The sequence below is a fragment of the Priestia aryabhattai genome (assembly GCF_023715685.1).
In the GTDB taxonomy this organism is placed as follows: Bacteria; Bacillota; Bacilli; order Bacillales; family Bacillaceae_H; genus Priestia; species Priestia aryabhattai_B.
The window spans coordinates 741,854-799,524 of the sequence record NZ_JAMBOQ010000002.1; the positions used below are offsets into that span (position 1 = coordinate 741,854).

The window sequence follows — 57,671 nt, forward strand, 5'->3', positions numbered from 1 at the left end:
TAGTCTTTTTAGCAGGTTCGATTATCAACGTTTTTTCCGAAAACGTTGCGTTTTTATCCCTTGGTCGTCTGATTCAAGGCTTAAGTTCAGGAATGCTGTTTTTAACCATTATTCCAGCTGCGCTGATCTCGTTTCCGAATAAAATCCGAAACTTCTTTTTAGTGTTAGCGATCGGCGGACTGTTCGGTTCAACGGCGATTGGAGCCTTTTTAGGTGCTGTATCTCTTAGCATGGATAATTGGCGCTGGGTTTTTGTTTTAGGAATAATAGCTTCTCTTGTCTGTCTGTTTATCGGGTATAAGGTATTGCCTGCTCACGATCCGAGTCAGCAAGAAGAGCGTCCAGTTGATAAAAAAAGTATCTTTATTCTTAGTCTTATTATGATTTTATTGGTTTATCCACTTTATGAACTAAGATACGAAGGATTTGCTTCTATTCAAGTGTGGCCGTTCTTATTAGCTGCAGCAGGGTTAGTTGTGATTTTTGTCTTAGTTGATTTAGCAGCTGAAAATCCGTTAGTACCATTAAAATCGCTGCTAGCCGTAAAACCAGTTGCAGGTACAATTATGGCAATTGGGGGTCATATGGCATATATTCTAGCAATCGCAGGCATTAATGGCGTGATGCAAAATGTTCAAAATGCATCGTACACCACACTTTCTTATTTTTATTTGTACTTTTTTATTGGGGTACTGATTTCAGCAGTTGCTACGACATTCTTGTATGACAAATTTGGCCCCGGTTACCTTGGAGCAATTGGATCACTTCTAATTGTTATTGTAGGATTTAGCTGGGTGAACGTATCAGCCGATACATCAATAATGAGCTTGTATGTTCACATTATGCTCTTTGGTATGGGTGTTAGTATGGCACTAGTATCAGGTGCGCTAGGAACGGCACTAGCCGGAGATTTACATCAAGCTTCTATGCGTTCGATTTCCCTGCACTCCATTCGAAATTTATTAGGAGCAATTATAGCACCTGTGATAGGATGGTTTGTTGTTCGACAAAACGCGATTTGTTACGAAGACCTTCGAGGTCAAATTAGCTCAGTAGATCCTCAAGTGAAACTGCAGCTGTCTGAAATGATCAAACGCTATATGGGTATGGGAATGAGCCAAGCGGACGCAAAATCATCAGCTGTGAAGGCTGTTGTAGCAAGCGCTAAAAAAGCGTCGATTTTACATGCGTATCACAACTTATTTTTCATGCTTGGTATTTTAGGAGTGATTATGCTCATTGCTTCACTAAGTAAAGCGTGGAGCGGTAAAAATAGAATTCTTGTTCAAAAAGAAGAGGTTCAAGAAAAAGCTGAGCCGCAAGAAGAAAGAAAAATGCTGCCGGCACCTCAAACAGAAGAAACGTCTGTATAATATACTAACTATAGAAAGAAGGAATTCCGATGAGTAAAAGTCGTTTATTGGTTACTAACATTGTTGGAATCATTGTGATTTTATTACTAGTAGGTTTTGGTGGATATTATTTCTACGAAAAAGCAAATTACGTTAAAACGGATGAAGCGCAGGTAGAAGCACCGCTTTCACAAGTCATTGCTTCAGCTAACGGTCAGTTAACCGAATGGAATGTAAAAGAAGGAGATAGCGTTTCTCAAGGCGATTCTGTTGGAAGCTTAAAAGAAGGCGACAAATCAACAGACGTGATGTCTATGATCGACGGAACAATCATTAAAAACAATGCTTCTCAAAATCAATTAGTAAAAGCTGGCGATGTATTAGCACAAACAGCTGATTTATCTAAAATCTATATTACTGCAAATATTAAAGAGACAGACCTAGGTGACTTAGAAGAAGGAGACAGCGTAGATATTACAGTGGACGGAGATTCAGGCAAAGTCTTTAAAGGTCATGTTGAAGCAATCGGACGCGCAACAAATTCAGTGTCTTCTATGCTTCCAGCTCAAAATACAGGAAATTACACAAAAGTAACGCAAAAAGTACCTGTTAAAATTTCAATTGATGATGCATCAGATAAAGTTCTTCCAGGTATGAATGCAGAAGTGAAAATTTCAATTTAATAACGGAAAAAAGCTGCTTCCTTCGAGGAAGCGGCTTTTTTTATGCCTAAACAAATAAAATAAAAAATGTGCTAAAAAGGGGATGTATACAAAAGAAATGTGTGGTAAGATACTTCTTGTTTGAAATTGGATATCGGTAAAGAAGGTGATGGGATGACCGCGGTCGAAACAAAAAAAGGGCCAAAAGAAAAGCTGAATTTGTTTTTCTTAACGTGGCCGATCTTTTTAGAAGTGTTTCTTTTTATGTTAATGGGAATTGCTGATACCTTTATGCTAAGTGCGCTGTCAGATGATGCCGTATCAGGAGTCGGAGCAGCCAATCAATACCTTCACATTGCGATTTTGGTGTTAGAGGTCATTGGTAACGGGGCGGCAATTGTTGTATCTCAGTATTTAGGATCAAAGCGTTATATGGAAGCGTCAAAGATTTCTGCTTTGGCCGTTACGTTAAATTTAGGAGTCGGGCTAGTCATTAGCGCGGGTTTTCTTTTGTTTTCAAGACATATGATGGAAGCCATGAACCTGCAAGGCGACGTACTGATGTATGCACAGAGCTATTTATCTATCGTCGGAGGAGCTATTTTTCTTCAAGCGATTATTAATTCTCTTGCAGCGATTATTCGCGTGCACGGCTTTACCAAGCAGGCGATGTTTGTATCACTTGGAATGAACATTTTTCATATTGCAGGAAACTACGCTTTAATCTTCGGGAAGTTCGGCTTTCCAGAAATGGGCGTGCAAGGAGCAGCTATTTCATCTGCGTTCAGCCGATTTGTTGCGCTGATTGTATTTTTCTGGCTGCTGTATCAAGTAATGGAATACAGAGTGAAATTTCAGTACTACATTACGCTTTCAAAAGAATATATCGGTAAAATTTTAAAAATCGGTATTCCGTCAGCTTTTGAACAAGTGATGTATCAAGGCTGTCAAATTGTCTTTTTATACTATGCAACGTACCTAGGAGCAGAATCACTGGCTGCTAGACAGTACGCAATGAATATTTCTATGTTCATTTACTTATTTGCAATTGCGATTGGGATGGGAACAGCGATTATTGTCGGCCGCTTAGTAGGCGGAAATGAAAAAGATGAAGCGTACGAGCGCGTATGGAAAAGCGTCAAATGGGCTAGTGGCGTAACGATGATGATGGTTATTCTTGTGATGACATTTAGAACACAGCTTATCAGCGTGTTCACAGACAATCCACATATCATTGAGCTTGGCGCAACGGTTCTGCTGTTGAGCATCGTGCTTGAAACGGGAAGAACGATGAACATTGTGCTGATTAACTCGCTGCGGGCAGCGGGGGATGCCAAATATCCGGTGTTAATTGGTGCAATGTCGATGGTCATGATGAGCTTGCCGCTTGGTTATTTCTTTGTTTTTCATTTAGACATGGGGCTTGCCGGCATTTGGCTTGCAATTGCAGCCGATGAATGGACGCGCGCGGTTATTATGTTTTTCCGCTGGAGAAGCCGAGCGTGGGAAAACTACGGGCTTGTGCAGCATGAACCAGCAGCTGAAGAACCAACGCCGGTTCAAGTATAAAACAAAACCTCTGCAGGATGTGCAGAGGTTTTTTGCTGTGTAAAAAAGCGAAGTGTAGATTGGTCTTTTTACGCGAAAAGCTTTAATTTATGGCAGAAAACGGGTATGGGTACAAAGGAATGGTTTTATTCTACTCATTCTCTCTTTTGGATAACGGAATATGGGTGGATAACGTATTTAGACATGAGTCTTTTTTCTCTTATTTTTCATTTTTATCCTAATTCATGAAACTAGAATCATAAAAAAGAGAGTTTTTTCCTATTTAGCTATAATGAGACAAATTTTATACTTATAATTATTGGATTAAACTCGAAATGTGCGGAACAGGAGGGACGATATGGGTTTAGGAAGCGTATTAGACGGATTGCTGAGCGAAGTATCTGGAAAAGTTTCAGATGTAGAAGGGAAAATTTCTAAGCTAAAAACGGCCAAAAGTAAAATTGAAGCTGAACAGAATGCTTCATTAACTGAAATCGAACAAATCAAAAAGCCTGAGCTAGGAGAAAAGTGGACGGGTACGTTATCGGATGATTTTGAAGAAAAACGTACGGCAGCCTACGACAATATAAAAGGCATTTTAGATGGTGATTACGATGGATATATTCGTCAAATCGATATAAAGATTGGAATGCTAGAAGCTGAAAAAGGATTTTTAAGCGGCTTTAACGCCGCTATTGGAGAAGCTGATTCCCTATTAGCTAAAGGTGAAGAAGCCTACGACGCAGTAGAAAGCAAGATTAGTGAAATTAGAAGGGGGCTGTTCTCATGACGATTAAGCTTGATCACGCTGACGTTATCAAAAAGCTTGAAGCAGTCAGCACAGCGATTGGAAATTTATCCATCAGCAAAATGCCTGACCTCGGAAAAAACAGTCTTGATACCACAAGTAAATGGGAAGCGCGTGAAGAAGAAATTCAAACGCTTGTTTCTACTTATATAAAAGCGCTAAACAAAAACGTAAAAGATACAAAATCAAATGTGGATTTGTTAAAAGAACAAGACGAATCCATTATCCATTCGTAGCAGTAAAGGGGGATGACTGTGGGAAAGGTATACGATGCAAAAGCGCTGTTTGACGTAGCAAAAGACAGGGAAAATGCCTACGATGAGTTACTCAGCCAGCTGGGCGAACTGAAAAAAGCGCTGCAGGGCGTAGCGGACTTAGACGGCAGCCTAGAAGGAAAAGGCGCTGACAATATAAAATCTTTTTACAAGCAGCACGCCGATACGGCCGGACAGTGGGAAAACTTAATTAAAATGCAAAAAAGCTATTTTTCAGCACTTCACGTCAAAGCTGAAAAAGCAAAGCTAGCCGGAAGCACGGTTGTGAATGAATCGTTTTTAGAAACAGAGTTAAAAAATGCCAACAGCAACGCTAAAGAAATGGTTGCTCAGCAGCACGAAGATCTGCAGAGTATTTTAAACGGCATCGACGATATTGTCTCTATTTCAGCGTTTTCAACGAGTGAGTTTAACGATAAAATAGAAGAAGCAGAGAAAAAACGCACCGATACAATTGAAGCGGTGAATCAGCTTGATGCTGAATGGTCAAAAGAATACAGCGAAATGGACGATTTCTATACGGTAGTGAATACGCTAGTAAGCGGCTTAGAGCTTGCTACGAGTCAAGGAGGAAGCGCCTATCAGCTTGCCTTTAACGAAAAAGCGTATCACGACAGCGAGCTGTATAAAGTTCAAACAAAGCTAAACGACTATGCGACTTCGTATGTTGACTACAATAAGCAGCAAGAAGAAGTATACGAACTGGAAAAGAAGCAAGAAGAAGAAGCAAATAAGCCGTGGTATGAAAAAACGTGGGATGCGGTTTCTACCTTTACAGGAGAGGTCAGCGGATATTATGATTATAAACGAGCAGCAGAAGGCGTGGACCCTGTTACGGGTGAAAAGCTTTCCACCTCACAGCGCGTTGCAGCAGGAGCCATGGCAGCAGCCGGATTCATTCCGGTCGTCGGCTGGGTAGGAAGAGCCGCAAAAGGCGGAAAAGCAATCTACAAAACGGCTAAAGGCCTAAGCGCAGCGGATCATGCCCTAGACGCCTACAAATCCGCCAAATCCTTCAAAGTCCTGCAGCAAACCGAAAAAGGCCTCTACGGTCTTGTGGCTGCAAACGGCCTAGGAGAATACATGACCGGACGCGACATGTTCGGGAACAAGATTAGTGAAGAGCAGCGTAAAGCAAGTCTTCTGCAAGCGTTAGGGATTGCTGGGGCAGGGGCATTGTCTACGAAGGTAGCGGGGAAAACAGTGAAAGCAGGGGCTAATGCCGTGGCAAATGGAGCGAAGAAACTTAGTGATATGCGGAATGTACTTAGCAAACAAGCGGCTCAGCGCATTATGCCGCCGCTGCAAAGCGCTCAGAAAGCTTATCGTTCTTCTTCGAATTATGTCAAAAAGAAAATTAGTCAAGCCGGAGATATTAAGCTGGCTCCTAAGAAGGTCCGAGTAGTAGAAGAACCGCTGACTGGAACGCGTATGCCAGTGGTAGATGAGTGGATTACTGGAAAAGATGTTGGGCGGATGTTTTCGGTACGAAGTGGAAACAGTGGAGCGAGTAATGGAATATCTAAAAAAGATTATAAAGCATTAAGAAAGAAGACACCCAATAACCAAATAAGAAAAAAGGTAAATCCAGAAGGTCCTAAAATTGACCCTGTTTATGGGTATGAAGTTCAAAAACTGGAAGCTGATCATATTGTTTCCATGAAAGAAATAACGCAGTTTGAAGGGTTTAACCAACTAACTAAGGAAGCGCAGATAGAAGTTTTAAATTTAGAAGAAAACTTTGTTGGGCTTGGTAAATCTACTAATGCTTCTAAAGGAGCTCATAATTGGAGTGAATGGAGGGGACATTCTAAGTTAGGAGATGTGCCAGAAGAAGTAAGACAACAAATGTTAAAGTTAGAAGCTCAAGCGAGAGAGGCTTTAAAAAAAGCTATAGAAGAGAGGTTAGAATAATTGAAAAAATTCATTAAAAATATAAGTGGTAAAGTATTTGTAATTCAAGCTGAAAATGAATTGGAAATGCAGGTTGAGAACCTTTTTAGTATCTTTGAAACTATAGAAACCGAAAAATGGGTTGAAGGTTTTTCTATACAAATAGGGTGGTCAAGGTTTATTGTTTCTATAAAAGGTGAAGAGTATCATATTCTTTCACCAGATTATTCAAAGAATCCATTTGAGGACGATACAGAAGATCTAACGCTTGCTCTATGGATACAGTTGGAGCAAGTTCACTTTTTACGGAAGCTAAATATTAATAATGGTGAAACAGTCAGGTTTAGTGATAAGGTGGTTGTGGCCAAAAATGTATTAGAAGTAGATAGTATTTACTTACAAAGAAGCAGTGAGTGTGAACAAGGAGATTCAGGTTGGTATATAGGAGCTGTAAACGAAGAAGATGATACAGAAGAACTAGAAGCTTTTTATGCATACCAATTATTAAAGATTCGCCCCTCTCTTATTCAAGTTTTGGCTTTACCTTATGAATATATGGCAGTTTTTGAAAAGGACGAAGTACAGGCAGTATTAAATGAAAATGATGAAGATGTTTTTAATTGAATAAATTTTATAAAAATTCGCAGACGAATAAATTTACTGCGAATTTTTTGTTTGCTAATAATAAAATATTTATTTTTACAAGGATTAGAGCTAGAAAGAGCCGAGAGACCAAGCTGGAGATTGAACCCAAGAGAATTAGTCCGTTAGGTAGAACTCAATTAAAGTTGGTTAAGAGTACAGTTTCATGTAAGATAAGTCATAAATTTAAAGGTGTCGATGGAAAATATAAAAGAGAGGTAAAAGAATGATTAACTAATGAGATTAATTTGGTAATGAAAAATTTGCAAGGGTAAGTGTGAGTACCGATTGCATTTTCTCTGCAAATGGTGCTTTTATTAAACGCATTTGCGCATTTCATCATTTATTTTATAAGAGTTATGACTTATAAAATAGAACAGCGCCAAAACAGCTTATTCCAATCGCTAGTCATTGTAGGCTCACTATCATAACGCTACGCAACCAAGATGGGTCATTCCATGGTGACAAAAGGAACGGAAAGATTTTTTAGGTAAGGTTAACTGGAATTCTTGAGAGTTTATCCAAGGAGTGAAAAAAGCAATATGAAAGAATTTGAAGATAAGTTTAGTAAATTACAAGCCGATATGATATCTATATGTATGGAGTACGTTGAAGATAGAGCAGATAAAGTGTATGTTTATGCTTCACGTGAAGAAGGAATTATTTCAGGCAGTTTCTTTTATTGTATCAATAATAAGTATGTAGAATGTCATAAAGTGAATGATGCATTGGAGAATGAAGACGAAAGATATGATGTGTCTCAAAAAAGAATGCTTATGGTGTTGCGTATAATATGTGAAGATATCGAAAAAATTGAAGACTTATGTAAAGAATATGAAAGAGATATGCCAACGGAGATGAAGTTAATCTATGATGTTAAGAGTGGCAATTTTAAAGCGGAATACAAGTATGATTTCGTATATACGCATGATGATATTAAAACAGCCGATCATATTGCTGATGAGTGGTTTGAAGAAGTGAAAAATAATAAGCTTTAATTCAGTACTAATATTGGTATGTAAGTTTAATAGAATTCAGTTTGGTTTGAACTAATAAATCATCATATTTACCTTACACTTCCTAGTTTATTTATGCTTTGCGAGCAGACATGTAATGTTCTTATTGCTAAAATCAAATATACACTAACGGATAAAAAGATTAATTGGAGATAAAGTATTTGTGAAAATTAAGCCAATTTTCGTAAAGGCTTCATTAAACCCAGATTCATTTAAAGTAGTTTATGCAACTGAAGGTGAAAAGACATTCAAGAAAATCATTGAAAATAGAGCGGGTGGGTAACTATGAAAAAGGAAATAAACACATTATGTAGAGAAATAGCTGAAACAGTTAATGAAATGATATCAGAAGAATGGGAAAAGTTTTATTTTTATGCTCAGCTATCAGAAGCTGGGGGAGGAACTTATTTTTTTATAATACACCTCAGAATACACAAAGCTTTAAGTATAGTTTGAAAATCCCGTTTGAGTATAATGTTGATAAACAAGAATTTAAGAGATGTAAAAGAAAGCTGTTTGAATTGAGCAATCAATTAAGAAATATTTTTGAAAATAATCATCATGAGCTTTGGTATTCATTTACAATGTCTCTAGAAAGTAGCAGGAAATTTGAATTGCATTATGATTATACAAATTGGTTTGATACAGAGTATAGTTTTAGTGACCAAATGATGATTTGGAAACATAAATATCTAGATGAAGTACCAAGTGAAGAAAATGACAAAGCATTAATTGAGAAGTATTATAGTGAATTTTCAAATGATCCTATTTAAGTAGAAGAAGGTTACTGACGTCAAGAGAATTTGATATGGATAATATCGTTGACGTTCTTGAAGAGTTAGGTAGCTTAGCGATTAGAAGATAATGAAGGAGATTGTATGGTGGATCAAAAAAATATTAATAAATCGATAAGAAAAGCCATTAAAGATGGCGATATCAATATAGTGAAAAAACTAATAGGTGATAATTTAGAGGCTTTAAATACCATGACTGTATTTGGTACTTGGTTACATGTAGCGGTTAAAAAGGGGAACCTTCAAATCGTTCAGTATTTAGTTGAAAAAGGAATTGACGTTAATGCTAAAGGTGGGACATTTGATGCTTCTGCGTTAAATTTAGCAGCAGGATCCGGTAATTTAGAAATAGTAAAGTATTTAATCCAATCTGGAGCAAAGCTAGATGTAAGCTTGGCAAAAAGAAATCCATTATTTGCAGCGATTTACGGTGGCCATAAAGAAGTAGTTGAACATCTAGTTGATCAAGGTATAGATATTTCCGTTCAATATACCGGGGAGAATATTAAGGATATGGATGCGTACCAATATGCTAGGGAATTTGGACAAATAGAAATTGCTGAATATTTAAAGTGGAAGTTGAATGGAAAAGTATAAAAGAGAGTATTTAAAGAATTATATTTATGCAAGTGAAATTACATAAACATGTTATTGATAGATATCCAAGAAATTTCTTTAAGCTACAGAATGAGTAAGTTTATTATCCAATTAATCTCATACAAGAGGTCACAAAGCTAATAAAAGCAAGGAGGTCAATCCCATGCTAGAACCTATATACGCTGAAAACGTGATTGTCGGAGTTATACATAAAAAGCAGTTTCAATGGTATGTGACAGATCGAGAGCTATGGTATTTAGATTATGTAAAGTTTGCGCAAGCTTTTGAAAGTGAAGGTGATTTAGCGGTTGATGAATACATTGAACCTGAACGGGAAGGAATTGAGATTCTTAGTAGTGAAAATGCTGAACGTTTTTTAAAACGTATAGAGTCTCAAAAAGCAGATGCGTCAACTCTTTTAAATCTGTTTGAAGATAAAATAGAAAGCGGAGATGAAGAAGGTGCATTAGATTTTAGCCCTTCATTTTTGGTGGATTTTGATCAAAAGACGTTCTATTCCATGTTTCCTGAGCCGGCTTCATTTGAGGAATATGTTCCAAGTGGCTGGAAAGGAACGTACGAAGACTTTACACCTTTGATTCCAAAAACAGAAAAGTATTGGGTGAATAAGGACGGAGAAAGTTTATTTGAGCTGTGAAGGTAGAAAGAAGCGTTGGGGAGGGAAGTTCGAGTAGTCAAGACCGACATGAGAAAGAGGCTGGGACAAACGTATTTTAGATGAAGTGAAAAACGAACCATTAATCAACATGTTTGATTAGTGGTTCGTTTTTTTGTTGTGGTGAACGTAGGTTTTATCTGTTTAATTCCTTCTAGCAGTTGATTGGAGGGCAAGACGAAGACTCCCGCGGAAAGCGAAGTCTGGCACGGAAATCAACTGCGGTGTCACAAGTGGTTCAGCTCATGTATCCCATTTGTTCGTCTTTAGATTGGATTCATTTTGTTATGTTTCAACCTCTTATTTTAAAAAGTTACAATGTTTTTTCAGCAGCTTTTTGATGTACAAGAGAGGAAGATTTCGTTATTTCCTCTTCAGCGAAATCCATTTCTGGAGGAGAAAGCTTAAATCCTTTTGTAAGAAAAGTTAAGTACACAAGTCCAATGGCAGTCCAGATGCTTCCTAGCACTAAGGCGTGTTTATCTAGATTAATAAAGAGATAGAAATCAAGGGCTGCTCCTATAGCTGGTACAAGAAAGTAAAGAAGAAAGCTATTCTTTCTTTCATTTTTTAACGTGAAGTAATAGTGAAAAATGACCGATAGATTTACAAAAATAAATGTTAAAAATGCTCCAAAGTTAATAAAAGAAGTAGATGTACTTACATCAAGCTTAACGGCCAGTAATGAAATGCCTCCTATGAGTAAAATATTCAATAGGGGTGTTTTTGACTTTCGATGAAGATAACCAAATATCTTAGCAGGAAGTACGCCATCTCTTCCCATTGCAAATAACAAACGGGCTCCGCTTGTTTGAGCAGATAAGCCAGATGCGAATTGAGCAATAATTAATCCAGCTAGAAAAATAGAGCTAAATAAATTGCCGCCGATTTGTACGGCAATTTCAAATGCTGCTGAATCAATATTTTTAAAAGATGTATAGTCAGGATGAACAAGCTGTAGAAAATAAGAAGCTCCAATAAAAATGATGCCTCCAATTAGTGTAATAAGAAAGATAGCTTTTGGCATTGTTTTTTCGGGATTAATGGTTTCTTCAGATAGAGTTGTAACAGCATCAAATCCTAAAAAAGAATAACAAGCAATAGAAGCGCCAGCGGCTACAAACGAAAATGTAAGATGCTCGTTCAAGAATGGGTTAAAACTAAAGAGCGCAAAGGGTGATGAACCTTTTATAAGGTATATAATACTTAGTGAAATAAAAATACCGACTACGAGCAATTGGAAAATCATCATTAATGCATTAACGTTCGCTGCCGCTTTTAAGCCAATCATATTGATGACAGTTGTAATAAAAATAAAAGCTAGTACAAATGTCCAAAGAGGGATACTAGGAAAAGCTGTATGTAAATAAACGGCTCCTATAAGCCAAATAACCATAGGAAGAAACAGGTAGTCTAGTAAAACAGCCCATCCAATCATAAATCCGACATACGGATTTATGGATTTTCTTGTATAAGTATAAGCAGACCCTGCAATAGGAAAAGCTTTAGTCATTTTACCGTAGCTATAAGCCGTAAATAGCATAGCAGCTAAAGCCACTATATAAGCAGTGGAAACTAGTCCATGGGTGGTTTCAGCTAACAAGCCATAAATACCAAATACAATCATTGGAGTCATATAAGCAAGTCCAAACAAAACAATATGTGACAACTTCAAAGTTGGAACTGCCTGGTTTCTTTTTGTTTCCATCTTTGCGCCTCCCTTAAAAATTGTTTTTAATCTTCCTATATCTATTTGTACAAATCCGCTCTTCTGTGCATAAGGTAATTAAGCTTCTGATCTTTTAATTCCTCTAAAGAAATAGCTACTGTTGATATTTGTTCCTTGCTACCCATTTTTAAAAGAACTTTTCCTTTACTGTTCACGACTGCACTATGTCCAAAAAAGAATGTATCTTCTTCAGAGCCTATTCGATTGCATAGAGCAATTGGAAGTTCGTTTTCCATAGCACGGCTTTTTAAATAGGTTATTTGATAATGTTCGTAAGGGCTCATGTTAGCAAGCGGGATGATGAGTAAATCCGCTCCTTTTATTTTTAAAGTTCGGGCCACCTCAGGGAATTCAAGGTCATAGCAAATCATTAATCCAATGGTTCCGAATTTTGTTTTGAAAACAGGTAAAGTGTTGCCTGGACGGAAGATTTCAGCTTCCCTGTCAAAAAGATGTGTTTTTTGATACGTACCAATTACAGTTCCGGTATCATCTATAAGAGCAGATGTAATATGATAATGCCCGTTAGCTGTTACTTCAGGAAAAGATATAACGGCGTGGATGCTGTGATCCCTGCAGCTTTGTTGTAAAAGCTGTAAGCTTTCACCACTGACGGATTCAGCTAGTTCCTCAATATCATCCCAAATAAAATAACCTGTTAAACAAAGTTCTGGAAAGACAATAAGGTCAGCCTGTTCGCTTGCAGCTTGCTTGATACATTCATTTATTTTCCGAATGTTTTCTTTTTTATTGCCTAGTAAAGGACAAAACTGAGCAATTGTAATATTCACTGTAAAATACCTCCTCATAATAGTTTTCACTATAAATACAAGCAAGAAGTGTGCCAACGTATTTTTTCAATCAATTCTAATTTTTAATCTTTAAAAAGATGAATTTTTTCATTATACTAATAGGGAGAAAAAGAGAATAAGTCATATTCTGCTTATACAGTTATTTAAAAAGCTAAGATGATGATTTTTATCATCAATGATGCGATTTTTCATTAGGAACAATAGAAAGGAGGAAATGCATAATGAGGAATTCTTCAATAGGTACCTGCGAATCAATAGTAGTCATCACAAATCATGAAGGACGCATTGATACCGTATCTATAAATAATAAACAAACCAGTCGCTTATCGTTGTTTCAAAAAAATATGTTATTTGAAGAAGTTCAGTGGAAAAAGGTCTTTACTGCTGCTCCAGATGACTCTACTCAGTTATTAAACACCTATGAGGGAAGAACCTATCTGTTTACTCTCCACTTTGTCCAAGCGAACTCTTACATAAATCAAATCGTAACATTAGTGAATATATCTCAAAGCATGTTTAACCCTTATTCAAATGAAGGTCAGCATAAAACCGATGAGTTGATTATGGAATCACCTGCTATGAAACGAATTGGTAAAATTATTGAAACAATTGCTCATGTAGGCTCTACTGTTCTTCTACTAGGTGAATCGGGAGTAGGCAAAAGTCAAATTGCTAAATTTATTCATAGAACTAGTACACGTTCAAAGCATTCTTTTATTTCTGTTAATTGCGGTGCTATTCCAGAAAGTTTAATCGAATCAGAGTTATTTGGGTATGAAGAAGGAACTTTTACAGGCGGAAAAAAAGGAGGAAAGGTCGGCTTATTTGAAGCTGCTCATAAAGGAACAATTTTTCTAGATGAAATTGCGGAATTTCCTTTAAACCTACAAGCAAAACTGCTAGGTGTTTTGCAAGAAAGCGCGGTGCGGAAAGTAGGAAGTACAGAAGAAAAGAAAGTAGATGTGCGAGTAATTGCTGCAACAAATAAAAATCTACAGGAGCTTGTTGAGAAAAAATTATTTCGTGAAGATTTGTTCTATAGGCTTAATGTCGTACCGCTCACTATTCCGCCTCTTAGGGAGCGAGAAAAGGACATACATATCTTAATTGATTATTTTCTGTTTAAATACAATACAAAATATCACCTTCAAAAAGAAATTAATGATGAAGTAAAACAAGAACTTATCCAATATAAATGGCCGGGAAACATAAGGGAATTGGAAAACACGATAGAAAGAATTGTCGTAACAAATATGACTGAAAAAGAAGTGTTAGAAGAAAAAAATATACGTGAAAACGTTTGGTCCTTTTCTTCTGAAGCACCAATATCTTTAAAAGAAGCTAAAAGACAAGTAGAAAAAGAATTAATTTTAAAAGCTTACGGTGAATACAAAAGTACTTACAAAGTAGCAGAAGTATTGCAGGTTGATCAGTCTACTATTTCAAAAAAGTTAAAAGTATACAAAAAAGAAGGTTTTTAAAGAGGTGAAGGGATGCGTCAATTAAAAATTGCATTAGCCCAGCTTAGAAGCAATTTGCATGATAAAAATAAAAATTTAAAGAGAGTTTTTGGAACAATGGAAGCGGCTAAAAATCAAGGTGCGGATTTTGTGTTATTCCCTGAATTATTTTTGACTGGTTTTTTGTTAAATGAACAAGTGGAGGAATTAGCTGAATCAGTAGAAGGAGAATTAATCACAAAAGTAAAAAAGTATGCTAAAGAATTACAAATAGGAGTTATTCTTGGTTTTCCAGAAAGGCACCACTTTAAAATATATAATTCCGCTGTATTTATTAATAAGGAAGGTGAGATAGTAGGAACTTATCGTAAAATTCACCTTTTTGATCATGAAAATTTATATTTTACTTCTGGAGATAGTATACCGGTCTTTGATACACCTCAAGGAAAGTTTGGAGTGATGATTACATATGATATGGAATTTCCTGAAGTGGCGCGAATTCTAGCGTTAAAAGGAGCCGAAGTTGTCTTTGTTCTTTGTGCGAACATGATTCCTTACGAGCATCATCAGCACATTTATTTGAGGTCAAGAGCTTTAGAAAATCATATTTTTATTGCAGCTGCTAATAAAGTTGGATTAGAAGACGACTATGTCTATTTTGGTGAAAGTGAAGTTATTAATCCTAATGGGCACTGTGTGTTTAAATCTCTTAATAATGAGGACCTTGCGATTGTTGACATAGACCTATCGTCTTCGGCAAGTTCAAAGGAAATCTTGAACTATTTGGATAATCGAAAGTCAGAGTTATACAGAAGAGAAGGGTTATAAGAGTTCTTTATTAAAGAAAGCTGCTATTACTTTTTCATAGCAACTAAGCGAGCAGTGTGACTCGCGGAGCTTGCGTGAATGGTCTTCCCTATTTTTGTTGATGTTTGCACCCAATTCACTTCATCCGGATAATTCGTAATCACTCCGTCACTTTTTGTTTTCCACAAAAATGAAGCGGGAAGCCGCTTGTTTCCAGACCACGGTGATATTTTCATTCCGGCAGAATGGACTTGGTGGATGAGAGTAGGCGTTAGTATGTCATAAGACGGGTTAAAGTAAGTGGCAAAGGCGGCAAATTGCTGGATTGAGTTTGGGTTTGCATCTTGTTCTGAAGAAGTTAGTATGCCTATAGGAACGTTTGGGAGAAGCTCATGCATTTTTTTCATGGACGAAACGTTAAAAGACTGAATGATAACGTGATCGAGCTGTCGTTTGTTGATTTCAAAAGCTACTTTTCTTTCAATTCCAGAATAAAGTTCCGGGGCTTTTAACTCTATTAATATACCGATTTTTCCTTGAAATTCATCTAACACTTGTGAAAGAGTTGGAATTTTTTCATTTGCAAAAGAATCATTTTTCCAGCTTCCTGCATCCAAGCGCTGAAGCTCAGCGTACGTTAACTCTCGAACGTGTCCGCTTCCGTTTGTCGTTCGGTCTACGGTACGGTCATGCATAATAACGAGTACACCGTCTTTGCTTTGCTGCACGTCAAGTTCAATGTAGTCAGCATTCATTTCTAGCGCTTGGTGAAAAGCAGCCATTGTATTTTCAGGTGCGTAAGCAGAGGCTCCTCGATGCGCAATGTTTGTGAGTTTTTCTTCCGTGCGTGCAAAAGCAGAAGAGGCGATTGAACAGCATAACAAAGCGACTGCGCTTAGACCAGCTAAATATTTTTTCATTACGTTTCTCTCCTATGCGTTGGTATAGAAATAGCGTAACGAAAAAATGTGATACTGATATAGAGAAAGTATGTAGAAAGCGTTGACATTTCGTAAAGAAAAATAGGGACTTTTTCATAGTGATGTTTACAAAAAATGCGTAAAAGAATAGTAAATTTAATCAAATTTTAAGGAAACAGAGCTATAATAAAAGGCGTGAAAAAAAGAATAGGAATTTCTTAGAAAATAGTTGTATAATAGTTTAGTCAGTCAATGAAAGGAATGAAACATGGATATTCAGTACATACATACGTTTACGATGCAAACAAAAGAGGAGTGCCGGACGCTTCAGCAAAAGCTAAAAGCACAAATCGATTTAACATCACGCGTCAAAATGACGCATATACATAACTGTGCTGGTGTTGATGTTGCGTATTGGGAGGAAAACGGCGTATCCTACGGAGCGTGCAGCATTGTAGTGGTTGATTATCAGATGAAAAACGTTGTGGAAAAAGTGCACAGTGTAGGAGAAGTAACCGTTCCTTATCTTCCTGGGTTTCTAGCTTTTCGAGAGCTTCCTTTAATTCTTGAAGCGGCTAAAAAACTTCAAATAGAGCCCGATGTGTTTTTATTTGATGGCAACGGATATTTGCACTATGAGCACATGGGAGTAGCCACACATGCTTCGTTTTTTCTCAATAAACCTACCGTGGGAATTGGGAAAAGCTATTTGAAAATCAATGGACATGATTACGTTATGCCGGACGCTTCAGCAGGCGCTTATGAAGATATTGTGATTGATGACGAAGTTTATGGTAGAGTAGTAAGGACGGCAAAAGGGGTAAAACCTATTTTTCTGTCGTGCGGAAATTATATTGATTTGGACATGTCGTATCAGCTCATGATGCATTTTATCTCAAAAGAAAGTAAGCTTCCGATTCCGGTCCGCCTAGCAGATCTGCATACGCATGAGCTGCCGAAAAAATACCGGCAGTCAGCAGGGAAGTAAGCTGTTCATAATGAGTTCATAGTTTCCTTTTATACTGATGGTTGGAATATAGTAGTAGTGTAAAATTATTAAAGAATGAGTAAGGTGATTAAAGGTGAGTTCATTTATTACGAGTATTTTGGATTTTCTAACGAGCCTTGGCTATTTAGGTATTGCGCTCGGCTTAATGATTGAAATCATTCCAAGTGAAATTGTACTAGCCTACGGGGGGTATATGATTTCTCAAGGCATGATTAGTTTTCCTGGAGCAGTCATTGCTGGAATTATTGGCGGAACGATTGCACAGTGGTTTTTATATTGGATTGGAGCCTACGGAGGACGTCCGTTTCTTCAAAAATACGGGAAGTACTTATTCATTCATGATAAGCATATTGATCTTGCGGAAAACTGGTTTAATAAATACGGTGCGGGTGTTGTTTTCTCTGCTCGTTTTGTACCGGTTGTTCGACATGCGATTTCGATCCCTGCAGGTATTGCTAAAATGCCGTTTTGGAAATTTACGTCTTTAACCGTGTTAGCGATGATTCCTTGGTCGATTTTATTTATTTACTTAGGCGGAAAGCTGGGCGAGAACTGGGCGAACATTGAAGACGTAGCAAGCAAATATACGCTGCCGTTTGTGGTTGCGGCATTTGTTATTATTGTTCTTTATTTCGTGTTCAAACGCACGCGTACAAAGCGCGTATAATATCGTTTTCGGACTAAAAGCATGGCAAGAAGCCATGCTTTTTTTGTATGAGCAAAAAGAAGCTCTTTTATTTGCTCATGACTTCTTCAAGTGCTATTATTTTTCATACGCACTAAAAAAGGAGACGATTTAACGTGGTACAAGAAATTGTATTAAATGATACGCCTATTCAAATTTACAGCTATGAACAAGAGATTGTAAAAGGCAAAACGAAAATTTCAGTTGATTTTAAAGTAACCAGTGAGGAATATCATGATATTACCACACTGTTGTATAAAGGTACTTTTCATGTGAATGTGCCGGAAGAAGACTTAGATTTCCAAGGAACGATTCATCAGTACTCCACGTCTTTTACAAATTTATATGAAAAAGGACAGGTAGGGGATTTTTCATTAAGTTTAATTGAAGTGAACGAATAAGGAGCAGATGCGTGATGAAAGTAAGTATACTCGACCAATCTCCCATTTCATCTCATCAGACGCCAGCTGAAGCGTTAGAAGCATCAATGCAGCTGGCCAAAGCTGGTGACAAGCTTGGCTATGAGCGCTACTGGATTGCAGAGCATCATGATTTGTCTGGACTTGCCTGTTCGGCTCCTGAAGTGATGCTTGGCTATATCGGCGCACAGACAGAAACTATTCGAATTGGGTCGGGAGCGGTGCTGCTGCCTCACTACAAGCCGTATAAAGTAGCGGAAACCTATAACATGCTGGCAACGCTGTTTCCAGGGCGCATTGATCTAGGGATTGGACGCGCGCCGGGAGGGTCAGCTGAAGCAACAAATGCGCTGTCGGATAATTTTTTACAGCAAGTATTTAAAATGCCTGAACTTGTTAAAGAGCTTCTGCAGTTTTTAGACGATAAATTTCCGGCTGAACATGAATACGCAAAGCTTTCAGCTTCGCCGCTGCCGCCTGTCTCTCCGGAACCTTGGCTGCTTGGAACAAGTAAAAAAAGTGCCGAGCTCGCCGCTAGAAACGGAATGGCCTATACGTTTGGTCAGTTTATGAGTGAACAAGACGGTTCAGCTATTATTGATCAGTACAAGCAAGCATTTCAGCCAAGACGAAGCGGTGATCAGCCCTATGCGATTGTCACTGTATCGGTCATTTGCGCTGAAACAACCGAACAAGCACATCGCATCGCAACGAGCTCACTCGTATGGAAAATTCAGCAGGATAAAATGGAAGCAAAAGGTGTACCTTCTATTGAAGAAGCCGCTAGCTACCCGCTTACGGAAGAAGAAGAGAAAAAAATTAAGAAGATGAAAGAAGCCATGGTTATTGGAAATCCAGAAGAAGTGCACGTGCGTCTTCAAGAAGTTCAAGCACACTACGGAGCGGATGAACTAATGCTTGTCACCATTACGCACGATCCGGCTGACCGGTTAAAATCTTATGAGCTTGTAGCAGAGAAATGCAAAAAATAAGAGCCCAAATTAGGCTCTTATTTTTTGTATCCGTACTAGTGCTCATATAAGTGCTGAAATGCTTCTATGGCACTTAAAAAAGAAGTAGCTTCTTGGCGGTCCTCTATTAACCAGTACGTGGCTAGTACAGAATGAGCGTATCCCCACATTAAAACTCGTTTTTTACTTAGGTTCAGTTTCTCCACAAATATATTGATTCGATGGTCAATCGTCTCTGCCACGTTTGTCTTAGGCAAATGATTTAAGAGAAAAGGGATGATTTCGTACTCTTTTTCCCCAATTAAGCCTTTTGGATCGATTATTTTCCACGTATCCTCACCAGACTGTAAGATATTATCATGGTACAAGTCCCCGTGAAGAAGGAAAAGCTGCTGAGAAGAGCGATTTAATTCAGCAAAAATAGTTAGTGCGCTTTGAAGCGTTTCAGAAGAAAGAAAATCAATACCGCTTGGGTACGTTTCTACACACTTTCGAAGCAGTTTCTCTCTTTTAACGGCTGTTTCGATAGTGGAGTCTAAGTGAGGCACACGCCATAAGGATTTCATGAGCCGAGCAGCTATTAACGTAGTTTCGTCTTTAGTTGATAAAGAGGAAAGCGAGCATCCGGGAGATAGCTTTTCAAGCAGTAAAATGCCTTTTTCAGCATCACTGTCCGCTACCTTTACCATGTTCTCTCCAGCTAGTGCTGTCAGTGCTTCTTGCTCATGAAGCAACTCTGAAGGCTCTACAAAAAGTTTGACAACTAGTTCGCTTCCATCTGCTTTACGCGCAGGAGCAACAAAGTGGTAAGAAAGAGGAAAGTGGCTGTGAATGTTGATACACCAGCGCTGTTCACAGCAGTGAATAAGCTGAGGAAAGTCAGCTTATTCACTGCTGTGCTTTATGAGGGTGAAGATGAGTAATCGTATCACAAAATGTTTGAGGCAACGTATACATGCGTTCGTCTCCTTTGTCGTTTCCGATTTTTTCTGATATGCTCATCATATACAGCCTACATAGAATCTGTAAAGAAAGAGGAGGTCGTACATATGAAGAAAGCGAAGATAAAATCCCCCTGATTTCTCATTGGATTTCCGGTTTATATCATTGGATTTGCCATTTTACTTGCGGGAGGCGCACCGGCGTGGCTAGAAACAATGAGTAAAATCATGATTGTTCTTGGGGTAATTTTGCTTATTATTGCAGGAATTGATCTTAAAAAACGAAAAAAATCACTACAAGCCTAAAAAACTGCCGTTTGGCAGTTTTTTTATTTGAAGAAAGGGTAACAAGATAACTAGATAAAAATGTTGAATTATTATTCTTTTTGATGTATAAATATAGATATAGAAAGCAACGGTATTGAGAGGAGAATGAACGTGTCCTACGTAACAAAAAAAGAGATTCCGCCATTTGAGCAGTTTGCAGCTCTGCATGAAGCAAGCGGATTACATAAAAATAAAAAAGGCAATTATACAAAAGAACAGCTGTTTGAAGCGGCAGTCAACAGCTGGTTTAGAGTCGGTATTTATGATAATGAACAATTGATTGCATTCGGTCGTATGATTTCAGACGGAATTTATCAAGCGCTTATTTGCGACGTGATGGTAGACCCATTATATCAAAACAAAGGACTTGGAAAGCAAATTATTGAAGAACTGTTAACGAAATGCCGAGAAAGCGGAATTGAATCAATTCAGCTGTTTGCAGCAAAAGGAAAGCATCATTTTTATAAAAAATTAGGATTTCAAGAAAGAGAAGAAGACGCACCAGGCATGTCGCTTGTTATGTAAAAAGCTCAGTGATCAATCATACTCACTGAGCTTTTTGCATTATGCGGTTTTTAAAACCGTGCGTTTTTGGACCGAATTCCAAGCAACTTTTACTAAATAAACAACAAGCAAAACGTTCAGCATAGACGTAGCGAACATAGAAAATGGATATGACGTGCTGTTTTGCATGTTGCTGTCACCGTATAAAACAAAAAAAGTGTTCATGAAAATACTGATGCTAAATCCAAGGGATAAGTAAAGCAAGCTTTTGTCTTTTAAATAAATGTAAGCGAGCAAAGCAAGCGCTGTTGCTGGAAATAAGTAGCGTTCATGCATGCTTGAAGAAAACGTAAATACTCCTGAAATTTGAATAAGCGCTGCAAGAGCGGCGTATTTGAAGCTGCGTCCTTTTATATAAATAAGCCATGAAAAAACAGTTGTCGCGACGATGAAAATAAGTCCCCACGTATGATAGCTGAAAAACAGCAGCGTTGCAGAGCTGTCTTTATAGTTTGCGCCTATTAAACTAAAGAAGTTATAGGCGTTAACAGAAGCATACGGGTATTCTCCAATGGTTGATGAAAACAAATCAATAATCCACGTTGGACTTTTTCCAACTGAAAAAGGCAATAAAATCGCTGTAGCAGTGAAAGCCGCGGTTAAAGCAATGCCGAAAAAATGTTTCACTTGCTTTAGACGAATGAGTTCGAAAAACAAAATTGGCAGGATAATAATCGCTTGCGGCTTCATTAAGACCGCTGCTGTAAAAATAACGGCTGACGCGTAAATTCTTTTTTCCGTAATCATCACAATCGCTAGGACAATAAGTAAAGTGAAAAATGAATCGACTTGTCCCCAAAACGTTGAATTTATTAAAATGGCCGGATTAAATAAATACCCAATTGCTAACAAATACGCAAAAGAAGATGCCAAGTATTTACGAGCTAAACGATAGAGTAAATAAGATGTGACGATATCTGCTAAAATAGGCGGAATTTTAATCAGCAGCGAAAAATACTGCTGAAAATCCGGTAAACTGCTAACTTTTCCAACTATAAACAAGATATAAATATAAAACGGCGGATAATCGCTTCCGCTTTTAGCGTAGAAATTTGAAAAATGATTGGCCGCAACCGATGCCCAGTTTTTGAAAAGGGACGCATCCATATGAGAACCTACCCACGGAATAAGCGCAATCCGAATAAATAAACCAGTGCCAAGTAATGACCATAAAATAATGCGAGAATGCCGTATAGAATGATGCCATTTCTTTTTCTTTAATAAGCCGTAAACGAAAGCTGCTGCTATAAAAAAGCCCACGGTATAAAGAGCTAGCGGTGTTTTATAGTCTTCATTAGCTCCTTGACTTCCGGCGCCGTTATCCATAGATAAATTATGAAAAGGCGTCACGTGCTCTCCGGACTTGTTGGACGAAGCGGGACCGCTTCCTGAAGGGAGACGATGATCCCTCGAATTATTATCAGGAGCAGCTATACTATTATTAATCTTTTTTAACTGATGACTTTCCTGAATCGAAAATAAATGTTCTTCTCCTTTATAGTGTGATAGTGAAACGATACTGAAAACGAATGCTAAAAGAAAAGCTGCCATTACGATAAAAGCCGTTCTTTTTTGTAGTATGTTCATATAAGATCCTCCGATGACAATGTATCGAATAAGTAGTAGTGTGTATCCATACTATAAGGGGAGTTGGTGAAAATAAAGTGAAACTTCTTTGATAAAGAGCTGAAGAGAGAGCATAAAAAAACAAGGTCTTATAAGACCTTGTTTTTTGTGTTGGTTATAGTACAGCATCAAACTTATTTACTTTCCACTGTGAACCGGATTTATAAAACGTAACGGTGCGTTTTACACTTCCTCCGTCAACCGTTGGAACCGTAAATTGATAAGAGCGAACATCGGCGCGCTGATAAGTTAGTTTTGCTTTTGATTTGTTCCACTCTAGCATACTGAATCCGTCACCGACAGGACGAGCAAGCTTTCCATTATATGTGATATAGCGATAGTTTGTTAATCCTTTTTGAATAGCACTGTTTGTAAAAGTTTCAGATAAATAGCTTACAAGTTTGCTTTTCGTATTAAAATCTTGACAAAGATATGAGTACTGAGTGCCTTTATAATTAAATGTTTTTTGAGTACATAAATTACCTTTAGATCCATGAAGTGCATTCCAGAAATGGTTGCTTGCGTTTGCTGCAATCTTTACCGCATTAGTCGTTGATAGATTTTGTGAGGCTGCTTGAGCTGTAACTCCTGTGCTTAGTGAAAAGAAAAGAGCAAGTGATGCTAAGATTATTCCAAATTTTTTCATTTCCATTTCCCTCCTACTCATTCATTGAAATATATGTAACATTCATGCTGTTAGTATTACAATTGTTACATTTATATTACAATACTTCTTTAAAGAAATAAAGAGTATTTCTTATATATGTTTGAATTATTCCCGTATTTTCTTAAATAAAACGTAGAATTAAAAGAAAACATATAAACAGTATGTCAATTATGTGTCACATATTTCGTCGCTTTACAAGTTCGTATATAATAGGAATAAACTGACCAATACGCTGATGTAGATAAATAGGTCAGGCATAAAAGGAGAACGTAGACTAATGGGTGTTTCAGAAGTAACATCGGGAATTATTATTACCACTGCTGTAATTGCTATTGTGATTATTACAGTTGGTGTTTTGGCTACAATGATTGCGATTGCGAAGAAAGCAAATAGAAAGTAAGTGTGTAGAGGAGAGTTAGTATAATAACTAATTCTCTTTTTTTTGAAAAAAACCTATCGCTATTTTTATAATAAAAATGCATAAATAACGCGTGCATTATTCATAGAAAAAAGCAGGAAATTTACTTTTTGAAGCTAATAGATACATAAGGCAAGCTGCGCACTTTCATTATAAAAATAATGGAAGGAGTTCTAACAGACTTCAAGTGATATCGCCTATTTTATGTCATAATGAATGATATTCATTAACACAGCATCTTAGACGCACTTTATAACCAAATAATGAGGAGAGTGGTTGAGTTGCAACGACAAAAAGTAGCAGTGAATGGAGAAAGGTTAAAAAATACGCTTGAACGATTTGCCGATTATGGACGAACCCCGAATAACGGCGTAACCCGCTTAGCGCTGTCAGAAGAAGATCGGCTAGCACGAGACTATTTTTGTTCATGCTGCCGTGATCTTGGAATGGATATTAAAATCGACGACCTTGGATGTATTTACGCCACGCATGAAGGACTAGAAGATAAGCCGCCTGTTGTGATAGGCTCACACATGGACAGCGTAAAAAAAGGCGGAAGGTTTGACGGAATACTCGGTGTAGTTGCAGGACTAGAATTAGTAAGAACGCTGGTTGAACATAATATTAAGCCGAAGGTACCGATTACGATTGTTAACTTTACGAATGAAGAAGGAGCACGTTTTGAGCCTTCTATGATGGCTTCAGGTATTTTATCGGGCAAATTTCAAAAAGACGTTATGATGAAGAAGACGGATGTTGACGGCGTGACCTTTGAGCAAGCGCTTCAAGCGTGCGGATATGAAGGTGATACGAGTAACCGTCTGACGGAAGCCTCGGCATTTGTGGAATTACATATTGAACAAGGGCCTATTTTAGAAAGAGAAGCCAAATCGATTGGCGTAGTCGAGTGTGTGCTCGGAATGGTATGCTATGAAATTGAAGTTACCGGGGAGTCAGATCACGCTGGCACGACGCCGATGGATATGCGAAAAGACGCGCTTTTTGCCGCCAATAATTTAATTTCTAAAGCCCGTCATGAGCTCGGCAGATTAGATTCAAATTTAGTCTATACAATGGGGCGTATGAACGTACTGCCTAATATTCATACCGTTATTCCAAATAAAGTTATTTTTTCGCTTGAAGCGAGACATACGGATGAAGACATCATTGCATCCGTGGAAAAAGTCATTCAGTCACTACCTGACCAAGCGGAGCTGTTAGAAGGCTGCGAAGTGCGAGTCACCAAGCTTTGGGGGCGCGATACCGTTTGGTTCGATAAAACCATTTGCGATGAAGTGGAAGAATCCGTTCGTTCGCTTGGCTATTCCTATAAGCGAATGGTAAGCGGAGCTGGACATGACGCACAGTTTTTAGCTAGCTATATTCCGACAGCTATGATTTTTATTCCGAGCGTAAACGGAAAAAGTCACTGTGAAGAAGAGTTTACTCCTTGGGAAGAATGCGAAAAAGGTGTAAATGTACTTTTAGAAACGGTAATCAAGTTAGCGCAGAAGTAACGGGAAAAAAGAGTAAATCTGCGAAGGTTTACTCTTTTTTAATGCTTAGAAAAGACTGCAAACTATCGCATTGAACTTTTGGTTTATTATGGCTACAATAAATGAGAAGCATGCTGATGGATGTTAAAGAAGGATGTGAAAAAAGGTGAGGTGTTCTCACTTACAGAAATGAAAATTACTATTATTATTGCAGATGATAATTCGTTTATTCGAGAAGGAATGAAAATTATCCTAAATACATACGAGGAATTCGACGTTGTGGCTACTTTAAAAGATGGTCAGGAAGCCGTTCAATATTGCAAAAATCATTCCGTAGATATTGCATTGTTAGATGTAAGAATGCCTGTTATGGACGGTGTGGAGGCTACAAAGCTTATTTCAGAGTCTACGAAAGCAAAGCCGCTTATTTTAACTACGTTTGATGACGATGAATATATTATTGATGCTGTAAAAAACGGGGCTAAAGGCTACTTGTTAAAAAATACAGAACCAGAGCGTATTCGAGACGCAATCAAAAGTGTCTTCAACGGACATACGGTTCTTCAAGATGTTGTGCTTGATAAGATTAAATCAAGTTTAAACGCTACATCTGAGCGCGAGTCCAAAGCGGATATGACACAGTTTACAGAGCGTGAAACAAGCATTATGACGCTGATTGCCAAGGGGCTTTCAAATAAAGAAATTTCTAAAACACTTTTTATTTCAGAAGGTACCGTAGCAAACTATATTAGTTCGATTTTAAGTAAAACGGGACTCGAACATCGCACTCAAATTGCTATTTATTATTTAACCGGTAAAGGAAAGTAGGGCTATGGAAGTTGGACTAATGATGACTAAGCTCATCCTCATGCTGTTTTTGGCTATTACGTACATTCAGTTTAATTATGTACACTCGATCTCAGCTATTGTTTTAGCACTTCTTCTTTACAGCTGTTTTAATATTGCCGCATCTATTGTGAAAAAAAGCGCGTTCAAGCGCATGTATGCTGTTATCTCTATTGCCCTTATCCTATATTGTGCGTATAAGCTTCACCCTTTGTTTTTTCTTCTTTTGCCGCTAAACCTTTGTGAACTTATTGGAGAATCAGTCGCAAAAAAATGGATGGTGCTGCTGGTTGTTTTGCTTCCAGCGCTGATTGTTCCCTCTGATATTAGCGCGCTGTATGCTTTAGTCGCTGCGTTTACTTTCTTTATTTATACAGGAGTAACCATTTATCAAAAACGGACAATCAATTATGAACAAAAGCTCGATGAAATGAGAGTAAGTATGCAAAAACTGCAAAAGCACGTAAATGAAAATAAGGAGTATGTGAGACAGTCTCAATATGCTTCAAAATTAGAAGAGCGAAATCGACTATCGCAGGAAATTCATGATAAAATTGGTCATTCAATGACAGGGGCGCTTATTCAAATGGAGGCAGCAAAGCACGTAATGAAGCAAGATGAAGAAAAAGCGCTGTCTCTTCTTCAAAATGCGATTACGATTTCCAAAGAAGGCATTGAAGAAATTAGGTTAACGTTAAAAAGTATAAAGCCTCCAGCTGAGCAAATAGGAATCAGCAGGCTCAAATTATTTATTGGTGAATTTGAGGCCAAACATAGTATAGCAATGCCTCTTGTATACAAAGGTAATTTAGATCTTATTACGCCTCTTCAGTGGAAAATTATCCAGGAAAATATGACAGAAGCTATTACAAATGCCTTAAAATATGCAGAAGCAACGATGATTGCCATTGAGCTTCATGTACTCAATAAAATGGTCAAAGTAGAAGTGAAAGACAATGGAAAAGGCGCTCTTTTGTTTCAAAAAGGACTTGGCATAGCAGGGATGGAAGAACGAGCTGCCTCAATTAACGGAACGGTGATTGTTGACGGGGCAAATGGATTTTCTGTTACAACACTGTTGCCGATAGATGAGAAACTTCATACATAAATAATGAGATTTCTCATGGAAAAAAGGTGAACTTATGCACTGACGTAAGTTTGCCTTTTTTTCATAAAATAAGGATATACCAACACACTAGAGGTGAGATGATGAACGTATTATCGATTCAAAAATTAACAAAGAAATTCGGAGATTTTATTGCAGTAGATAATTTATCTTTACAAGTAGAAGAAGGAGATATATTTGGATTTTTAGGAACAAACGGAGCAGGAAAAAGCACAACAATTCATATGGTGGCTAGTCTGCTTCAAAGCAACAGCGGCGATATTGAAGTGCTTGGGAAAAATATAAAGAAACATCGAAATTTTGCAAAGATGAACATTGGGATTGTTCCGCAAGACTTAGCGATTTATGAAGATTTAACAGCATATGAAAATGTGAAGTTTTTTGCAGGGCTTTACGGATTAAGAGGCTCATTGCTTAACGAACGAGTCGAAGAAGCTTTAGCGTTTGTAGGGCTTTTAGATAAACAAAAGGCATATCCGAAAAGTTTTTCAGGAGGTATGAAAAGAAGGTTAAATATCGCATGCGCAATTGCTCATCGCCCCAAGCTTATCATTATGGATGAACCGACGGTTGGCATTGATCCTCAGTCAAGAAATTATATTTTAACATCTGTAAAAAAGCTAAATGAGATGGGAAGCACGATTATTTATACGAGTCACTATATGGAAGAAGTAGAAGAGGTATGTACAAAGATTGCGATTATTGATCACGGCAAAATCATTGCTGAAGGAACAAAAGAGCAGCTGAAAGCTATTATTACCGATACAAAAGATATTTGGATTGAAGTAAAAGCAGCGGATGATATAGATTGCAGCGGTCTAAAAGAAATTCCCGGAGTAACAGCCGTTACGTATGAAGATGGAATCATTAAAATTAATTCAAGTGCAGAAGTGAATAACTTGAACAAAGTCATTCATTATTTAATGACCCACCATATCGAAATTAAAGCAGTTAAGGAACAAGCGCCAAATTTAGAGACGGTCTTTCTCACGTTGACAGGACGCAGTCTAAGAGATTTATAAAAGAAAGGAGGAATAACGAATGAATGTTATTGCAATTGCTTTGAAAGAAATGAAAAGTGATCTGCGAGATAAGCGTGCCTTTATCTTTATGATTCTCTTTCCGTTAGCTCTTGTCCTTATTTTAGGAACAGCTTTGTCTCAAGCTTTTAATAACGACATGACGATAGACGACAGTTACGTTCTATACAAAATGGACACAAGTAATGAAGCATCTGCTGCTTTTGAGCAGTTTGCTGCAAACGCAGAAAAATCTGGCATTCACTTTAAAGCGCTGAAAAAAAATCAGGATGGAAAAAAAGAAGTAAAAGAGCAGCGCTATACAGCCTATGTAGAAGTGAAAGACCAAGGAATTCATCTCTACGGAAATGAAGAAAACAGCATTGAATTTAACATGGTGCAAGGTATGTTAAGTACGTTTGTTGATAAGTACAATGTGGCTATGGAAGTGGCAAAAGTAAACCCTCAGCAAGTGGAGAATCTGCTACGTGCGTCTAAGCATGACTATATTCAAGAAACATCCCTTCATTCTCAAAAACAGCCAAATTCAATAGACTACTACGCCATTTCAATGACAACCATGATTGTTTTGTACGGATCTATCTCAGCGAGTTATTTAATTAGAGGAGAGCGTATGCGAAATACAGCCAATCGATTAGTAGCCGCTCCGATAAAAACCGCTGAAATTTTTGTAGGGAAAATTTTAGGTACTGTTTTGGTTCACTCGATTTGTGTATTAGTCGTGATTGTGTCGACTAAATACTTTTTTGATGCCAACTGGGGAGATCATTTACTTTTAGTACTGTTGATGTTATTATCTCAAATTCTTTTTGCCATTAGTTTTGGGATAGGAGTTAGCTACCTTACTAAGACAGAAGCGGCGGCAAGAGCGATCATCATGGTTGTTATTCAAGTGTCTTGTATTGTGGGAGGAACCTATTTTCAAAATGGATCTGGAGATGGCTTCGTCAATGTATCACCTTTAACTTGGATGAATAATGGACTTATTAAATTGATTTATACAAATGATATTGGCGCTTCTCTTCCAGTTATTGGGTTGAATGTAGGCTTCTCTATTTTATTCTTGGGCATAGCAATTGTGCTTTTGAGAAAGAGAGAGGGGTTATAACATGAAAAATATCATGTGGCTTGTAACAAATATGCTGAGAAATATGCTGATTAGAAACAAAAGAACGCTTGTGCTTGTCATTGGTTTGCCTATTGCAGGTATTTTAATGTCCGTTCTTATTTATGGAAATGCAGGAGGAGCTTCGGTGAATATCGGAGTTGTCAATCACGACTCAACGGATATCACAAAAGATACTGTTCAGTTTTTAAAAGGGCTGCACAAAACAAATGTCAAAATGTTGACCGACAAAGAAGTGGATCATGAAATTACTTCAAAACAAATTGATGCTGTTATTACCTTTGAAAAAGGGTTTTCTGAAAGCGTCAAAGCGAACAAACCAGATCATATTACAATTACTTCAATAAAAGGAGCAGAAGTAACGAGCTTTATTAAGTCTTATTTGTATCAATATATTGATAATATTTCTGCGCTTAATCAAGCAGCTGACGGCAACGATGCTGCGTTTAAACAAATGTATGAGAGCTATCAAAAAGCGCCATTTCACGTGTCTACGCATGCACTTGAAGACAAAGGAACCGATCAAAACATTGTCAAGCAGACAATTGGGTATTTAATTATGTTTATGCTTTTTTCTGCGGTGAATCTATCGGCTCTTATCACAAAAGAAAAAGAGCAGCGAACGTATTTTAGACTGTTAGCTTCGCCAGTTAGCGCAAGGCAATACGTGATATCCAATGTTATTACAAACATGATTTTATTAACTTTACAAGTAATGATTACACTTGTTTGTATTACGTCTCTTTTCCATGTAGATATGAACATTCCCGTGTGGCAGCTATTTTTTATTTTAGTTCTGTTTGGGCTAGTAGCCATCGGCTTGTCGCTTGTGATTATTGCTTTTACAGAAAGTTCAAAAGCAGCGAACGGTCTTCAGACGCTTATTATTACGCCAACTTGTTTACTGTCCGGATGCTTTTTCCCGCCTGAATTTATGCCGGATGTGATGCGGAAAATAGCCGATTTTCTTCCTCAAACGTGGGTGCTAAGTACGTTAAAAAGTGTTCAACAAGGAGCTGCTTTAAGCAGCCTATGGTTAAACATCAGCATTTTACTAGCATTTGCACTCGTTTTTTTCCTGCTGTCTATTTATAAATTAAATCGAAATAATACTGTTCAAAAGTTTATTTAAATGATAAAGTCAGAGAATACCTCTGGCTTTTTTTGTAATTTTTAAAAAATTACAAAAAAAGATTGAAAAATATAAGATGAAATTTTAGAATGAAAGAGGAAAGGGGTATATAAAAAGAGAATAAATAGGGGAGAAAAACGAAGTTCATGTTGGTTTTCTTGCACAAATAAATGAAATCGCTTACATAAGTCAGCATGAAAATACGGAAGGAGAGATTGTCAGCGAGAAAACAAAGGAGGAAAAACAGTGGCAATTTATGAATTACTTGTACCACGCACGGTTTTATACGGAGAAGGATCATTTTCTAAAATTGGCAAGCAGTCTGCACTGCTTGGAACAAAGGCATTGCTTATAAGTGATGACATTATGGTGAAAGCAGGCAATGTAGAAACTTGCCGTCGTTACTTAGCAGAGGCTGGCATGGACTGTGCCGTGTATACAGGCGTAAATTCAGAGCCAACGGATATTCATCTAGATGAAGCGCTTGCCGTATGTAAAACGGAGCAGTGCGACGTGGTTATTGCTTTAGGTGGAGGCAGCTGTATCGATACTGGAAAAGCGGTTGCCGTTATGATGACTAATGAAGGGCATCTACGCACGTATTTTCAAAAGCAACAAGATTTTCAAGATACCCCTCTTCCTTTGGTTGCGGTGCCTACGACTGCCGGAACAGGCTCAGAAGTGACTAAAGCGACGGTTATTACAGACACGGCGTACGATGTGAAAATGATGCTCGCAAGGCCTCAATTATTGCCTGATACAGCTATTGTTGATCCGTTATTAACGCTATCATGTCCGAAACACGTGACAGCAGCTACAGGAATTGATGCACTCAGTCATGCAGTTGAAGCTTATTTATCTAGAAAAGCACATCCTTTTACAGATTCACTTGCGCTTCAAGCAATTGAGTTAATTATGAAAAATATTCGTCTTGTGTACAGAAATGGAGAAAATGTTCAAGCAAGAAACGAAATGGCATATGCTTCTATGTTGGCAGGAATGGCGTTTTCAAATTCATCCGTTGCTCTAGTACACGGTATGTCAAGACCTATTGGCGCGTTATTCCATGTGCCGCACGGTATTTCTAATGCGATGCTCCTACCTGCGGTTTTGGACTATACAAAAGAAGCCTCGATAGATCGTTTAGGTGAAATAGGACAAGCTCTTTTTCCAAATGTATCATATACGAAAAAAGAAGGAGCAGATGTGTTAATTGAAGCCATTAAGCAGCTTTGTATAGATTTAGACATTCCTAATCTTCAATCGTGGGGCATTGATCGACAGCTATTTTACACGGCGGTTGAGAAAATGGCAGCAGATGCGATTCAAAGCGGAAGTCCTGCTAACCATCCGGTTGTACCGACGGCAGAAGAAATTATCCAGCTTTATTACACGTGCTATGAATATGAGTTTGAGTCTGCAATTTATAAAAAATAAGATAAATTCAAGACAAATTGAATGAGGGATGAAAGGGGAAACGTTATGGATTTGCTGATTATTTTGCTGTCTCTGGGGCTTTTGATGCTGGTTGCTTACCGCGGATTTTCAGTTATTTTGTTTGCTCCGCTTTGTGCGCTGCTAGCCGTTATTTTAACGGAACCAAGCTATGCCCTCCCGTTTTTCTCAAACGTTTTTATGGAGAAAATGGTTGGGTTTATTAAGAACTACTTCCCTGTCTTTCTATTAGGAGCTGTCTTTGGGAAGATGGTTGAAATGTCTGGAGTCGCTGAGTCGATTGCAAAAACAATTGTTAAAGTAGTAGGTGCTAAACGTGCGATCTTGGCTATTGTTTTGATGGGGGCAATCTTAACCTACAGCGGAGTAAGTTTATTTGTTGTTGCGTTTGCAGTTTATCCGTTTGCGGCTAACTTATTCCGCGAAGCGAATATTCCAAAACGATTAGTACCGGGAACGATTGCATTAGGAGCCATTTCGTTTACCATGGATGCACTTCCAGGTACACCGCAAATTCAAAACGTTATTCCAACGACTTTTTTTAAAACAGACATCTATGCTGCTCCCACACTAGGGATTATCGGATCGGTTATTGTCTTTAGCTTAGGTCTTTGGTATTTAGAAAGCCGAAGTAAAAAAGCAAGAAAAGCTGGAGAAGGCTACTATGGATTTAATAATGAACTAGCGGCTGCTGCAGAACTAGAAAAAGAGTCTGTACCTTCTACGACACCCGACTATGAACCTAGCGTAGCAAGACAGATTCTTGCATTTGTTCCTCTTGTGCTTGTAGGGGTTGCGAACAAATTTTTTACTGTTTCTATTCCAAAATGGTATCCCGATGGTTTTGATTTTGCCAAAATTGGCCTTGAAGCTTTCGGAAAAGTAGATTTGACTGCAGTTGTCGGTATTTGGTCAGTGGAGTTGGCGCTTGTTATTGGAATTATTACAACGATTGCGTACGACTGGAAGAGAGTGACCACCGGTTTCCAAGCAGGTCTTAATGCAAGTATTGGCGGAGCGCTTCTCGCTGCGATGAACACGGGAGCTGAGTACGGCTTTGGAGGCGTTATTTCATCTCTTCCTGGCTTTGCAACCGTTCGTGATGGTATTTCACATACGTTTACAAATCCGCTTGTCAATGGAGCCGTCACCACAAACATTTTAGCGGGTATTACAGGCTCTGCTTCTGGAGGTATGGGAATTGCGCTTAGTGCAATGGGAGATAAGTATGTAGAAGCTATTAATCAGTACAACATTCCTCCCGAAGTTATGCACAGAGTTGTAGCGATGGCATCAGGCGGTATGGATACGCTTCCTCATAACGGAGCCGTTATTACCCTTCTTGCAATTACGGGGTTAACACACAAACAGTCCTACCGAGATATTTTTGCCATCACTGTTATAAAAACGCTTGCATGTTTCTTAATCATTGGAATCTACAGTTTAACTGGACTAGTATAAAAAATAAAAAGACAAGTTCGTAAGAGCTTGTCTTTTTGCTATAAAACAGATTCTTTGACTTTCTAAACTGTAAGTATTATGATTACACTACTTTCTACAATACTATATGCCGTTACATTAACTTTTAGCATGTTTATGAAGAAAGGAGAATGACTGTGAAGCTATTTGAAGAGAATTTAAAAGTAGGCGACTGGGTCAAAGGAAAGTCTCGTGATGGGGAACTTATATATGGATATATTAAAACGATTAATCCGTCTAAAAAAGCAGCACTAATCAATGTTGTGAAAAGTGATGATAAAAAAATGGTGGGGACAACCATTGGCATGATGGATGAAAAAATAGAGAAGCTGCCCCTTCAAAAAACGGCGCACGAAGAGCAGATTTCTTCATTGATTGATCTCGCGCTGCTAACGAAAGACGAAGCTTGGTTTATCGAATTAACAGCTGAATTAAAAAGATTACAAGATAAAAAGCAAGGCTGACATCCCTGATAAAGGAATGAAGGCCCTGTTTTTTTTTATTATTCATATAAGGAAAAGCAGGAATGGAAAGCAGCTGGAGAGAAGAAGTAAATGACGACATTAAGAAAGAAAAGGTGATGAAAGATGAGTAAACGAATCTTAATTTTAACAGGAGATGCCGTGGAAGCTTTAGAAGTTTTCTATCCGTATTATCGCTGTTTAGAAGAAGATATTCAGTGTACCATTGCTTCCCCCGTGAAAAAGAAGCTCCAAACGGTTGTTCATGATTTCCTTCCAGAAATGGAAACATTCACAGAGAAAACAGGATATAAAATTGATTCTCACGCTTCTGTAGATGAAGTTGATCCCGCTGATTATGATGGACTTATTATTCCTGGAGGACGGGCGCCTGAATACATTCGACTGAACACAAAAGTTCGGGAAATTACCGCTCATTTTTTAAAAGAAAACAAACCTTTAGGCGTTATTTGTCATGGTCAGCTCGTGTTAACGACGGTTAGAGAGTACCTGCAAGATAGAGAAGTAACAGCGTATCCTGCTTGTCGTCCGGAAGTAGAAGCGGCGGGTGCTGTGTTTATTGAACAGACGCTTCACGTAGACAGAAACTTAGTAACAGGACAAGCTTGGCCAGATTTACCTAAATTTATGAAAGAATTTTTTAAAGTACTGAAAAAAGCTGAAAAAGTGAACGCATAATAAAAAAAGGCGGGCTGAGAGAAAACGATTCTTTCAGCTCTTTTAAATGATCGTAGATGAGGTGTAAACAACGTGCAGCTAGTGTCTGAACTATCGAAAAAAATTATAAAAGAAGTGCAGCTTGTGATGAAAGAACATGTGATTGTAACGGATCCACGTGGAATTATTATTGCGTCAACAGAAGAAAAGCGGGTTGGTTTTTTTCATGAAGGCGCGTGGAACGTGATGCAAAGAAAGCAAAAACTATATATCTCCAAAAAAGAGGCAGCGGATTTAAAAGGAGTTAAGCCAGGCATTAACTTGCCTATCAGTTATCAAGGAGACATTATTGGCGTTATTGGCATTACAGGTACTCCAGAAGCTGTTGAGCCTTTTGCAGACATTATTCGAAGATTAACAGAGTTAATTATTCGCGAAGCATACTATATAGAAGCGAAGGAATGGGAAAATAAAGGAGTGGAAGCTTTTTTTCGCGAATGGATTTATAGCCAGCAAGTAGATGCAGAATTTATTGAACGAGGCCATATTTTAGGAGTACAAGTAGACAGTTCTTATTGCTGTACGCTGTTTCAATTTGACTCATCTCTTTCGAAAAATAAGCAGCAGCAAGTCCAAGAAATGATCCGCTACTGGTTTGAAAGTCATAAAGATGAAGGGGGTTATATCGCAAGTTGGGGATACGATCGCTTGCTTTTACTTAAAGAGGCTGTAGGTGAAAAGGAAAGAAAAGGATTTAAAGAAGAATTGAAAAAATGTCAGCAGTACATTCAAGCAAACAACCAAGTTATGATAACCATTGGCGTCGGAAAGCCAGCGGAGCAATTTGATTTGCATGCTTCATATGAAGAAGCGAAAAAAGCGCTTAAAGTGGCTTCGAAACGTCAAACCGTCGTTTTTTACGAGGAACTGCTGATGGACATGATTTTAGAAGACGTTTCTGAACCCGTAAAAAAGGAATTCTTGAGTCGAGTGCTTTCCTCCATTCAAAAAGAAAAAGAGCTTCTCGAAACGCTGAAGTGCTATTTGGCCAATGATCAATCATTAAAAAGAACGGCGCTTGATTTACATATTCATATCAACACGCTTCATTACCGCTTGAAGCAAATGAAAGAACTAACAGACATTGATCCAAAAAGCGTAAAGGGTCTCACGCTTTTTTACCTTGCGCTGTCTCTACTAGAGTAAAGTGCGCCCTTCATTAGATAAACATACAAAAAACGAGTTTTTAAAGCGGCTTTTTTTAGTCTTTTATCCATAGTCCCTCGTTGCTTCTGCAACTATAATAAGATTAAGAGATACATATAAGGAGGAACGTTATGCTTAATGAACGAACAAAAGCAAAGCTCGTTGAAGTTGTAGGGTCAGCCAATTTTCAAGATAGCAGTGAAGCAAGACTCGTGTATTCTTATGACGCAACACCTAACTTTCAATCGCTTCCTGACGCGGTTATTATGCCCGAAGACAAAGATCAAGTGAAAAGGATTTTAACGATATGCAATGAAGATCATGTTCCTATTGTTCCAAGAGGTTCAGGTACAAATTTAAGCGCAGGAACGTGTCCAACACAAGGTGGAATTGTTCTTACATTTAACCGAATGAATAAAATTTTGGAAATTGATGAAGACAATTTAACCGTTACCGTTCAGCCAGGCGTTATCACGTTAGATTTAATTAACGCTGTGGAGGCAAAAGGTTTATTTTATCCTCCTGATCCAAGCTCTATGAAAATATCAACCATTGGAGGAAACATCAATGAATGCTCGGGAGGATTACGAGGCTTAAAATACGGCGTGACAAAAGATTACGTTCTTGGTCTTGAAGTAGTTCTTGCAAACGGAGACTGCATTAAGACGGGAGGCAAGCTGGCTAAAGATGTAGCTGGATACGATTTAACGAACTTGTTTGTCGGTTCTGAAGGAACGCTTGGTGTTGTGACAGAAGCGGTTTTAAAGCTCATTCCAATACCCGAAACAAAACAAACCCTGCTCGCACTGTTTGAAGACATGGATGCAGCTGCTAAGACAGTTTCAGCTATTATTGCGCATAAAATTATTCCAGCTACGCTCGAATTTTTAGATCAGCCGACGTGCGAAGTAGTAGAAGATTTTGCACAAGTTGGGCTCCCAACAGATGTAAACGCTGTCTTATTGATTGAACAAGATGGCCCACCAGAAGTAGTGAATCGCGATATTGAAATGATTTCACGCATCTGCAGAGAAGGAAACGCTGTATCCGTAAAAGTAGCGGCTTCACAAGCAGAAGCAGAAGCTTTAAGTACAGCCAGAAGATCAGCCCTTTCTGCTTTAGCGCGAATGAAGCCAACGACAATTTTAGAAGATGCAACTGTCCCTAGGTCTAAAATTAGTAAAATGGTAAAAGCGATTAACGAAATTGCCGTAAAATATAACGTTAAGATCTGTACGTTTGGTCATGCGGGAGATGGCAACCTGCATCCAACTTGTTTAACGGATGCACGTGACGAAGAAGAGCTTCAGCGCGTCGAACAAGCTTTTGAAGAAATTTTTCACAAAGCCATTGAGCTTGGAGGAACGATTACGGGTGAACACGGAGTCGGAGAAATGAAAGCACCGTATTTGGCGTTAAAAATGGGCGGAGAAGGAGTAGCTGCGATGAAAGCAATCAAGTATGCTTTGGACCCGCAAGGAATTATGAATCCAGGGAAAATTTTCGCTAAAGATACGAGAAAAAGAGTGGTGGTTCGTTCATGACGGCAACAAAAGACATTCAGCAAGCGTTCAAAGAACGGTTAGATTATGACGAGTTAATGAATTGTATGAGATGCGGTTTTTGTTTGCCTAGCTGTCCTACGTATGGACAAACGAATCAATATGAAGCAGCGTCACCGCGCGGGAGAATTGCTTTAATGAAAGGAGTGGTAGACGGGCTCATTGAACCTGATGAATCCGTTGAAAAACAATTGAATCTTTGCCTTGGCTGCCGAGCATGTGAGCCTGTTTGTCCTTCGGGTGTGAAGTACGGACATTTATTAGAAGAAGCGCGTGATATTATCCAGCAGAAAAAAAGACATAAATGGCCGGTAAAAGCGCTCAGACATATGGTGTTTGAGCAGCTTTTTCCACATAAAGAACGATTAAAAAATGTACATTCTCTGCTTGCTTTCTATCAAAGAAGCGGCTTGCAAAAAGCGGTTCAAAAAACAAATATATTAAATGTCCTGCCCGGTAATCTAGCACAAATGGAAAAAACGCTTCCACCTGTGCCAACTAAAAAAGAAATGAAAGAACGGCCTTTTTTATTTGAAGCAGAAGGAACAGCAGAGCGGACGGTTGCTTTTTTTACAGGGTGTTTAATGGATACGATGTTTATGGAAACGAACAACGCAACGATTGCGCTTTTACAAAAAGCAGGGTGTAAGGTCGTAATACCAGAGGTGCAGACGTGCTGTGGGGCACTGCATGCGCACGGAGGAGAAAAGGATCAAGCAAAGAAGTTAGCGAAGCAAAATATTATGGCGTTTGAATCCATTCAAGCGGATGATATTGTTCTTAATGCAGGAGGCTGCGGTGCGCTGTTAGTGGAATACGATCATTTATTAAAAGATGAACCGGAATGGAAAGAAAGAGCAGAGGCTTTTGCTGCAAAAGTTAAAGATTTTTCAGAGATTTTATTGCAGCAGCAGTTTGTGGAAAAACAAAAGTTATCGCTTCCAAGTCAAATTATTACGTATCAAGACTCGTGTCATTTGAGAAACGTGATGAAAACGTCCAGCGCACCGAGAAAACTAATTCAAGTGATTAACGGATCGGTGTTTAACGAAATGGAAAATGCGGATCATTGCTGTGGCTCAGCTGGTATTTATAACTTAACGGAACAAGAGATGTCCATGCAAATTTTGGATTACAAAATGGAAAAAGTGAAAGAAACGCATGCACATACGATTGTAACGGCAAACCCGGGTTGTCTCATTCAAATGAAGCTAGGCGTAGTCAGAGAAGGAGTAGAAGGAAGTGTAAGAGCCGTTCATCTTGCAGATTTACTTCTTGAAGCAGTGGAAAGTAAATAAAAAAGGCCGGACACGTCCGGCCTTTTTTATTATTTGAACAGCTGAGAAACAATTTCGTACGAACGAAGGCGAGCTTTATGATCGTAAATTTGAGCGTTAATCATAAGTTCATCTGCTTCTGTTTCTTCAATAAACTGTTCAAGCTTGACTTTAATCGTCTCAGGGCTTCCGACAATGGAAGAGCCCAGTTGCTGTTGAAGAGAAGCTTTTTCAAAGTCAGTCCATAGTTCATCCATATTATCCACAGGAGCTTTTAGTTTACCCGGTGTGTTTCGAATTAAATTTAGAAACTGCTGCTGCATAGAAGTAGCCAAGCGTTCAGCCTCTCTATCTGTATCAGCAGCAATTACGTTTACACCTAACATCGCATATGGTTTCTCTAACACGTCAGAAGGCTTAAAATAACGACGATACATGTTAAGAGCTGTCATTGTATTATTAGGTGAAAAGTGACTTGCAAATGAAAATGGCAAACCTAGCTGTGCCGAAAGCTGTGCGCTAAAACCGCTTGAGCCAAGCAGCCAAATCGGAATATTTAACCCTTGACCGGGAACAGCTTTAACGCGCAACTGACTTTCTGAAGCAGGTTTAAAGTATTCCTGTAGTTCAGCTAGCTGTTCTGGGAAGTCACTGCCGTCGCTTCTGCGGTCACGTCGCAGCGCCTGTGCTGTCAGTTGATCTGTCCCAGGCGCTCTTCCTAAGCCTAAATCAATACGCCCTGGAAATAGTGATTCAAGCGTTCCGAAGTGCTCAGCAATAACAAGCGGAGAATGGTTAGGAAGCATAATACCACCAGAGCCTACGCGAATGCGTGACGTGCCTGCAGCTACATGACCAATTACAACAGATGTAGCGGAGCTTGCAATGCCTGTCATATTATGATGTTCAGCTAGCCAGTAGCGGTTATACCCCCATTTTTCAGCGTGCTGAGCTAAGTCTAATGTATTTCTAAGTGAGTCAGATACAGTTCCTCCTTCAACTACAGGAGAAAGATCCAATACGGAAATCGGAATATCTTTTAATTCTTTACTCATCAATTTCATCTTCTTTCTTTAAAGACTTCATAGGCCTTGTTATTTCAATGGAATACAAGTATTTTAACAATAATCTTTCGAGTTCCAAAATATTTTGCTTCGGTTGTTTTCCTTTAACTCATTACTTTTTTATTACACAAGCTCCCAAGAAGCAAAAAGCTTGTACGATATAAGGCAGAAGCCGCCTCTTTCTATAAAACGCTGTCATATTTTATAGTAGAAGGGAGGAAGAATATGGTTACTTTAAGTGAACTAAAAAGCAAACGGTACGATATGATATACAGTTTAGGCTATAACTGTTTTCCAGGGATATACATGAAAAAATATTCTTTGCGAAAACAAGCCGGCGTGATTGATTGGTGTATTAGTATTTCTCTTTCTCATGTAAATCTGCTGTTGAAAAACCGCTGTAAAGATTTATTTTTATATGAACACTTAACCTATATAAGTTCTTTCGGAGATGGTTCCACGCTTAGACTGCGTGATAAGGTGTATCAAATTGATTCTGCTCATGATTTTCCGTCGTCTATTAATACAGAAGATAACTGGCTTTCGTATAATGAAGTCAAAAAAAAGTATGAGCGGAGAACGGAGCGGTTTTTAACGTCGATGGAGACCAGTTCTTGTATATTGTTTATTCGTATGGGTGGAACGTATGAAGAAGCGAAAGAATTAGAGCATATCTTAAAGGGAATGGTCAAAAACGATTTCTATATACTTCTGCTTACGAACAGTGAAAAAGAACTTTTGTCCGAAGCTAATTGGGACTTGCCGTATACGTGTGTCTTATATGCACCTATTTTTTCAATGGACGTACTGGGCGATGATAAAGTATGGGAAGAGCTCTTAAGCGGGCTTGTTATAAAATAAAAGGAACTCTTTTTGCGTAATAAGAGAATGAAAGAGCTCGTTTTTTTCATAGACTTTGTTATATCTGTTTATCAAAGGAGATGAAAAGATGGAATCCAATGTGCGGAAGGCAATAAAGGAAATTGTATGGCTGCTACTAGAACAAGACCAGCGCTGGAACGAGTATTTAGTACAGCTGGAGGAAGTGGATTTGAATAGTTCCGCATATGAAGTTCTCAAACGGATGACGGGTAATTACGAAGTGCTGCTTGAACATATGGATCTGATTCAGCAGTTTGAAAGTCATTCTAAAAGTGAAACAGCGCTGAATGACTTAGTTACCATCGTTATGAAGCATTATTCGTTAAAAAATTCCTAAGCCTGCTTTGTGCAGGTTTATGGAGTTTAATCTCTCAATGGAATCCGGTAGAGATAATCGTTTATAATAAGTACATATGGTGATGAAAGGGTGATCGATATGGAAGAGAAACAAGAAATTGTACCCGTTCGTACAGAGGAAACAGCCAAATATTATTCGGAAGAAAAATTTTGGGACAAGCTTAAAAAGTTTGGTAAAAAAGCGGGAGCAAACGTTGTTTATGCCGTATTGCTTTTATACTACACGCTGCAAAAGCCAGATATTCCGCCAAAAGCAAAAGCAATTATTATAGGAGCATTAGGGTACTTTATTCTTCCTTTAGATTTAATTCCGGACTTTGCAGCAGGAATTGGGTTTACAGATGATTTAGGAGCTCTGGGGCTTGCTTTGATTCAAGTTGCCATGTACATTGATGAAAGTGTTAAACTAAAAGCAAAAGAAAAAATTAAAACGTGGTTTTCAGAGGAACACAATTTTTCTATTATTGATGCTAAAATAAAGTAACGTTATGATTTAAACGTAACGAATACTAAATAAAGTGAGCGAAAGAAGATGATAGGTGAATCATCTTCTTTTTAACCGGCAATATATAGGTCTTTATGATTATTTTTATCTATTTTATGTAAAAAAAGCAGGCTTAAAATATTTTTTTCATTAAAATTTTAAACAATGTAATTGAATAATCACCTTACAAATGTTAAGTTAAAACATGTTCATAAATTCGTCACAGAAAGCAATATACAAATACGTAAAATTGTTTGTAAAGACCTTGTGAAATTATGGAACTTTTTAACTGAGAGTTTCAAACTCTTAGAAATCATTCCTCGTCAATCAAAAGTAGCTTTCTTTCATCACAAGATTAAGCATCTTTCATTTGAAGGTGTTTCTTTCAGCTTAAGTAAGCTTGCAACATGATTGTATGACAAGTTTTTACTAGGGTTGTATAGTTACTATATTGTATGACAATTTTTGTGTGAGTTGATGTCAACTCAATGAACAGCCTCGAAGTAAATAAATGATTGCAGAAAAACAAAGTCCATGCGTTTTCATGAACCATTATACGTTACTTCATATTTGTAGAGATGTTTAGTAAAAGGGGAGATGAATGGCCTGACGTAAACAATATCCATAGACAAGCCTTAGAAAATAATTATCTTTCTAAGAAAGCAAAATTATATGATTGATTTTAATCTAAACAATGGAGTGTTCAAAAATGGAAATTAGTCAAATCTTTATTATTTTAACCCCAATCTTTTTTGTCATTTTGCTAGGTTATTTAGCAGGGTATTTTAAAAAGTTTGATGCAACGACATCTAAAGGGTTAAATACACTTGTAACAAAATTTGCGTTACCTGCACATCTATTCGTTGGTATTACGACAACATCAAAACAAACGCTTATTGAAAAGTGGCCGTTTTTACTAGCATTAGTTCTTGGTATTATTGGATTTTATGTTCTTTTCTTACTGGTTGCAAAATATGTATTCAAATACTCATTAACAGGCGCATCTATGTTCTCTTTAAACTCTACGCAGCCAACGTTTGCGTTTATGGGTATTCCAGTATTAGGTAGCTTGTTTGGTGCGGATGTAGTAGCAATTCCAATCGCTATTACGGGTATTGTAGTAAATGCTATGCTTGATCCTTTAGCCACTATTATTGGTACGGTTGGACAACGTGAAAAAAGCGAAGATGATTCAGAAGAAAGCTTATTTAAAGTAACGATCAAATCAATCTTACACGGTCTTTCTGAGCCGTTAGCCTGTGTTCCGTTGATCGCAGTAGTATTAGTATTATTCGGCTTCCAAGCGCCGGATTTATTATCAAGCAGCTTAGACCAAATTGGCTCAATTACATCTGGTGCGGCACTATTCGCAGTTGGGGTAACAATTGGTATTCGTAAAATTCAATTTAGCCCAGCGGCATTTGGTATTGCGATTTTAAAAGTTGCAATTCAGCCGCTTGTAATGTTAGGAATTGCAACAGCAATGGGCCTATCATCAGCTGACATCGTAAAATTAGTATTATTAGTAGCGTTCCCAGGTTCAGCTGTAGCAGCGATGATTTCAGTTCGCTTTGACAGCCTAGCTGGTGAAACAGCTTCAGCATTCGTACTTAGTGCCATCATGTCACTTGTTACATTACCGCTGTTAATTTCTTGGTTAATGTAATCACATATATGGATATAGAACATAAAAAAGGCTTTGCTAAAATAGCAAAGTCTTTTTTTATGCATCTATATTTAAAAAAGCTTTAAAAATTCTTGGGCGATTTTGGGAAGGTAACTGTCAGTACGCCAGGTAACTAAAGGCTCAATCACAAATGGATTATCTTCTATGTTTAAAATTTTAATATGTTCTAGCGAAAAAGAGGATAGCATTGAATAAGGGACAATGGCAGCACCAAGGCCACGACATACTAAATTAAGAAGCATGGCTGAATCATGACATTCACATAAAATATTGGGTGTTATATCCATTTTTTCAAATTCCGTCACAATACGATTATATATACTTATTTCCCGGTTTGAGCGAAGAAGAATAAGAGGGAGAGAAGCAATTTCGGCTACTGAAATCTTTTCTTCTGCATAACCGCTTTCTTTGGGAACGGCTACAACAAAGATATCTGGTGCAAGTGTTTTTGTTTTGACATGCTGATAAGGTAAGTCTGTAGTGGTGACCGCTACATCAATTTTTCCTTCCGTCAATAATTCGTTTAAATGAGCTGGTTCGTTTTCATAGATATTAAATGTACTGTTTGGATACTGTTTTTGGATAAGAGTTAGCTTATCGAGAACCGTTGATGCACAGTAGATTGTACATCCTACTTCAAGCTTTTCGTTTGTTACGTTTTTACATTCCTGCACTTCCAATACTGATTTTTCGACCCTTTGCACAATGTCTTTCGCTCGTTTTAAAAAAAGCTCTCCTTCTACTGTTAACAATAAGCGCTTGTTATTGTTTCGTTCAAAGAGCAAAAGGCCTAGCTCATTTTCGAGCTGCTTTAGCTGTCTGCTTAGAGGAGGCTGAGCCATGTGCAGACGCTTCGCCGCTTTGGTCACATTTAATTCTTCAGCTATGACAATAAAATAATGCAACTGTCTTAATTCCACTGTATTCAACTCCATACTTTAAAGGTATTATTATATACTTTATCAATATTTTAATTGTATGGAAAATAAGTGTAAAGTTAAATGTGTAACCAGAACAGAGAGGAGGAAGGGAAATGAAAATAGCTGTAGGAATAACGGGAGCCACGGGAGCTATTTTAGGTATTCGAATTTTAGAGCTGTTAAAGAAGGCTTCTGTTGAAACGCATTTAGTCATGTCGCCTTGGGCTCATGCCACAATTAAGCTGGAAACGTCCTATAGCGTTCAGCAAGTAGAAGCGCTAGCAGATTATTGCTATTCATATCAAGACCAAGCAGCAAAAATTTCAAGCGGTTCTTTTCGTATAGATGGAATGATTGTTAGTCCTTGCAGCATGAAAACATTAGCATCTATTCGAATGGGACTGGCAGATAACTTAATAGCGAGAACGGCAGATGTGATGTTAAAAGAGAGAAAGCCACTTGTGCTACTTCCTCGCGAAACGCCTTTAAATACAATTCATTTAGAAAACATGCTGGATCTTTCAAAAATGGGAGCTATCCTCGTGCCGCCTATGCCAGCTTTTTATAACAAACCTAAGACGATCGACGATATTGTCACACATATTGCTGTTCGAACGTTAGATCAGTTGGGAATTGAGCTTCCTGAAGCAAAAAGATGGCAAGGAATTAAACATTTATCACAAGGAGGAAAATAAAAATGGCTTATAAAGACTTTAGAGATTTCCTTGATACGCTACATAAAGAAGGGCAGCTGCTGACGATTACAGATGAAGTGCAGCCTGATCCTGATTTGGGTTCAGCAGGTCAAGCCATCAGTAATTTAGGAGATCAAACGCCGGGGTTATTATTCACTAACATTTATGGATACAACAATGCGAAGGTAGCTTTAAACATAATGGGCTCCTGGTCAAATCACGCGTTAATGATGGGACTGCCTAAATCAACTCCTGTAAAAGAACAATTCTTTGAGTTTGCCCGGAGATATGAAAAATTTCCTGTCAAAGTGAAAAGAGAAGAAACAGCGCCATTTCATGAGTGTGAAATAACAGACGATATTAACTTATTCGACCTTTTGCCGTTGTTTCGCTTAAATCAAGGAGACGGAGGCTATTATCTAGATAAAGCGTGTGTTATTTCTCGTGATCAGCATGATAAGGAGAACTTCGGTAAACAAAATGTAGGTATATACCGTATGCAGGTCAAAGGGAAAGACCGTCTAGGCATTCAGCCCGTGCCACAGCATGATATTGCCATTCATTTAAAACAAGCCGAAGAAAAAGGTGAAAACCTCCCTGTAACAATTGCTTTAGGATGTGAACCTGCAATTGTTACAGCAGCTGCTACGCCGCTTCATTACGATCAATCAGAGTATGAAATGGCAGGAGCTATTCAAGGTGAACCCTACAGAATTGTGAAATCTAAACTTTCTGACTTAGATGTACCTTGGGGAGCAGAAGTTATTTTAGAAGGAGAAATCTTAGCCGGTGAACGTGAGTATGAAGGTCCTTTTGGTGAATTTACAGGTCATTACTCCGGTGGCAGAAGCATGCCTGTTATCAAAATCAATCGTGTCTATCATCGAAAAGATCCTATTTTTGAAAGTTTATACATCGGTATGCCTTGGACAGAAACAGATTATTTAATTGGAATCAATACAAGCGTTCCTTTATATCAGCAGCTAAAAGAAGCATACCCTGAAGAAATCGAAGCCGTGAACGCGATGTATACGCATGGGCTTGTTGCTATCATTTCAACGAAAAGCCGATACGGAGGGTTTGCTAAGGCTGTTGGTATGAGGGCATTAACTACGCCGCACGGATTAGGATATTGCAAGCTAGTTATCTTAGTAGATGAAGACGTGGATCCATTTAATTTACCGCAAGTCATGTGGGCGCTATCAACAAAAATGCACCCAAAACATGATGTTATAACAGTGCCTAATCTCTCGGTTCTTCCGCTTGATCCAGGATCTGAGCCAGCTGGTATTACAGATAAAATGATTTTGGATGCTACAACACCAGTTGTCCCAGAAACAAGAGGTCACTACTCACAGCCTTTAGATACACCTCTTGAAACTGAAAAATGGGAAAAAATCTTAACGAATATGATGCAAAAATAACCAAGGAGGAATCAACATGCATACTTGTCCGAGATGTGAAGCCAAACAAGCGAATTTAGTGTCTAAATCACCCGTTGAAGGAGCTTGGGAAATTTACTTGTGCAACATTTGTTTGTTTACCTGGCGTTCTTCTGAACCTGAAACCATCACCAATCCTGAAAAATACCCTCGACCATTTAAAGTTAACCCAAAAGATGTACCGCTAGCGACGCATGTGCCTCCTGTGCCACCCCAATCTTAATAAGCAAAGGTGGTGTAAGTAAAATGAATAAAACAGAGCTGCCAAAAGCCGTGCGTTCATTCTTAAATGGAAAAGGCTTAGAAAGAAAACAGCATGATGCGATGCTGCTATCTACAGTGACATCCGAGGGTTTTCCTCATGTAGCAATGATTAGCGCAGGAGAGCTGGTAGCTATTAGCTCTTCACGCGTCAAGCTGTTAATATGGAAAGATACAACGTCTTCAAAAAACATGATACAGAATCATAAAGCAACCGTTACATTAGTTATGGAAGGAAAAGCTTATTACATTAAACTTTTGCTAAAAAAAGAAGCTTCTGTGTTATCAGGATATGAGTTATTTACGGGAGAAGTAGCCGCTGTTAAAGAAGATTACGCAAAATATGCAGTTTTGACATCAGGAATTCAATTTCAGCTTCATCATCCTAAAGAGGTACTAAGCCGGTGGGAGAAATCTATTGAGGCTGTTCTTTCCACTGAAAAAACCGATTCTTAAAAATAAGAATCGGTTTTTAGCTGTAGTGAAATTTTTTTAAATAGCATGCCAACTGGATTTTTAATAGGTATTCACTATTGGTAAATGTTTACCTGAAGTTAAACAAAAAGAAATGGCTTTTGCCAAAGCTATTTACGAGTCTACATCCGTTGAAGACAAAGAAGCAGCAAAAAAACAAGCGGGTCCACTATTACACAAAGCTTTAGCGGATCACCCAATCTTCAACCAAATTGCTCCTATGTCCAAAGATGTTTCGTTTATGACAGGATCAACCGATGTCGCAGATGTTAGCTGGAATGTTCCAACTGCCCAGTGCGTGACGGCAACATGGGCTTATGCTACGCCGTTTCATACATGGCAAGCTGTTGCTCAAGGGAAAACCGAGTATGCCCATGATGCGATGTTGTTAGCTGGAAAAGCCATTGCGGCTACGGCGATTGAAATGATAGAAAATCAAGAGCTGATTAGTAAAGCCAAACAAGAGCTAGAGGATAGGCTAGAAGGGGAAAGTTATGAATGTTTTGTGCCTTTACATATACAGCCCCCTAATTATTCAGAAAGTGAGCAAGAAGCCTATAGCGTGGTATAAAAAAAGAGGCTGGGACAAAAGTATTTTAGTTGAAGGAAGATCCGAACGATGAATCGTTCGGACTTTTTCATTGTGATGGTGAACGTAGATTTCATGTATGTAGTGGCTTCTAGCTGTTGATTGGAGGGCAAGGCGAAGACTCCTGCGGGAAAAGCGGAATAGGTGAGACCCCCGCAGGAGCGTAAGCGACGAGGAGGCTCATCGGCCGCCCGCGGAAAGCGAAGTCTTGCACGGAAATCAACAGCGGTGTAACAAGTGATCCATACTAGCTCATTTATCCAATTTGTTCGTCTTTAGATTGGATTGATTTAATTATGTCTCAATCTCTTTTTTGTTTTTATTAAAAATAAATGGTTAAAAATATATCTCTTTGCTGAACCTAACCCTATCTAATTGTTCACGAAAAGAGGTAAAAAACATGAGAGCATATAAAGTAGAAAAAGATGGTTCAATTTCAACTTCACTAAAAGGAAAATCGGTTTTATCCACTTCTTATTTAAATAAAGGTTCTGCTTTTACTGAAGAAGAAAGAGAAGACCTTCATCTGCAGGGACTTCTTCCTCCAACGGTCTTAACGTTAGAAGAGCAGGCAAAAAGAGCATATGAGCAGTTCAAAAAAGCACCGAATGATCTTCAAAAAAATAATTCGTTGAATGATCTACATAATCGGAACGTCGTGTTGTTTTATCGCTTATTAACCGATCATTTAAGTGAAATGCTTCCCATTATTTACACGCCTACTGTAGGTCAATCCATTCAAGAATATAGCCATGAATACCACCGGCCTGACGGCTTATATTTATCCGTAAATGAAGCGGATAGGTTAAGTGATGCGATTGAAAACTTAGGTCTCGACAGCGAAGATATTGATTTGCTTGTTGTAACGGATTCAGAAAGTATTCTGGGCATCGGGGACTGGGGAGTGGGAGGGATAAATATTGCAGTTGGGAAGTTAGCGGTATACACAGCTGCAGCAGGAATTGACCCAAGCCGCGTACTGCCTGTAGTTCTTGACATGGGGACCAATAATAAAAAGCTTCTTGAAGATCCGCTGTATTTAGGGAACCGTCATGAACGAGTAAAAGGAGAAGACTATAATCGCTTTATTGATCAATTTGTAAAAGAAATAACGACCAAGTTTCCTAAAGCCCTTCTTCATTGGGAAGACTTAGGGAATATTAACGCGCGTCACATTATGAAAGAATACGGCGATAAAATTTTAACGTTTAATGATGATATTCAAGGAACGGGAGTGATTACTCTTGCAGCAGTTTTAACAGCGGTGCGTATTACAGGAACGCCTTTAAAAGATCAGCGGGTTGTTGTATTTGGACCGGGGTCTGCTGGAATTGGGAATGCTGATCGTATTCATAGTGCGATGATGCTTGAAGGGTTATCTCAAGAAGAAGCATATGATCGTTTTTGGGCATATGATTACAGAGGTCTATTAACGGAAGATATGGAAGATTTAGCTCCTTTTCAACAGCCTTACGTTCGTCAAAATGAAGAGATTACAGAATGGGAAAAAGACGATGAAAATAAAGTTTCACTGCTCGAGCTCGTAAAGCAAGTGAAGCCAACCATTTTAATTGGAACGTCAGGCGTCACGGATGCTTTTAGCGAAGAAATTATTAAAGAAATGGCAAAACATGTAGAGCGTCCGGTAATCATGCCGCTTTCAAACCCAACTAAACTTGCTGAAGCTGTTCCAGAAAATATTATAAAATGGACGGAAGGAAAAGCGCTTATTGCAACGGGAAGTCCATTTGAACCTGTTGAATATAAAGGCTATACCTATGAAATTGGGCAGGCAAATAATGCATTTGTGTTTCCGGGCCTTGGTTTAGGAGCAATTGTTGTTCGTGCTCAAAAGTTTACTGAATCTATGTTTGCTGAAGCTGCCAATGCAGTAGCGCGTATAGCAGAAACAGATACAAAAGGAGATACGCTTCTTCCGAATATTAAAGACCTTCAAAAAGTATCAAAGGCGGTTGCTGTGGCAGTTGCCAATGCTGCTGTAAAAGATAACGTAGCAACTGTTACCGAGCAACATGTAAATGAACTTGTAGAAGCAGCGGTATGGCAGCCTGTTTATAAACCTGTTAAGGCAAGAAATGAATGAGGTGAATGATAAATGAGCATAGGTCAAATTTTTCTCATTCTCGCGCCTATCTTTTTTGTCATTTTGCTTGGTTATTTAGCAGGGCATTTTAAAAAATTTGATAAACAAACGTCTAAGGGGCTCAACACATTAGTAACGAAGTTTGCGCTCCCTGCACACTTATTTGTAGGTGTGACGACAACGCCAAGAAAAACACTCATAGACGAATGGCCGTTTTTAGTTGCGCTGATTTTAGGAATCGTCGGGTTTTATCTCATTATATTGCTCATCGTGAAGTATGCAGGGAAGTATACGTTAACTTCTTCTTCTATGTTTGCACTAAACTCAGCTCAGCCAACGTTTGCTTTTATGGGCATTCCGGTACTTGGAGGTTTGTTCGGTGCAGGTGCAGTAGCGATTCCAATTGCAATAACAGGAATCGTGGTGAACGCGATTTTAGATCCGTTGGCAACGATTTTGGGAACTGTTGGACAACGGGGGCGAAAGGAAGGGGAAGAGAAAACAAGTTTATTCAAAGTAACGGTTCATTCTATTTTGCATGGTTTATCTGAGCCTTTGGCATGTGTACCGTTAATTGGAGTGATTTTAACGCTTTGCGGCTTTCAGTCACCTAAACTTTTACAGGATATGCTTGATCAAATCGGAAGTATTACATCGGGAGCGGCTTTGTTTGCAGTAGGAGTAACGATTGGAATTGGTAAAATTAACTTCAGTAAAGGCGCGCTTGGGATCGCTGTCTTAAAAGTAGCAGTTCAACCCATCGTTATGCTCGGAATTGCAGTATGGATAGGATTGTCTTCAGATGAAGTGACAAAAGCTATTTTATTGGTAGCTTTTCCCGGGTCTGCTGTAGCTGCTATGATTGCTTTGCGGTTTGAAAGCTTGGAAAACGAAACGGCATCTGCTTTTGTCATTAGTGCTATTTTATCGTTGGTTACGCTGCCGCTTCTTATTTCTTGGCTTATGTAAATAAAAAAACGAAAGAGGAGAATTCCTCTTTCGTTTTAAGATGGATTAATAAGCTAAGGCAAATAATCCTTTGATATGAGATAAGTAGCGAACGTTACTTGCTTCTTTCATAAGTGATGCTGGTAAACCTTTTAATTGCGTTTTGTTTCCGCCGATTGTACCAATTGCATCTTTGCGTCCAAGACTTCCTAGTGTACCAGAGAAGACAGGAACGAATGATTCCATTGCTCCGCCGCGAATAGCTACTGCTAAGTTCACGCCTACAACTTCACCCATTTGCCAAGCTAATTGAGCAGTAGGTGGGTAAGGGCGACCTTCTGGACCCATTACAACTGCTGAGTCACCAGCAAGGAATACATCTTTATGAGATGTAGATTGTAAGAATTCATTTACAAGTGCACGACCGCGGTTTACTTCGATACCTGAGTTAGCAACTACAGAGTTACCTTGAACTCCGCCAGTCCATACCATTGTTTTTGTTTCAATTTTGCTGCCGTCTTTAAGTTCAACAGTTGTAGCATCCATTTTTGTTACAGGTGTACCAGTAACGAATGTAACGCCACGTTTTGTTAAGCTTGATTGAGCGCGCTCTACTAATTCAGCAGGGAAGCCTGGAAGAACTGTAGGAGCTGCTTCTACACAGTATAGAGAAATTTCTTTTGGATCAACACCGTGTTTTAGACATAGGCTTGGCATTAAGTCAGCGTATTCACCAACAAGTTCAATACCTGTTAATCCGCCGCCGCCAACTACGATTGTACCGTCAGCTTTATTTTTTGTTTTGCTGTATTCAGCGATACAAGTTTCTACGTGTGCACGTAAACGGTTTGCATCATTTACTGATTTAAGAACGAAGCTGTGCTCTTCTAAACCAGGGATACCAAAGTAAGCAGTTTCACTACCTAAAGCTGTAACAAGGTAGTCGTAGCTTAATTTTGTACCATCTTCAAGAGATACTTCACGTTGATCTGGTGAAATTTCTTTTACCGTTGCAATTTTTAAATCAACGTTGTAGTTTTTAAGTAATTTATCAAGTGGTAAAGCTACCGCTTGTTCAGAAACGCCGCCTACAGCTAGACGGTGTAATTCTGTAATGATTTGGTGAGTAGCAAAACGGTTCACTACTGTAATTTTTGCTTCATCCGCACTTAAGTGTTGGCGAGCTGTCATTGCAGTTAATAAACCACCGTAACCGCCGCCTAAAATTAAAATATGTTTTGACATAGTCGATCCTCCGTCCACACTTTTTAATGAAAATTATTTTTGTTTTTCGTTTGTAATGTCTAAATACGCTTGTGCAAAGCGGAATAGTTTTTGAGCTTGTGGATCTTTAAGCATGCGTAATAAACCGAATAAACCGATTGAATTAGAAGCATTTGCTTCTGCACGATCGTTTGCTTCGATTGCAGTAGCTGCAAGACCTTTTACTGTTCCTTCTACCGGCTCGATAAATTCTTTTACTCCACCAAGTAGATCTTCTTTTAATACGTCGTCAGTTAATAATGATTGCGCAACGTCGTAAGTTTTTGTAAGCACCGTTACCATTTCAGATAATTTTGGTAAATTATCTACAAGAACAGTAAGAGCTTCTTGTACTTCAGGCTTTAACAATTGATCTAACACATCCGCTTGACCTTTGTTAACTGCCGCTTCTGTTTGTACAGCAGCATTTTCCTCTGCAGCTGATTTTTGAATAGTTGATTGAGACATGAAAAGTCCTCCTTTGCTGGATACTGTTGCATATGTAGTTCCTAGTTATCTGCTAGACTTCTAAACTACATTGTGAAGTTGTGAAATCTTGCACATAATTCTATTTTAATTTTAATACGAGATAAAATCAACTCATTTCGTTGAAAAAATAGAGTGAAAAACCTCGTAACCCTTTGTTTAATAAAAGTTTATAAAAAATAACGCGAATAATTGCCTAGGTAAATAAAATTAAAATAGGGAACTAACATAATTCCTCTTCCTACGATAAAACAAATAACGTCATATTTCAACACATACGAACTTAATATTCTATAAGTATTAAAAAGATAGGGCGCATTTACTATTTAAAGAGTTTTCAAAAAATTACATTGACTTACTAGAGTGTTCTACATATAATCTAAATATAACATCTTATGTAAGGAGATATAACATGGTTATAGTGGATGAACTTTATCATAATGTGGTCATTACATTGCCTCAATTAAAATTAATTGAATTTATAATGAAGTTAAAAGAAGCTAAAGCACAAGAGATAGAAGATATAAAGACAAAAATTAGTAAATATGAAGAGAAGAAACGTGCTGAAGAAGCTTGGTATCAATCACTATCACCGTTTCGTAAATTTTTTACCGGGCGGCCTTTAAGTCAGCACCAAGCGGTCGAATATATGGTATACGTAAAGGAACGCTTTAAAAAGATTGATCACCTTAAAGCGCAAATGCGAGAACTTCATGACGTACTCGAACTAATAAAAGCAGAAAATGAAGAAACAAGTGAAATTACGCTTTCACCTGCTATTGTACAAGAAATAAAACGACTAAAAAACGGTGGAGGCGTGGCTATATGAGCGTTAATGAACTAAGTTTAGGTATAAATACGACGTGGGTCGTGTTAACAGCCGCGATGATTTTGTTAATGGAAGGCGGCTTTGCCTTGCTAGAGGCAGGATTTGTCCGCTATAAAAATAGCGTGAATATTATTATGAAAGTATTCGCTGATATTACAATAGGAACGCTTTGTTTCTATTTAATTGGTTTTGGATTAATGTACGGAGACGATTTAGGTGGAATTGTCGGTAAAAGCGGCTTTGCGCTATCAGGAAATTTATCGCATCTTGACATTCCGATTGGGCTTGAAACGTTTTGGCTGTTTCAATGTGCTTTTGTTATTGCTGTCATCTCGATTGTTTCTGGAGCGGTAGCAGAACGAATTAATTTTCGTGCATACCTTTTATATGCAATTTTAATGACTACATTTATTTATCCTATAGCCGGCCACTGGATTTGGGGAGGCGGATGGATTAGTAAGTTAGGAATGCTTGATTTTGCCGGTTCGGCAGTTATCCATGCTCTAGGCGGTTTTTCAGCTTTAGCAGCTGCGATAATGATTGGACCAAGAAAAGGAAAATTTACGAAAAATGGAATTAGCTCCGTTTCTCTTCCAAGCAATCTGCCGCTTGCATCAGTGGGTGCTTTTTTATTATGGTTTGGATGGTTCGGGTTTAATGCAGGAAGTACGTTAAGTGCCACCGACGTTAGAATTGGTCACATTGCTGTTGTCACAATGCTATCAGCAGCATCAGGCGGAGCAGCTACTTTATTTTATACCTTATTTCGCTACAACCGTTCAGATGCACCTTCTGTGATAAATGGCTCGCTTGCCGGACTGGTGGGCATTACGGCGGGGTGTGCTTTTGTTAATACACCATCTGCTATTTTTATTGGAGCTGTATCTGGCTTATTAATGATGGCAGCTACAAACTGGCTCGAAGCGCGTCAAATTGATGATCCTGTAGGAGCTTTTCCTGTACACGCTGCTTCGGGAATATGGGGAACGTTGGCTGTGGGCTTGTTTTCTACAGACGGCGGTGTGTTTACAGGAGGAGGATGGACGTTACTTGGTGTTCAACTTCTTGGATTAATCGCTCTATGCGTTTGGGGATTTGTTACAACGTGGATAGGGTTAAAGGTTATTTCCTTTGTGGTTCCGCTTCGATCTACTGAAGAAGAAGAAGAAGTGGGCTTAGATATCAGCTATCATGGTATCATGGCAGCTCATCAAGCTCCTGAATTTATTGAATATGAAAACTACTATGCGGAAGTGAAAGAAAAAACCGCAGATTCTTAATAAAAGGCCGCGCTTTATGAGAAAAGGGCGGCCTTTTTACGTGGAAAAAAATAGATTTAAAATACTCGGTTTAAATGATTGAAAAGTCAGAATATTTGTGTTATATTATAAAAAAGCCAAGGAGTTGATTTCTTATGAAAAAGAATTTACTTAATTCACCGCAAAAATCCAACGGAAAGGTGCTTGATGCATTATTCGCTGAGATGATTTTAGACAAGGCGATTGCAGAATTTCGTAAAGCACAGCTAAAAGAAGAAATCGACCGCACGCTATTAATGAAAAATAAAGAAGAGTTTTTAAAACTCTCATCAGAACTTAAACAAATTTCCTAATTACTTACTATACTTCACACACCATCTATTTTAGATGGTGTGTTTTATTTTTGAGAACTACTAAAATGGATTAATTGGTAATAATTATGAGTATTTACCTATTCAAAACTTTATTTAAATTAATTGTATTGACTTCTTTTGTGGATTTTTTTAACATAAACAAGAATTAAAGAGGAGGGGTTTGGTTGGGACATCTATTATTAGTAGATAGCTTGATTGCAGGTATTATTTGTATTGTGCTGTGGATTTTATTTAGAGCTCACAAAACAAGCAAATTTTTGTATGGGATAGGAATTGTATTTGGTCTTATCTTTGTAATTGGAACGGTTAATCATTCTTCATCTAATACAGAAAATTCGTCAGTTACAGCTGAAAAAGTAGAAGCAAATCAAAAAGACGGTAAAGACACGTCAGAACTTACAACCCTCGTTACTAAGGGAATGACAGATAAAGAATTTCAAAAAGAAAAAGAGAAAGCCGCTTTTCAACAGTCAGGCTTAATTGCGTTAGGTAACGGAGAAGTCGGATATGTGATAAAAGCTGAAGACGGTTACGTTGTAGCTGATACGAACGGCGAAACCATTTCAAACGTTGAAACATTTAAAACGGCTGATGAAGTAGAGCAGTATGAATTAAATGAAGTTAAAAAAGTACATAAAGATGTAAGAACAGTTGATGCTCATTATACGGCTTTAGATTTGGAAAGCTTAGAAGATTTTGATCAAAAAATTAATGAAGTACTAAAGCGCGTCGATCTTACAAAAAAAGAGTTTAATGAACTAAAATTAAAAGATGTTAAAACATTAACTTCTCATGAAGTAGAAGTAATGAAGGCCATTCGTGATTCTGTTTCTCCCATTACAAAAGATACGCTGCTGCAAAAAATGATCCCTGCTAAAGATATTGAAAAATATTTAGATGGATCTTATACAGCACTAGGAGGATATGTAGCTAAAGTCGAAGATGTTCATGATATTACTTCTTACAAAGACTTTGTTGAAAGCTTACGTCTAGATTATACAGATGGTTCAGGTAAAAGACCGTTTCCTGAAGAAGGATTGACGTACGGTGTAATCAAATTTAAATCACAAGCTGTAAGCCACGTTGATATTCCGTACGGAACTGTGTTTGGAGGGAAAACAACAGATGGACCTCCATGTACGCTTAATGGGTTTACAGGGTCTCGAAACGGGGAAACCGTTCCAGAGTTCAAGTTTGATAACTATTATCCACCAGCAAACGGAGCGGAACTATATCAAGTGGTAAATGGGGAAGAAGTACTTTTAGCTACCTATGTGGCAGAAGAAAAACGATTTGTGCCAGCGGTTGCTAAACCAATGTAAAGGACTGTTTTTTTATGATTCGAAAAGGTTTGTATGCAACATACAAAAAACGAGACTACGAATGTTATGAAACGGAAAACGGCTGTGTAAAGCTGATTAGTTATGATAAAAGCGACGTAGCAAATGGATTCATTTCATACAATGACACGACATTCACAAAAGAAGTTCCTAGGGAGGCTGTTGAAGAAGTATTTTTTGTAGCTCCGTATGCTAGTTATCAAAATGAAACATTTGGGGTGTCAGATGCTTCTGATGGTCAGGTGCTTTTGACCACATCTGAAAAAGAAAAAGCTAATAAATATAATTTTCAACGAACGGATAAATATTTATATGAAAAACATGTGTTAAGAGAAGAAGTGAAGTTAATAGAGAAAAAAACCCCTTATTCATAAAACGCCATAATAAAAAGAGGATGCACTCGCATCCTCTTTTTATTTAATCAATTTTCTTGAAGCGTTTCTGTTCGTATTATCATTTGTACGAAGGAAGGTAATACCAAGACCGATTAATCCTCCTACAATAGCAGGAACTACCCAGCCGAGACCCACTCCGTACATAGGTAGAATCGATGTAAATAAATCGTTTACTGCCGCAATTTTGAATCCAGCAGCATTTAAGCCATCAAATAAACTAACGATAAACGTGAAAAGAAGGCTTACTTGGTAGACTTCTGAACGTCCTTTGAATAAAGGGTGTAAGAATGTTAAAGCAATTAACACAATAGCTAACGGATAAATAGCTGTTAAGACCGGAACCGAAATAGCGATTAATTCTGTTAAGCCAAAGTTCGCTACAACGGCGCTGAATGCTGATAAGATGACAGCAATCAACTTATAAGAAACCTTTGGAAACAGCTTATGGAAAAAGGAAGAACAAGATGTTACAAGGCCTACACTTGTCGTTAAACAAGCAACGGTAATCATCAGACCCAAAAGAATTCCTCCGTAAGAGCCAAAGTAGTAATTCGATACTTCAGCCAAAACCGTACCGCCGTTATCAAGACGTCCAAGCTCTGATACACTTGAAGCGCCCATATAGGACAATGCGCTATAAATAAGAGCTAAAATAACGGCAGCGATAGCCGTAGCTTTTGCACAAATTGTAATAATTTGTCGGTTAGTTTTTGCTCCTTTTTCTTTAATTGCATTAATAATAATAATTCCAAAAACAAATGATGCTAGTGTATCCATTGTTAAGTAACCTTCTTGGAAGCCTTTAAAGAATGCGTGTGTTGTATAAGCTTCGCTTGGTGCTTCAAATTTTCCAATTGGGTTCACAACGGCTACAACTACCAATATTCCAATAAACGTTAATTTAATAGGTGTTAAAACTTTTCCTACTAAATCGACAATTTTCGCAGGATTTAGCGAAAAAAAGCACGTAATAGTAAAGAAAATTACCGTGAAAATGATAAGAGGAAGGTGACCTGAATTTTCTGATAAAAAAGGCTTAACGCCAATTTCAAACGAAACACTTCCCGTTCTTGGCATCGCAAAAAGCGGGCCGATTGCCAAGTATAAAATCGTAGTAAAGATTATACCGAAAGCTGGGTGTACACGACTAGCTAAAGACTGTAGGTCCTCTTTTCCGGAAAAACCAAATGCGAGAACGCCTAGAAGAGGCAGACCTACACCCGTTACTAAAAATCCAGCATTTGCTGACCAAATATTGCTTCCGGCAGACTGACCTAACATTGCAGGGAAAATTAAATTACCTGCGCCGAAGAATA

General features: G+C 38.2%; 58 protein-coding genes and 1 pseudogene (2 of these 59 running past the window's edge). 48 read left to right on the plus strand and 11 right to left on the minus strand.

The window, feature by feature from the left end:
* The 11 genes and pseudogenes from M3225_RS10690 to M3225_RS10740 all read left to right on the plus strand — a co-directional run.
* Nucleotides 1–1,373 carry the 3' portion of an MFS transporter gene (locus M3225_RS10690; protein WP_251393248.1) on the plus strand. It extends 283 nt beyond the left edge of the window, so 1,373 of the gene's 1,656 nt are visible here — the last part of the coding sequence; its start codon lies beyond the left edge, outside the window; it ends in the stop codon at nucleotides 1,371–1,373.
* A 29-nt stretch (nucleotides 1,374–1,402) separates the two neighbouring features.
* Nucleotides 1,403–2,035 carry an efflux RND transporter periplasmic adaptor subunit gene (locus M3225_RS10695; protein WP_251393249.1) on the plus strand — a complete coding sequence of 211 codons (633 nt, stop codon included), beginning with the start codon at nucleotides 1,403–1,405 and terminating at the stop codon, nucleotides 2,033–2,035.
* A gap of 153 nt (nucleotides 2,036–2,188) precedes the next feature.
* Nucleotides 2,189–3,583: an MATE family efflux transporter gene (locus tag M3225_RS10700; protein WP_251393250.1), complete on the plus strand. Its 1,395-nt coding sequence runs from the start codon at nucleotides 2,189–2,191 to the stop codon at nucleotides 3,581–3,583.
* Between the two features lie 337 nt (nucleotides 3,584–3,920).
* The gene (locus M3225_RS10705) at nucleotides 3,921–4,352 is read left to right on the plus strand and encodes a YwqH-like family protein (protein ID WP_251393251.1); all 432 of its coding nucleotides are present in this window, start codon (nucleotides 3,921–3,923) and stop codon (nucleotides 4,350–4,352) included.
* Entirely contained in the window at nucleotides 4,349–4,606 is a 258-nt protein-coding gene (locus M3225_RS10710) for a YwqI/YxiC family protein (protein WP_251393252.1), read from the plus strand. Before M3225_RS10705 ends, M3225_RS10710 begins: the two co-directional genes overlap by 4 nt.
* A 12-nt stretch (nucleotides 4,607–4,618) precedes the next feature.
* Complete coding sequence (locus tag M3225_RS10715) at nucleotides 4,619–6,559, plus strand: ribonuclease YeeF family protein (protein ID WP_251393253.1); 1,941 nt, start codon at nucleotides 4,619–4,621, stop codon at nucleotides 6,557–6,559.
* The gene (locus M3225_RS10720; protein WP_251393254.1) at nucleotides 6,560–7,162 is read left to right on the plus strand and encodes an immunity protein Imm33 domain-containing protein; all 603 of its coding nucleotides are present in this window, start codon (nucleotides 6,560–6,562) and stop codon (nucleotides 7,160–7,162) included.
* Between the two features lie 560 nt (nucleotides 7,163–7,722).
* On the plus strand, nucleotides 7,723–8,178 hold the full coding sequence (locus M3225_RS10725) for an immunity protein YezG family protein (protein ID WP_251393255.1): 456 nt from the start codon (nucleotides 7,723–7,725) through the stop codon (nucleotides 8,176–8,178).
* Between the two features lie 303 nt (nucleotides 8,179–8,481).
* Nucleotides 8,482–8,969 (plus strand): annotated as a pseudogene (locus M3225_RS10730) (immunity protein YezG family protein).
* Nucleotides 8,970–9,077: 108 nt separating this feature from the next.
* The gene (locus M3225_RS10735) at nucleotides 9,078–9,587 is read left to right on the plus strand and encodes an ankyrin repeat domain-containing protein (RefSeq protein ID WP_251393256.1); all 510 of its coding nucleotides are present in this window, start codon (nucleotides 9,078–9,080) and stop codon (nucleotides 9,585–9,587) included.
* A gap of 163 nt (nucleotides 9,588–9,750) precedes the next feature.
* Entirely contained in the window at nucleotides 9,751–10,245 is a 495-nt protein-coding gene (locus tag M3225_RS10740; RefSeq protein ID WP_251393257.1) for a hypothetical protein, read from the plus strand.
* A gap of 331 nt (nucleotides 10,246–10,576) precedes the next feature.
* Here the strand turns inward: M3225_RS10740 and M3225_RS10745 are convergent, their stop codons facing one another.
* Together M3225_RS10745 and M3225_RS10750 are read right to left on the minus strand one after the other, a co-directional pair.
* Nucleotides 10,577–11,971, minus strand: a complete 1,395-nt coding sequence (locus tag M3225_RS10745; protein WP_251393258.1) for an APC family permease — start codon at nucleotides 11,969–11,971, stop codon at nucleotides 10,577–10,579.
* A gap of 41 nt (nucleotides 11,972–12,012) precedes the next feature.
* Nucleotides 12,013–12,783, minus strand: coding sequence for a carbon-nitrogen hydrolase family protein (locus tag M3225_RS10750; RefSeq protein ID WP_251393259.1), 771 nt, complete (start codon nucleotides 12,781–12,783; stop codon nucleotides 12,013–12,015).
* 242 nt (nucleotides 12,784–13,025) lie between these two features.
* Here M3225_RS10750 and M3225_RS10755 point away from each other — a divergent pair, with 242 nt between their 5' ends.
* Complete coding sequence (locus M3225_RS10755; RefSeq protein ID WP_251393260.1) at nucleotides 13,026–14,285, plus strand: sigma-54 interaction domain-containing protein; 1,260 nt, start codon at nucleotides 13,026–13,028, stop codon at nucleotides 14,283–14,285.
* Nucleotides 14,286–14,297: 12 nt separating this feature from the next.
* The gene (locus tag M3225_RS10760; protein ID WP_251393261.1) at nucleotides 14,298–15,092 is read left to right on the plus strand and encodes a carbon-nitrogen hydrolase family protein; all 795 of its coding nucleotides are present in this window, start codon (nucleotides 14,298–14,300) and stop codon (nucleotides 15,090–15,092) included.
* 26 nt (nucleotides 15,093–15,118) lie between these two features.
* Here the strand turns inward: M3225_RS10760 and M3225_RS10765 are convergent, their stop codons facing one another.
* A complete protein-coding gene (locus tag M3225_RS10765) occupies nucleotides 15,119–15,991 on the minus strand; it encodes a glycerophosphodiester phosphodiesterase (protein ID WP_251393262.1) in 873 nt (290 codons plus the stop codon).
* Nucleotides 15,992–16,259: 268 nt separating this feature from the next.
* Between M3225_RS10765 and M3225_RS10770 the strand changes: the two genes are divergently transcribed.
* From M3225_RS10770 to M3225_RS10785, 4 genes are all read left to right on the plus strand, one after another.
* The gene (locus M3225_RS10770) at nucleotides 16,260–16,979 is read left to right on the plus strand and encodes an endonuclease V (RefSeq protein WP_251393263.1); all 720 of its coding nucleotides are present in this window, start codon (nucleotides 16,260–16,262) and stop codon (nucleotides 16,977–16,979) included.
* Nucleotides 16,980–17,073: 94 nt separating this feature from the next.
* Nucleotides 17,074–17,667 (plus strand): DedA family protein, encoded by a 594-nt coding sequence (locus tag M3225_RS10775; protein WP_014459791.1) that lies wholly within the window; start codon nucleotides 17,074–17,076, stop codon nucleotides 17,665–17,667.
* A 134-nt stretch (nucleotides 17,668–17,801) separates the two neighbouring features.
* The gene (locus tag M3225_RS10780) at nucleotides 17,802–18,086 is read left to right on the plus strand and encodes a DUF3219 family protein (RefSeq protein ID WP_251393264.1); all 285 of its coding nucleotides are present in this window, start codon (nucleotides 17,802–17,804) and stop codon (nucleotides 18,084–18,086) included.
* Between the two features lie 14 nt (nucleotides 18,087–18,100).
* Nucleotides 18,101–19,096 carry an LLM class flavin-dependent oxidoreductase gene (locus M3225_RS10785; RefSeq protein ID WP_251393265.1) on the plus strand — a complete coding sequence of 332 codons (996 nt, stop codon included), beginning with the start codon at nucleotides 18,101–18,103 and terminating at the stop codon, nucleotides 19,094–19,096.
* Between the two features lie 35 nt (nucleotides 19,097–19,131).
* Here M3225_RS10785 and M3225_RS10790 read toward each other — a convergent pair whose 3' ends face one another.
* Complete coding sequence (locus tag M3225_RS10790) at nucleotides 19,132–19,941, minus strand: aminoglycoside phosphotransferase family protein (RefSeq protein ID WP_308215738.1); 810 nt, start codon at nucleotides 19,939–19,941, stop codon at nucleotides 19,132–19,134.
* A 507-nt stretch (nucleotides 19,942–20,448) separates the two neighbouring features.
* On the opposite strand from M3225_RS10790, the gene M3225_RS10795 reads away from it, so the two are divergent.
* Nucleotides 20,449–20,868, plus strand: a complete 420-nt coding sequence (locus tag M3225_RS10795; RefSeq protein ID WP_251393266.1) for a GNAT family N-acetyltransferase — start codon at nucleotides 20,449–20,451, stop codon at nucleotides 20,866–20,868.
* Between the two features lie 39 nt (nucleotides 20,869–20,907).
* Here the strand turns inward: M3225_RS10795 and M3225_RS10800 are convergent, their stop codons facing one another.
* Nucleotides 20,908–22,494, minus strand: a complete 1,587-nt coding sequence (locus M3225_RS10800) for a glycosyltransferase family 39 protein (RefSeq protein ID WP_251393267.1) — start codon at nucleotides 22,492–22,494, stop codon at nucleotides 20,908–20,910.
* A gap of 154 nt (nucleotides 22,495–22,648) precedes the next feature.
* A complete protein-coding gene (locus M3225_RS10805) occupies nucleotides 22,649–23,185 on the minus strand; it encodes an IseA DL-endopeptidase inhibitor family protein (protein WP_308215729.1) in 537 nt (178 codons plus the stop codon).
* 292 nt (nucleotides 23,186–23,477) lie between these two features.
* On the opposite strand from M3225_RS10805, the gene M3225_RS29535 reads away from it, so the two are divergent.
* The 14 genes from M3225_RS29535 to M3225_RS10870 all read left to right on the plus strand — a co-directional run bounded on the left by M3225_RS29535 (nucleotide 23,478) and on the right by M3225_RS10870 (nucleotide 38,523).
* Nucleotides 23,478–23,600, plus strand: a complete 123-nt coding sequence (locus M3225_RS29535) for a hypothetical protein (RefSeq protein WP_285885471.1) — start codon at nucleotides 23,478–23,480, stop codon at nucleotides 23,598–23,600.
* A gap of 299 nt (nucleotides 23,601–23,899) precedes the next feature.
* Nucleotides 23,900–25,135 carry a Zn-dependent hydrolase gene (locus M3225_RS10810; RefSeq protein WP_251393269.1) on the plus strand — a complete coding sequence of 412 codons (1,236 nt, stop codon included), beginning with the start codon at nucleotides 23,900–23,902 and terminating at the stop codon, nucleotides 25,133–25,135.
* A gap of 168 nt (nucleotides 25,136–25,303) precedes the next feature.
* Nucleotides 25,304–25,942 carry a response regulator gene (locus tag M3225_RS10815; protein WP_251394380.1) on the plus strand — a complete coding sequence of 213 codons (639 nt, stop codon included), beginning with the start codon at nucleotides 25,304–25,306 and terminating at the stop codon, nucleotides 25,940–25,942.
* A gap of 4 nt (nucleotides 25,943–25,946) precedes the next feature.
* Nucleotides 25,947–27,068, plus strand: coding sequence for a sensor histidine kinase (locus M3225_RS10820; protein ID WP_251393270.1), 1,122 nt, complete (start codon nucleotides 25,947–25,949; stop codon nucleotides 27,066–27,068).
* A gap of 101 nt (nucleotides 27,069–27,169) precedes the next feature.
* On the plus strand, nucleotides 27,170–28,108 hold the full coding sequence (locus M3225_RS10825) for an ABC transporter ATP-binding protein (protein WP_029322178.1): 939 nt from the start codon (nucleotides 27,170–27,172) through the stop codon (nucleotides 28,106–28,108).
* Between the two features lie 19 nt (nucleotides 28,109–28,127).
* Nucleotides 28,128–29,234, plus strand: a complete 1,107-nt coding sequence (locus tag M3225_RS10830; protein WP_251393271.1) for an ABC transporter permease — start codon at nucleotides 28,128–28,130, stop codon at nucleotides 29,232–29,234.
* Nucleotide 29,235: 1 nt separating this feature from the next.
* A complete protein-coding gene (locus M3225_RS10835; protein WP_251393272.1) occupies nucleotides 29,236–30,384 on the plus strand; it encodes an ABC transporter permease in 1,149 nt (382 codons plus the stop codon).
* 246 nt (nucleotides 30,385–30,630) lie between these two features.
* Nucleotides 30,631–31,821 (plus strand): iron-containing alcohol dehydrogenase, encoded by a 1,191-nt coding sequence (locus tag M3225_RS10840; protein WP_251393273.1) that lies wholly within the window; start codon nucleotides 30,631–30,633, stop codon nucleotides 31,819–31,821.
* Nucleotides 31,822–31,866: 45 nt separating this feature from the next.
* Nucleotides 31,867–33,300 carry a GntP family permease gene (locus M3225_RS10845; protein ID WP_116071817.1) on the plus strand — a complete coding sequence of 478 codons (1,434 nt, stop codon included), beginning with the start codon at nucleotides 31,867–31,869 and terminating at the stop codon, nucleotides 33,298–33,300.
* 149 nt (nucleotides 33,301–33,449) lie between these two features.
* Nucleotides 33,450–33,782 (plus strand): IDEAL domain-containing protein, encoded by a 333-nt coding sequence (locus tag M3225_RS10850; RefSeq protein WP_251393274.1) that lies wholly within the window; start codon nucleotides 33,450–33,452, stop codon nucleotides 33,780–33,782.
* Nucleotides 33,783–33,905: 123 nt separating this feature from the next.
* A complete protein-coding gene (locus M3225_RS10855) occupies nucleotides 33,906–34,478 on the plus strand; it encodes a DJ-1/PfpI family protein (protein ID WP_251393275.1) in 573 nt (190 codons plus the stop codon).
* Between the two features lie 72 nt (nucleotides 34,479–34,550).
* A complete protein-coding gene (locus M3225_RS10860; protein WP_251393276.1) occupies nucleotides 34,551–35,663 on the plus strand; it encodes a CdaR family transcriptional regulator in 1,113 nt (370 codons plus the stop codon).
* Nucleotides 35,664–35,794: 131 nt separating this feature from the next.
* Complete coding sequence (glcD, locus tag M3225_RS10865) at nucleotides 35,795–37,207, plus strand: glycolate oxidase subunit GlcD (RefSeq protein ID WP_251393277.1); 1,413 nt, start codon at nucleotides 35,795–35,797, stop codon at nucleotides 37,205–37,207.
* Complete coding sequence (locus M3225_RS10870) at nucleotides 37,204–38,523, plus strand: (Fe-S)-binding protein (protein WP_251393278.1); 1,320 nt, start codon at nucleotides 37,204–37,206, stop codon at nucleotides 38,521–38,523. Before glcD ends, M3225_RS10870 begins: the two co-directional genes overlap by 4 nt.
* Nucleotides 38,524–38,552: 29 nt before the next feature.
* Here the strand turns inward: M3225_RS10870 and M3225_RS10875 are convergent, their stop codons facing one another.
* Entirely contained in the window at nucleotides 38,553–39,557 is a 1,005-nt protein-coding gene (locus M3225_RS10875) for an LLM class flavin-dependent oxidoreductase (RefSeq protein ID WP_251393279.1), read from the minus strand.
* A 234-nt stretch (nucleotides 39,558–39,791) separates the two neighbouring features.
* On the opposite strand from M3225_RS10875, the gene M3225_RS10880 reads away from it, so the two are divergent.
* The 4 genes from M3225_RS10880 (at nucleotide 39,792) to M3225_RS10895 (ending at nucleotide 42,955) form a co-directional block, all read left to right on the plus strand.
* A complete protein-coding gene (locus M3225_RS10880) occupies nucleotides 39,792–40,427 on the plus strand; it encodes a DUF1796 family putative cysteine peptidase (protein ID WP_251393280.1) in 636 nt (211 codons plus the stop codon).
* An 88-nt stretch (nucleotides 40,428–40,515) separates the two neighbouring features.
* Entirely contained in the window at nucleotides 40,516–40,785 is a 270-nt protein-coding gene (locus M3225_RS10885; protein ID WP_251393281.1) for a hypothetical protein, read from the plus strand.
* Nucleotides 40,786–40,884: 99 nt separating this feature from the next.
* Complete coding sequence (locus M3225_RS10890; RefSeq protein ID WP_251393282.1) at nucleotides 40,885–41,289, plus strand: YkvA family protein; 405 nt, start codon at nucleotides 40,885–40,887, stop codon at nucleotides 41,287–41,289.
* 709 nt (nucleotides 41,290–41,998) lie between these two features.
* A complete protein-coding gene (locus M3225_RS10895) occupies nucleotides 41,999–42,955 on the plus strand; it encodes an AEC family transporter (protein WP_251393283.1) in 957 nt (318 codons plus the stop codon).
* A 71-nt stretch (nucleotides 42,956–43,026) separates the two neighbouring features.
* Here the strand turns inward: M3225_RS10895 and M3225_RS10900 are convergent, their stop codons facing one another.
* A complete protein-coding gene (locus tag M3225_RS10900) occupies nucleotides 43,027–43,896 on the minus strand; it encodes a LysR family transcriptional regulator (protein ID WP_251393284.1) in 870 nt (289 codons plus the stop codon).
* A gap of 113 nt (nucleotides 43,897–44,009) precedes the next feature.
* Here M3225_RS10900 and M3225_RS10905 point away from each other — a divergent pair, with 113 nt between their 5' ends.
* The 7 genes from M3225_RS10905 (at nucleotide 44,010) to M3225_RS10935 (ending at nucleotide 50,430) form a co-directional block, all read left to right on the plus strand.
* The gene (locus M3225_RS10905; protein ID WP_016764386.1) at nucleotides 44,010–44,591 is read left to right on the plus strand and encodes a non-oxidative hydroxyarylic acid decarboxylases subunit B; all 582 of its coding nucleotides are present in this window, start codon (nucleotides 44,010–44,012) and stop codon (nucleotides 44,589–44,591) included.
* A 2-nt stretch (nucleotides 44,592–44,593) separates the two neighbouring features.
* Complete coding sequence (locus M3225_RS10910) at nucleotides 44,594–46,015, plus strand: non-oxidative hydroxyarylic acid decarboxylases subunit C (RefSeq protein ID WP_251393285.1); 1,422 nt, start codon at nucleotides 44,594–44,596, stop codon at nucleotides 46,013–46,015.
* A 16-nt stretch (nucleotides 46,016–46,031) separates the two neighbouring features.
* Entirely contained in the window at nucleotides 46,032–46,256 is a 225-nt protein-coding gene (locus M3225_RS10915; protein ID WP_251393286.1) for a non-oxidative hydroxyarylic acid decarboxylases subunit D, read from the plus strand.
* 23 nt (nucleotides 46,257–46,279) lie between these two features.
* Nucleotides 46,280–46,750, plus strand: a complete 471-nt coding sequence (locus M3225_RS10920) for a pyridoxamine 5'-phosphate oxidase family protein (RefSeq protein ID WP_251393287.1) — start codon at nucleotides 46,280–46,282, stop codon at nucleotides 46,748–46,750.
* A 112-nt stretch (nucleotides 46,751–46,862) separates the two neighbouring features.
* Complete coding sequence (locus M3225_RS10925; protein ID WP_251393288.1) at nucleotides 46,863–47,339, plus strand: hypothetical protein; 477 nt, start codon at nucleotides 46,863–46,865, stop codon at nucleotides 47,337–47,339.
* 418 nt (nucleotides 47,340–47,757) lie between these two features.
* Complete coding sequence (locus M3225_RS10930) at nucleotides 47,758–49,461, plus strand: NAD-dependent malic enzyme (RefSeq protein WP_251393289.1); 1,704 nt, start codon at nucleotides 47,758–47,760, stop codon at nucleotides 49,459–49,461.
* A 12-nt stretch (nucleotides 49,462–49,473) separates the two neighbouring features.
* Nucleotides 49,474–50,430, plus strand: coding sequence for an AEC family transporter (locus M3225_RS10935; RefSeq protein WP_251393290.1), 957 nt, complete (start codon nucleotides 49,474–49,476; stop codon nucleotides 50,428–50,430).
* 45 nt (nucleotides 50,431–50,475) lie between these two features.
* Here the strand turns inward: M3225_RS10935 and M3225_RS10940 are convergent, their stop codons facing one another.
* Nucleotides 50,476–51,654 carry an NAD(P)/FAD-dependent oxidoreductase gene (locus tag M3225_RS10940; RefSeq protein WP_098621972.1) on the minus strand — a complete coding sequence of 393 codons (1,179 nt, stop codon included), beginning with the start codon at nucleotides 51,652–51,654 and terminating at the stop codon, nucleotides 50,476–50,478.
* A gap of 33 nt (nucleotides 51,655–51,687) precedes the next feature.
* Nucleotides 51,688–52,140, minus strand: coding sequence for a DUF1641 domain-containing protein (locus tag M3225_RS10945; RefSeq protein WP_013057327.1), 453 nt, complete (start codon nucleotides 52,138–52,140; stop codon nucleotides 51,688–51,690).
* 430 nt (nucleotides 52,141–52,570) lie between these two features.
* Here M3225_RS10945 and M3225_RS10950 point away from each other — a divergent pair, with 430 nt between their 5' ends.
* The 5 genes from M3225_RS10950 to M3225_RS10970 all read left to right on the plus strand — a co-directional run bounded on the left by M3225_RS10950 (nucleotide 52,571) and on the right by M3225_RS10970 (nucleotide 56,334).
* Nucleotides 52,571–52,987: a hypothetical protein gene (locus M3225_RS10950; RefSeq protein WP_251393291.1), complete on the plus strand. Its 417-nt coding sequence runs from the start codon at nucleotides 52,571–52,573 to the stop codon at nucleotides 52,985–52,987.
* Nucleotides 52,984–54,267, plus strand: coding sequence for an ammonium transporter (locus M3225_RS10955; protein WP_251393292.1), 1,284 nt, complete (start codon nucleotides 52,984–52,986; stop codon nucleotides 54,265–54,267). The genes M3225_RS10950 and M3225_RS10955 overlap by 4 nt, the downstream gene beginning before the upstream one ends.
* Nucleotides 54,268–54,401: 134 nt before the next feature.
* Entirely contained in the window at nucleotides 54,402–54,599 is a 198-nt protein-coding gene (locus tag M3225_RS10960) for an IDEAL domain-containing protein (RefSeq protein ID WP_013057324.1), read from the plus strand.
* Between the two features lie 185 nt (nucleotides 54,600–54,784).
* Entirely contained in the window at nucleotides 54,785–55,942 is a 1,158-nt protein-coding gene (locus M3225_RS10965) for a hypothetical protein (protein ID WP_251393293.1), read from the plus strand.
* 14 nt (nucleotides 55,943–55,956) lie between these two features.
* Entirely contained in the window at nucleotides 55,957–56,334 is a 378-nt protein-coding gene (locus tag M3225_RS10970) for a hypothetical protein (RefSeq protein WP_251393294.1), read from the plus strand.
* Between the two features lie 39 nt (nucleotides 56,335–56,373).
* Here the strand turns inward: M3225_RS10970 and brnQ are convergent, their stop codons facing one another.
* Nucleotides 56,374–57,671: the 3' portion of a branched-chain amino acid transport system II carrier protein gene (brnQ, locus tag M3225_RS10975; protein ID WP_251393295.1), read on the minus strand. The gene runs 58 nt beyond the window's last position; only the last 1,298 of its 1,356 coding nucleotides appear in the window; the start codon falls outside the window, past its right edge; the stop codon is at nucleotides 56,374–56,376.

Bases quoted from the DNA above. Each gene is read 5' to 3' on its own strand.
- M3225_RS10845 (WP_116071817.1), top strand. From the start codon at position 31,867: ATGGATTTGCTGATTATTTTGCTGTCTCTGGGGCTTTTGATGCTGGTT.
- M3225_RS10920 (WP_251393287.1), top strand. From the start codon at position 46,280: ATGAATAAAACAGAGCTGCCAAAAGCCGTGCGTTCATTCTTAAATGGA.
- M3225_RS10765 (WP_251393262.1), bottom strand. From the start codon at position 15,991: ATGAAAAAATATTTAGCTGGTCTAAGCGCAGTCGCTTTGTTATGCTGT.
- M3225_RS10770 (WP_251393263.1), top strand. From the start codon at position 16,260: ATGGATATTCAGTACATACATACGTTTACGATGCAAACAAAAGAGGAG.
- M3225_RS10960 (WP_013057324.1), top strand. From the start codon at position 54,402: ATGAAAAAGAATTTACTTAATTCACCGCAAAAATCCAACGGAAAGGTG.
- M3225_RS10745 (WP_251393258.1), bottom strand. From the start codon at position 11,971: ATGGAAACAAAAAGAAACCAGGCAGTTCCAACTTTGAAGTTGTCACAT.
- M3225_RS10890 (WP_251393282.1), top strand. From the start codon at position 40,885: ATGGAAGAGAAACAAGAAATTGTACCCGTTCGTACAGAGGAAACAGCC.
- M3225_RS10930 (WP_251393289.1), top strand. From the start codon at position 47,758: ATGAGAGCATATAAAGTAGAAAAAGATGGTTCAATTTCAACTTCACTA.
- M3225_RS10945 (WP_013057327.1), bottom strand. From the start codon at position 52,140: ATGTCTCAATCAACTATTCAAAAATCAGCTGCAGAGGAAAATGCTGCT.
- M3225_RS10915 (WP_251393286.1), top strand. From the start codon at position 46,032: ATGCATACTTGTCCGAGATGTGAAGCCAAACAAGCGAATTTAGTGTCT.
- M3225_RS10875 (WP_251393279.1), bottom strand. From the start codon at position 39,557: ATGAGTAAAGAATTAAAAGATATTCCGATTTCCGTATTGGATCTTTCT.
- M3225_RS10885 (WP_251393281.1), top strand. From the start codon at position 40,516: ATGGAATCCAATGTGCGGAAGGCAATAAAGGAAATTGTATGGCTGCTA.
- M3225_RS10950 (WP_251393291.1), top strand. From the start codon at position 52,571: ATGGTTATAGTGGATGAACTTTATCATAATGTGGTCATTACATTGCCT.
- M3225_RS10710 (WP_251393252.1), top strand. From the start codon at position 4,349: ATGACGATTAAGCTTGATCACGCTGACGTTATCAAAAAGCTTGAAGCA.
- M3225_RS10910 (WP_251393285.1), top strand. From the start codon at position 44,594: ATGGCTTATAAAGACTTTAGAGATTTCCTTGATACGCTACATAAAGAA.
- M3225_RS10825 (WP_029322178.1), top strand. From the start codon at position 27,170: ATGAACGTATTATCGATTCAAAAATTAACAAAGAAATTCGGAGATTTT.
- M3225_RS10970 (WP_251393294.1), top strand. From the start codon at position 55,957: ATGATTCGAAAAGGTTTGTATGCAACATACAAAAAACGAGACTACGAA.
- M3225_RS10855 (WP_251393275.1), top strand. From the start codon at position 33,906: ATGAGTAAACGAATCTTAATTTTAACAGGAGATGCCGTGGAAGCTTTA.
- M3225_RS10785 (WP_251393265.1), top strand. From the start codon at position 18,101: ATGAAAGTAAGTATACTCGACCAATCTCCCATTTCATCTCATCAGACG.
- glcD (WP_251393277.1), top strand. From the start codon at position 35,795: ATGCTTAATGAACGAACAAAAGCAAAGCTCGTTGAAGTTGTAGGGTCA.
- M3225_RS10700 (WP_251393250.1), top strand. From the start codon at position 2,189: ATGACCGCGGTCGAAACAAAAAAAGGGCCAAAAGAAAAGCTGAATTTG.
- M3225_RS10755 (WP_251393260.1), top strand. From the start codon at position 13,026: ATGAGGAATTCTTCAATAGGTACCTGCGAATCAATAGTAGTCATCACA.
- M3225_RS10715 (WP_251393253.1), top strand. From the start codon at position 4,619: ATGACTGTGGGAAAGGTATACGATGCAAAAGCGCTGTTTGACGTAGCA.
- M3225_RS10925 (WP_251393288.1), top strand. From the start codon at position 46,863: ATGGCTTTTGCCAAAGCTATTTACGAGTCTACATCCGTTGAAGACAAA.
- M3225_RS10935 (WP_251393290.1), top strand. From the start codon at position 49,474: ATGAGCATAGGTCAAATTTTTCTCATTCTCGCGCCTATCTTTTTTGTC.
- M3225_RS10805 (WP_308215729.1), bottom strand. From the start codon at position 23,185: ATGGAAATGAAAAAATTTGGAATAATCTTAGCATCACTTGCTCTTTTC.
- M3225_RS10830 (WP_251393271.1), top strand. From the start codon at position 28,128: ATGAATGTTATTGCAATTGCTTTGAAAGAAATGAAAAGTGATCTGCGA.
- M3225_RS29535 (WP_285885471.1), top strand. From the start codon at position 23,478: ATGGGTGTTTCAGAAGTAACATCGGGAATTATTATTACCACTGCTGTA.
- M3225_RS10760 (WP_251393261.1), top strand. From the start codon at position 14,298: ATGCGTCAATTAAAAATTGCATTAGCCCAGCTTAGAAGCAATTTGCAT.
- M3225_RS10815 (WP_251394380.1), top strand. From the start codon at position 25,304: ATGAAAATTACTATTATTATTGCAGATGATAATTCGTTTATTCGAGAA.
- M3225_RS10835 (WP_251393272.1), top strand. From the start codon at position 29,236: ATGAAAAATATCATGTGGCTTGTAACAAATATGCTGAGAAATATGCTG.
- M3225_RS10695 (WP_251393249.1), top strand. From the start codon at position 1,403: ATGAGTAAAAGTCGTTTATTGGTTACTAACATTGTTGGAATCATTGTG.
- M3225_RS10880 (WP_251393280.1), top strand. From the start codon at position 39,792: ATGGTTACTTTAAGTGAACTAAAAAGCAAACGGTACGATATGATATAC.
- M3225_RS10705 (WP_251393251.1), top strand. From the start codon at position 3,921: ATGGGTTTAGGAAGCGTATTAGACGGATTGCTGAGCGAAGTATCTGGA.
- M3225_RS10850 (WP_251393274.1), top strand. From the start codon at position 33,450: ATGACTGTGAAGCTATTTGAAGAGAATTTAAAAGTAGGCGACTGGGTC.
- M3225_RS10820 (WP_251393270.1), top strand. From the start codon at position 25,947: ATGGAAGTTGGACTAATGATGACTAAGCTCATCCTCATGCTGTTTTTG.
- M3225_RS10795 (WP_251393266.1), top strand. From the start codon at position 20,449: ATGAACGTGTCCTACGTAACAAAAAAAGAGATTCCGCCATTTGAGCAG.
- M3225_RS10895 (WP_251393283.1), top strand. From the start codon at position 41,999: ATGGAAATTAGTCAAATCTTTATTATTTTAACCCCAATCTTTTTTGTC.
- M3225_RS10870 (WP_251393278.1), top strand. From the start codon at position 37,204: ATGACGGCAACAAAAGACATTCAGCAAGCGTTCAAAGAACGGTTAGAT.
- M3225_RS10905 (WP_016764386.1), top strand. From the start codon at position 44,010: ATGAAAATAGCTGTAGGAATAACGGGAGCCACGGGAGCTATTTTAGGT.
- M3225_RS10740 (WP_251393257.1), top strand. From the start codon at position 9,751: ATGCTAGAACCTATATACGCTGAAAACGTGATTGTCGGAGTTATACAT.
- M3225_RS10940 (WP_098621972.1), bottom strand. From the start codon at position 51,654: ATGTCAAAACATATTTTAATTTTAGGCGGCGGTTACGGTGGTTTATTA.
- M3225_RS10955 (WP_251393292.1), top strand. From the start codon at position 52,984: ATGAGCGTTAATGAACTAAGTTTAGGTATAAATACGACGTGGGTCGTG.
- M3225_RS10800 (WP_251393267.1), bottom strand. From the start codon at position 22,494: ATGAACATACTACAAAAAAGAACGGCTTTTATCGTAATGGCAGCTTTT.
- M3225_RS10725 (WP_251393255.1), top strand. From the start codon at position 7,723: ATGAAAGAATTTGAAGATAAGTTTAGTAAATTACAAGCCGATATGATA.